The 57141-nt window shown below is 69.3% G+C and carries 50 protein-coding genes, 4 tRNA genes and 1 pseudogene (1 of these 55 only partly in view); 29 read left to right on the top strand and 26 right to left on the bottom strand.

The window, feature by feature from the left end:
* Positions 1-100: 100 nt before the first annotated feature.
* From dnaA to NWFMUON74_RS00050, 10 genes and pseudogenes are all read left to right on the top strand, one after another.
* Complete coding sequence (gene dnaA / locus NWFMUON74_RS00005) at positions 101-1912, top strand: chromosomal replication initiator protein DnaA (protein ID WP_187685983.1); 1812 nt, start codon at positions 101-103, stop codon at positions 1910-1912.
* Positions 1913-2715: 803 nt separating this feature from the next.
* A complete protein-coding gene (gene dnaN / locus NWFMUON74_RS00010; RefSeq protein ID WP_187685984.1) occupies positions 2716-3885 on the top strand; it encodes a DNA polymerase III subunit beta in 1170 nt (389 codons plus the stop codon).
* A 136-nt stretch (positions 3886-4021) separates the two neighbouring features.
* Positions 4022-5245: a DNA replication/repair protein RecF gene (gene recF / locus NWFMUON74_RS00015; RefSeq protein ID WP_187685985.1), complete on the top strand. Its 1224-nt coding sequence runs from the start codon at positions 4022-4024 to the stop codon at positions 5243-5245.
* A 248-nt stretch (positions 5246-5493) separates the two neighbouring features.
* On the top strand, positions 5494-6096 hold the full coding sequence (locus tag NWFMUON74_RS00020) for a DUF721 family protein (RefSeq protein ID WP_187685986.1): 603 nt from the start codon (positions 5494-5496) through the stop codon (positions 6094-6096).
* Between the two features lie 373 nt (positions 6097-6469).
* Positions 6470-8509 (top strand): DNA topoisomerase (ATP-hydrolyzing) subunit B, encoded by a 2040-nt coding sequence (gene gyrB, locus NWFMUON74_RS00025; protein WP_187685987.1) that lies wholly within the window; start codon positions 6470-6472, stop codon positions 8507-8509.
* 73 nt (positions 8510-8582) lie between these two features.
* On the top strand, positions 8583-11093 hold the full coding sequence (gene gyrA / locus NWFMUON74_RS00030) for a DNA gyrase subunit A (protein WP_187685988.1): 2511 nt from the start codon (positions 8583-8585) through the stop codon (positions 11091-11093).
* Between the two features lie 58 nt (positions 11094-11151).
* Positions 11152-12093 carry a DUF3566 domain-containing protein gene (locus NWFMUON74_RS00035; protein WP_187685989.1) on the top strand — a complete coding sequence of 314 codons (942 nt, stop codon included), beginning with the start codon at positions 11152-11154 and terminating at the stop codon, positions 12091-12093.
* A 157-nt stretch (positions 12094-12250) separates the two neighbouring features.
* Positions 12251-13137 (top strand): annotated as a pseudogene (locus NWFMUON74_RS00040) (IS5 family transposase).
* 192 nt (positions 13138-13329) lie between these two features.
* Positions 13330-13403, top strand: a tRNA-Ile gene (locus tag NWFMUON74_RS00045).
* A gap of 39 nt (positions 13404-13442) precedes the next feature.
* A tRNA-Ala gene (locus NWFMUON74_RS00050) sits at positions 13443-13515 on the top strand.
* A 52-nt stretch (positions 13516-13567) separates the two neighbouring features.
* Here NWFMUON74_RS00050 and NWFMUON74_RS00055 read toward each other — a convergent pair.
* Both NWFMUON74_RS00055 and NWFMUON74_RS00060 read right to left on the bottom strand, forming a co-directional pair.
* Positions 13568-14203: an HAD family hydrolase gene (locus NWFMUON74_RS00055; RefSeq protein WP_232110758.1), complete on the bottom strand. Its 636-nt coding sequence runs from the start codon at positions 14201-14203 to the stop codon at positions 13568-13570.
* The gene (locus tag NWFMUON74_RS00060) at positions 14200-15387 is read right to left on the bottom strand and encodes an MFS transporter (RefSeq protein ID WP_197986948.1); all 1188 of its coding nucleotides are present in this window, start codon (positions 15385-15387) and stop codon (positions 14200-14202) included. The genes NWFMUON74_RS00055 and NWFMUON74_RS00060 overlap by 4 nt, the downstream gene beginning before the upstream one ends.
* Before the next feature lie 430 nt (positions 15388-15817).
* On the opposite strand from NWFMUON74_RS00060, the gene NWFMUON74_RS35795 reads away from it, so the two are divergent.
* The 4 genes from NWFMUON74_RS35795 (at position 15818) to NWFMUON74_RS00075 (ending at position 19508) form a co-directional block, all read left to right on the top strand.
* Positions 15818-15925, top strand: a complete 108-nt coding sequence (locus NWFMUON74_RS35795; protein ID WP_232110759.1) for a DLW-39 family protein — start codon at positions 15818-15820, stop codon at positions 15923-15925.
* Positions 15926-15932: 7 nt separating this feature from the next.
* Positions 15933-16008: transfer RNA gene (locus NWFMUON74_RS00065), tRNA-Ala, on the top strand.
* A 141-nt stretch (positions 16009-16149) separates the two neighbouring features.
* On the top strand, positions 16150-17793 hold the full coding sequence (locus NWFMUON74_RS00070; RefSeq protein WP_187685990.1) for a GMC family oxidoreductase: 1644 nt from the start codon (positions 16150-16152) through the stop codon (positions 17791-17793).
* A gap of 83 nt (positions 17794-17876) precedes the next feature.
* Positions 17877-19508: a bis-aminopropyl spermidine synthase family protein gene (locus NWFMUON74_RS00075; protein ID WP_187685991.1), complete on the top strand. Its 1632-nt coding sequence runs from the start codon at positions 17877-17879 to the stop codon at positions 19506-19508.
* On the opposite strand, the gene NWFMUON74_RS00080 is transcribed toward NWFMUON74_RS00075, so the two are convergent.
* Genes NWFMUON74_RS00080 through sigJ form a run of 4 tightly spaced genes read right to left on the bottom strand, consistent with a single transcriptional unit; the run spans position 19501 to position 22216 of the window.
* On the bottom strand, positions 19501-20304 hold the full coding sequence (locus tag NWFMUON74_RS00080) for a transglutaminase-like domain-containing protein (protein WP_187685992.1): 804 nt from the start codon (positions 20302-20304) through the stop codon (positions 19501-19503). The two genes, NWFMUON74_RS00075 and NWFMUON74_RS00080, sit on opposite strands and share 8 nt — an antisense overlap.
* Positions 20305-20328: 24 nt before the next feature.
* Positions 20329-20895 carry a TetR/AcrR family transcriptional regulator gene (locus NWFMUON74_RS00085; RefSeq protein WP_187685993.1) on the bottom strand — a complete coding sequence of 189 codons (567 nt, stop codon included), beginning with the start codon at positions 20893-20895 and terminating at the stop codon, positions 20329-20331.
* A gap of 10 nt (positions 20896-20905) precedes the next feature.
* Positions 20906-21331: a VOC family protein gene (locus NWFMUON74_RS00090; RefSeq protein ID WP_187685994.1), complete on the bottom strand. Its 426-nt coding sequence runs from the start codon at positions 21329-21331 to the stop codon at positions 20906-20908.
* 39 nt (positions 21332-21370) lie between these two features.
* Positions 21371-22216: an RNA polymerase sigma factor SigJ gene (gene sigJ / locus NWFMUON74_RS00095; protein ID WP_187685995.1), complete on the bottom strand. Its 846-nt coding sequence runs from the start codon at positions 22214-22216 to the stop codon at positions 21371-21373.
* A gap of 100 nt (positions 22217-22316) precedes the next feature.
* On the opposite strand from sigJ, the gene NWFMUON74_RS00100 reads away from it, so the two are divergent.
* Positions 22317-22727 (top strand): nuclear transport factor 2 family protein, encoded by a 411-nt coding sequence (locus tag NWFMUON74_RS00100; protein WP_187685996.1) that lies wholly within the window; start codon positions 22317-22319, stop codon positions 22725-22727.
* A 25-nt stretch (positions 22728-22752) separates the two neighbouring features.
* On the opposite strand, the gene NWFMUON74_RS00105 is transcribed toward NWFMUON74_RS00100, so the two are convergent.
* Positions 22753-23598 carry an NAD(P)H-binding protein gene (locus NWFMUON74_RS00105; RefSeq protein ID WP_187685997.1) on the bottom strand — a complete coding sequence of 282 codons (846 nt, stop codon included), beginning with the start codon at positions 23596-23598 and terminating at the stop codon, positions 22753-22755.
* A gap of 146 nt (positions 23599-23744) precedes the next feature.
* Between NWFMUON74_RS00105 and NWFMUON74_RS00110 the strand changes: the two genes are divergently transcribed.
* The 6 genes from NWFMUON74_RS00110 to NWFMUON74_RS00135 all read left to right on the top strand — a co-directional run bounded on the left by NWFMUON74_RS00110 (position 23745) and on the right by NWFMUON74_RS00135 (position 29026).
* Positions 23745-24746: an adenylate/guanylate cyclase domain-containing protein gene (locus NWFMUON74_RS00110; protein ID WP_187685998.1), complete on the top strand. Its 1002-nt coding sequence runs from the start codon at positions 23745-23747 to the stop codon at positions 24744-24746.
* Positions 24747-25421: 675 nt separating this feature from the next.
* Positions 25422-26441, top strand: a complete 1020-nt coding sequence (locus NWFMUON74_RS00115; RefSeq protein WP_187685999.1) for an ATP-binding cassette domain-containing protein — start codon at positions 25422-25424, stop codon at positions 26439-26441.
* Positions 26438-27286: an ABC transporter permease gene (locus NWFMUON74_RS00120; protein WP_187686000.1), complete on the top strand. Its 849-nt coding sequence runs from the start codon at positions 26438-26440 to the stop codon at positions 27284-27286. Before NWFMUON74_RS00115 ends, NWFMUON74_RS00120 begins: the two co-directional genes overlap by 4 nt.
* 62 nt (positions 27287-27348) lie before the next feature.
* A complete protein-coding gene (locus NWFMUON74_RS00125; protein WP_187686001.1) occupies positions 27349-27546 on the top strand; it encodes a hypothetical protein in 198 nt (65 codons plus the stop codon).
* A gap of 69 nt (positions 27547-27615) precedes the next feature.
* Complete coding sequence (locus tag NWFMUON74_RS00130; protein ID WP_269475309.1) at positions 27616-28143, top strand: peptidylprolyl isomerase; 528 nt, start codon at positions 27616-27618, stop codon at positions 28141-28143.
* A 16-nt stretch (positions 28144-28159) separates the two neighbouring features.
* Positions 28160-29026 (top strand): rhomboid family intramembrane serine protease, encoded by an 867-nt coding sequence (locus tag NWFMUON74_RS00135; protein ID WP_187686003.1) that lies wholly within the window; start codon positions 28160-28162, stop codon positions 29024-29026.
* A gap of 141 nt (positions 29027-29167) precedes the next feature.
* Here NWFMUON74_RS00135 and NWFMUON74_RS00140 read toward each other — a convergent pair whose 3' ends face one another.
* Positions 29168-29620, bottom strand: coding sequence for a PH domain-containing protein (locus NWFMUON74_RS00140; protein ID WP_187686004.1), 453 nt, complete (start codon positions 29618-29620; stop codon positions 29168-29170).
* A gap of 74 nt (positions 29621-29694) precedes the next feature.
* Positions 29695-29961 carry a cell division protein CrgA gene (gene crgA / locus NWFMUON74_RS00145; RefSeq protein ID WP_187688814.1) on the bottom strand — a complete coding sequence of 89 codons (267 nt, stop codon included), beginning with the start codon at positions 29959-29961 and terminating at the stop codon, positions 29695-29697.
* A gap of 191 nt (positions 29962-30152) precedes the next feature.
* Between crgA and NWFMUON74_RS00150 the strand changes: the two genes are divergently transcribed.
* Genes NWFMUON74_RS00150 through NWFMUON74_RS00160 form a run of 3 tightly spaced genes read left to right on the top strand, consistent with a single transcriptional unit; the run spans position 30153 to position 32003 of the window.
* Positions 30153-30791, top strand: coding sequence for an aminodeoxychorismate/anthranilate synthase component II (locus tag NWFMUON74_RS00150; protein ID WP_187686005.1), 639 nt, complete (start codon positions 30153-30155; stop codon positions 30789-30791).
* On the top strand, positions 30788-31486 hold the full coding sequence (locus NWFMUON74_RS00155) for a RibD family protein (protein WP_187686006.1): 699 nt from the start codon (positions 30788-30790) through the stop codon (positions 31484-31486). The genes NWFMUON74_RS00150 and NWFMUON74_RS00155 overlap by 4 nt, the downstream gene beginning before the upstream one ends.
* A 31-nt stretch (positions 31487-31517) precedes the next feature.
* Positions 31518-32003, top strand: coding sequence for a deaminase (locus NWFMUON74_RS00160; protein WP_232110760.1), 486 nt, complete (start codon positions 31518-31520; stop codon positions 32001-32003).
* Between the two features lie 99 nt (positions 32004-32102).
* Here the strand turns inward: NWFMUON74_RS00160 and pknB are convergent, their stop codons facing one another.
* From pknB to NWFMUON74_RS00195, 7 genes are all read right to left on the bottom strand, one after another.
* Entirely contained in the window at positions 32103-34004 is a 1902-nt protein-coding gene (pknB, locus tag NWFMUON74_RS00165) for a Stk1 family PASTA domain-containing Ser/Thr kinase (protein ID WP_187686007.1), read from the bottom strand.
* Positions 34001-35542 (bottom strand): protein kinase domain-containing protein, encoded by a 1542-nt coding sequence (locus tag NWFMUON74_RS00170; protein ID WP_187686008.1) that lies wholly within the window; start codon positions 35540-35542, stop codon positions 34001-34003. The genes pknB and NWFMUON74_RS00170 overlap by 4 nt, the downstream gene beginning before the upstream one ends.
* A gap of 109 nt (positions 35543-35651) precedes the next feature.
* A complete protein-coding gene (locus NWFMUON74_RS00175; RefSeq protein WP_187686009.1) occupies positions 35652-37118 on the bottom strand; it encodes a peptidoglycan D,D-transpeptidase FtsI family protein in 1467 nt (488 codons plus the stop codon).
* Complete coding sequence (locus tag NWFMUON74_RS00180; protein WP_187686010.1) at positions 37115-38584, bottom strand: FtsW/RodA/SpoVE family cell cycle protein; 1470 nt, start codon at positions 38582-38584, stop codon at positions 37115-37117. The genes NWFMUON74_RS00175 and NWFMUON74_RS00180 overlap by 4 nt, the downstream gene beginning before the upstream one ends.
* Complete coding sequence (locus NWFMUON74_RS00185; protein WP_187686011.1) at positions 38584-40032, bottom strand: PP2C family serine/threonine-protein phosphatase; 1449 nt, start codon at positions 40030-40032, stop codon at positions 38584-38586. Before NWFMUON74_RS00185 ends, NWFMUON74_RS00180 begins: the two co-directional genes overlap by 1 nt.
* Positions 40029-40496, bottom strand: a complete 468-nt coding sequence (locus tag NWFMUON74_RS00190) for an FHA domain-containing protein FhaB/FipA (protein ID WP_187686012.1) — start codon at positions 40494-40496, stop codon at positions 40029-40031. The genes NWFMUON74_RS00185 and NWFMUON74_RS00190 overlap by 4 nt, the downstream gene beginning before the upstream one ends.
* Positions 40497-40682: 186 nt before the next feature.
* The gene (locus NWFMUON74_RS00195; RefSeq protein WP_187686013.1) at positions 40683-42068 is read right to left on the bottom strand and encodes an FHA domain-containing protein; all 1386 of its coding nucleotides are present in this window, start codon (positions 42066-42068) and stop codon (positions 40683-40685) included.
* Positions 42069-42347: 279 nt separating this feature from the next.
* Here NWFMUON74_RS00195 and NWFMUON74_RS00200 point away from each other — a divergent pair.
* Positions 42348-42433 (top strand) — tRNA-Leu (locus tag NWFMUON74_RS00200).
* Between the two features lie 152 nt (positions 42434-42585).
* On the opposite strand, the gene NWFMUON74_RS00205 is transcribed toward NWFMUON74_RS00200, so the two are convergent.
* The 4 genes from NWFMUON74_RS00205 to NWFMUON74_RS00220 form a co-directional block, all read right to left on the bottom strand.
* A complete protein-coding gene (locus NWFMUON74_RS00205; protein ID WP_187686014.1) occupies positions 42586-43419 on the bottom strand; it encodes an EamA family transporter in 834 nt (277 codons plus the stop codon).
* 5 nt (positions 43420-43424) lie between these two features.
* Positions 43425-43940 carry a MarR family winged helix-turn-helix transcriptional regulator gene (locus NWFMUON74_RS00210; RefSeq protein WP_187686015.1) on the bottom strand — a complete coding sequence of 172 codons (516 nt, stop codon included), beginning with the start codon at positions 43938-43940 and terminating at the stop codon, positions 43425-43427.
* Between the two features lie 55 nt (positions 43941-43995).
* Entirely contained in the window at positions 43996-44706 is a 711-nt protein-coding gene (locus NWFMUON74_RS00215) for a phosphate signaling complex PhoU family protein (protein ID WP_232110761.1), read from the bottom strand.
* An 828-nt stretch (positions 44707-45534) separates the two neighbouring features.
* Positions 45535-46512, bottom strand: a complete 978-nt coding sequence (locus NWFMUON74_RS00220; RefSeq protein WP_187686016.1) for a stage II sporulation protein M — start codon at positions 46510-46512, stop codon at positions 45535-45537.
* Positions 46513-46557: 45 nt separating this feature from the next.
* Here NWFMUON74_RS00220 and NWFMUON74_RS00225 point away from each other — a divergent pair, with 45 nt between their 5' ends.
* Positions 46558-47352, top strand: a complete 795-nt coding sequence (locus NWFMUON74_RS00225; RefSeq protein ID WP_187686017.1) for an RDD family protein — start codon at positions 46558-46560, stop codon at positions 47350-47352.
* A gap of 55 nt (positions 47353-47407) precedes the next feature.
* On the opposite strand, the gene NWFMUON74_RS00230 is transcribed toward NWFMUON74_RS00225, so the two are convergent.
* The 5 genes from NWFMUON74_RS00230 to NWFMUON74_RS00250 all read right to left on the bottom strand — a co-directional run bounded on the left by NWFMUON74_RS00230 (position 47408) and on the right by NWFMUON74_RS00250 (position 52297).
* A complete protein-coding gene (locus NWFMUON74_RS00230) occupies positions 47408-48703 on the bottom strand; it encodes a DUF58 domain-containing protein (protein ID WP_187686018.1) in 1296 nt (431 codons plus the stop codon).
* 3 nt (positions 48704-48706) lie between these two features.
* Complete coding sequence (locus NWFMUON74_RS00235) at positions 48707-49690, bottom strand: AAA family ATPase (RefSeq protein WP_187686019.1); 984 nt, start codon at positions 49688-49690, stop codon at positions 48707-48709.
* Between the two features lie 10 nt (positions 49691-49700).
* The gene (locus NWFMUON74_RS00240) at positions 49701-50744 is read right to left on the bottom strand and encodes a DUF4129 domain-containing protein (protein WP_187686020.1); all 1044 of its coding nucleotides are present in this window, start codon (positions 50742-50744) and stop codon (positions 49701-49703) included.
* Positions 50741-51676 carry a hypothetical protein gene (locus NWFMUON74_RS00245; protein WP_232110762.1) on the bottom strand — a complete coding sequence of 312 codons (936 nt, stop codon included), beginning with the start codon at positions 51674-51676 and terminating at the stop codon, positions 50741-50743. The genes NWFMUON74_RS00240 and NWFMUON74_RS00245 overlap by 4 nt, the downstream gene beginning before the upstream one ends.
* 75 nt (positions 51677-51751) lie before the next feature.
* Entirely contained in the window at positions 51752-52297 is a 546-nt protein-coding gene (locus NWFMUON74_RS00250; RefSeq protein WP_187686021.1) for a TetR/AcrR family transcriptional regulator, read from the bottom strand.
* 83 nt (positions 52298-52380) lie between these two features.
* Here NWFMUON74_RS00250 and NWFMUON74_RS00255 point away from each other — a divergent pair, with 83 nt between their 5' ends.
* Entirely contained in the window at positions 52381-53949 is a 1569-nt protein-coding gene (locus NWFMUON74_RS00255; RefSeq protein WP_187686022.1) for an MFS transporter, read from the top strand.
* A gap of 52 nt (positions 53950-54001) precedes the next feature.
* Complete coding sequence (locus tag NWFMUON74_RS00260) at positions 54002-54397, top strand: RidA family protein (RefSeq protein ID WP_187686023.1); 396 nt, start codon at positions 54002-54004, stop codon at positions 54395-54397.
* Between the two features lie 136 nt (positions 54398-54533).
* Here NWFMUON74_RS00260 and NWFMUON74_RS00265 read toward each other — a convergent pair whose 3' ends face one another.
* Positions 54534-56321 carry a DUF4407 domain-containing protein gene (locus NWFMUON74_RS00265; RefSeq protein WP_187686024.1) on the bottom strand — a complete coding sequence of 596 codons (1788 nt, stop codon included), beginning with the start codon at positions 56319-56321 and terminating at the stop codon, positions 54534-54536.
* Between the two features lie 219 nt (positions 56322-56540).
* Between NWFMUON74_RS00265 and aroQ the strand changes: the two genes are divergently transcribed.
* Positions 56541-57141: the 5' portion of a gamma subclass chorismate mutase AroQ gene (gene aroQ, locus NWFMUON74_RS00270; protein WP_187686025.1), read on the top strand. It continues 20 nt past the right edge of the window; 601 of the gene's 621 nt are visible here — the first part of the coding sequence; it begins with the start codon at positions 56541-56543; the stop codon falls past the right edge of the window.

Consider the following 57141-nt stretch of genomic DNA (forward strand, 5'->3'; position numbering starts at 1 on the left):
CGTATGGCCGACGGCCACGCCGACACTCGCGCTGCGGGGGGATCTGCGGGTGGTGTCCGACCGTCTGCTCCTATCTACCTATTCCGGGGAGGAAACGTACGTGGACGACGAGCAGAACGCGTTGACCGCCGTCTGGCCGGAGGTGGTCGCCGAGCTCACCACAGGTTCCGCAGACGGTGCCATCCCGCCGGTGACCAACGCCCAGAAGGCATGGTTGGGCCTGGTCAAGCCGCTGACGGTGGCTCAGGGATTCGCTCTGCTCTCGGTCCCTTCCTCGCTCGCCCAGGAGGCTATCGAACGCGATCTGCGCGAACCGATCCTGCGCTCGCTGGCCCGTCGGCTGGGCCCGCAGGTGGAGGGACTCGGCGTCCGAATCGCCGCGCCGGCCAATCCGCCGGGCGACCGTCCCGTCGGTCCGCCCCGCCACGCCCGGCTCACCTCGCGGCCGGAGCGGGTCCGCGAGACACCCCGGGAGCCTGTGGGTTATCCACCGCAACCGGAGTATCCGACGGGGGCCGAGTACCCGGCTCCGCGCTATCTCTCCCCAGGTGACTACGCCGCGCGGCCCGACTATCCCCAGCCTCAGTTCGCCGGCCAGCCGGTGGCCGGAGAATTGCCGGACGAGGCGGCCGTGGAGCGCCATGCCCCGCCGCGGCACGAGCTGGAGCGGCGGGAGATGGAGTTGCCGCCCACACCCGTCGGTGCCCCCCGCGCCGCGGGCCAGGACTCCCTTTTCGCCTCCGACCACGACGATCCTCCGCCCCGCCGACCGGTGCCCGCCGACGAGCGGACCGACGACGAACCGGTCGTCAACGTGCGCAATTCCTGGCCGACCTACTTCAACAAGTCACCCGAGCCGACGTCGACGGCGCCGGCCAACTCCGCCGCGAGCCTGAACGCGAAGTACACCTTCGAGACGTTCGTCATCGGCGCCTCCAACCGCTTCGCGCACGCCGCCGCGGTCGCCATCGCCGAGGCGCCGGCGCGGGCGTACAACCCGCTGTTCGTCTGGGGCGCCTCCGGATTGGGGAAGACACACCTGCTCCACGCCGCCGGGCACTACGCCCAGCGGCTGTTCCCGGGCATGCGGGTCAAATACGTTTCCACCGAGGAATTCACCAACGACTTCATCAACAGCCTGCGCGACGACCGCAAGGTGGCGTTCAAGCGCCGATACCGCGAGACCGACATCCTGCTGGTCGACGACATCCAGTTCATCGAGGGCAAGGAAGGTATCCAGGAGGAGTTCTTCCATACCTTCAACACGCTGCACAACGCGAACAAGCAGATCGTGGTGTCCTCCGACCGGCCGCCCAAGCAGCTCGCCACCCTGGAGGAGCGGCTGCGCACCCGGTTCGAGTGGGGCCTGATCACCGATGTGCAGCCGCCCGAACTCGAGACCCGCATCGCGATTCTGCGCAAGAAGGCGCGGATGGATCGGCTCGACGTGCCGCACGACGTGCTCGAACTCATCGCCAGCCGGGTGGAACGCAATATCCGCGAACTGGAGGGCGCGCTGATCCGAGTGACGGCGTTCGCCTCGCTCAACGGGCAGCCGCTGGATCTGTCGCTGGCGGAGGTGGTGCTGCGAGACCTGATGCCCGACACCACCACCATCGAGATCACCGCGTCCACGATCATGGCCGTGACCGCGGAGTACTTCAACACCACACTCGAGGAACTCACCGGTCCCGGTAAGGCACGGCCGCTGGCACAGGCCCGGCAGATCGCGATGTACCTGTGCCGCGAACTCACCGACCTGTCGCTGCCGAAGATCGGCCAGGCCTTCGGCCGCGACCACACCACGGTCATGTACGCGGAGAAGAAGGTCCGCAAGGAGATGACCGAGCGGCGCCGCGTGTACGACCAGGTTCAAGAACTCACAGCCCGGATCAAGCAGCGGTCCCGCTGATTCGATCCCCAACGCCGATCCACCCACTCACCTGGGTGGATCGGCTTTTTCGTGCTGTGGATTCCTCGAGGAATCCTTGGGGAGTCCTCGAGGAATCCCCCGGTTCTCCACCGGTTTGCACACAGTTCGTCGGCAGGGGTGTTGACAGCGCCGCTCACACCCATCGGTGCACAGTTCGCACAGGTGAATTCGTCCACGGGCCCGGACCTGCGTCGATGCCGAGTTGTGCTTGTGGATTCCTCGAGGAGTCCCTGTCAGCTCCTCGAGGAATCCTCGAGTTGTCCACTACTTTGCGCACACGTGTGCACAAACCGGGCATAGGCATGGAACAACTCGAGGACGGCTCGAGGACGGACGTGGGACAGATTCGTAACCTCCACAGCGCTGCCCCGTTCATCCTCGAGTCACCTGCCGGACATCCCCATGGCGGCACACGCTGCGAGCAGCGGATTCGCCCGGAGTCCACAGAATCCACAGCGCCTACTACTGCTTCGGTTCTTCTCCTTCAATAAGTTCTTTCAAAACAGGGTGTGTGGAAACTCGGTTCGGGACGCAGCGGTGCGGAAGCGGGTTCGACAGCTCTCGAACGAATGGCAGGGAGAAGATCGGCGCCCGGATCCGAGGCGACTCACCCGGGGGAGGGGTGCCGTAGTCAATCGCTGCCCTCGCGGGTACGGTTTGTTGTCGGTCGCCTGTGCCAGACTTCGAAGTCGGGGTGGCCGTTTCCAGAACACCCCTGCATGAGCCGGCGCTGAGCCGAACGGATCACGACCGATCGAGACTGGGAGAGGACATACCGGGCGATGGAGCTTGCAAGCATGAAGTTTCGGGTCGCTCGCGAGGATTTCGCGGAATCCGTCGCCTGGGTGGCCCGTAGCCTGCCGTCGCGCCCACCGGTTCCGGTGCTGGGCGGCGTCCTGCTCGTCGCGGGCGAGGACGGGCTGACGGTCTCGGGGTTCGACTACGAGGTCTCCGCGCAGATGCGAGTGGCCGCCGAGGTGGCGGGTCCGGGCCAGGTGCTGGTCTCCGGCCGCCTGCTGGCCGACATCACCAAGGCGCTGTCCAACAAGCCGGTGGACGTCTCGGTGGACGGCACCCGCGTGCTGATCGCCTGCGGCAGTGCCAAATTCTCGCTGCCGACCATGCCGGTCGAGGATTATCCACAGCTGCCCGAGCTGCCGCCGCAGACCGGTGAGCTGGGTGTCGACGTCTTCTCCGAGGCGGTCGGCCAGGTCGCCGTCGCCGCCGGCCGCGACGACACCCTGCCCATGCTCACCGGCATCCGAGTCGAGATCGAGGGCTCGAAGGTCGTCCTGGCGGCCACCGACCGCTTCCGCCTCGCGGTGCGGCACCTGGAATGGCGGCCGGGCCGCGACGACGTGGAGACGGCCGTCCTGGTGCCCGCGCGCACCCTCTCGGAGTCCGCGAAGACGCTGGGCCCCTCCGACTCCCCGGTGCAGCTGGCCTTCGGTACGGGCACCGACGGGCTGCTCGGCATCGTCAACGGCGGCCGCCGCACCACCACCCGCCTGCTCGACGCGGAATTCCCCAAGTTCCGCCAGTTACTCCCCAAGGAGCACACCTCCATCGCGACCTTGCAGGTGAGTGCGCTGATCGAGGCCATCAAGCGCGTCGCCCTGGTCGCCGAGCGCGGCGCCCAGGTCCGGCTGGAGTTCTCCGAGCAGGGCCTGCTGCTGTCGGCCGGCGGCGACGACGCGGGCCGTGCCGAGGAGTGGCTGGAGGCCGAGTTCCGCGGCGAGCCGCTGACCATCGCCTTCAACCCGGGCTACCTCAACGACGGTCTGTCTGCCCTGCATTCGGACCGGGTGACCTTCGGATTCACCACCCCCAGCCGTCCCGCGGTGCTGTGCCCGACCGGCGAGGAGGAGCCGGAGGTGCTCGATTCGGGGGCGTACGCCGCACTCGCCGGAAACTACATCTACCTGCTGATGCCGGTTCGCCTGCCGGGCTGAGTCCCGGCGCCCGCGGTCGCGGCGGGGACTTTGTGAACAATGTTGATAACTCTGTGAAAAACTCTGGGCGCGACCACAACTCGGCCCCCGCGCCGGGTTCTCCACAGGGACTACCGCGGGGACGGTGAACTGAGCGATGCACGTCCGGGCCTTGAGCCTGCGGGACTTTCGCTCCTGGGAGCAGGCCGAACTCGAACTGCCCGCCGGCCGAACGGTTTTCCTGGGCGCCAATGGCAACGGCAAGACGAACCTGGTCGAAGCCCTGGGTTATCTGGCGACCTTGGGCTCGCACCGGGTATCCACAGACGCGCCCCTGATCCGCCTGGGAGCACAGCGATCTCGGATCGGCGCCACCGTGGTGAACTCCGGCCGCGAGCTGCGCATCGATATCGAACTCAATCAGGGCGCGGCCAATCGCGCGCAGATCAACCGCTCGCCGGTGCGGCGCACGCGGGAGATCCTGGGGATTCTCCAGACGGTGCTGTTTGCCCCGGAAGATCTGGCGCTGGTGCGTGGCGACCCGTCGGAGCGGCGGCGCTTCCTCGACGAGCTGTGCACCGCGCGGCTGCCGCGCCTGGCGGGTGTGCGCTCGGACTACGACCGGGTGCTCCGGCAGCGTTCGGCGCTGTTGAAAACCGCGGGCCGCCAAGTCCGCTCGCGGTCGGGCTCGCCCGCCGAGCTGAGCACGCTGGACGTGTGGGACGGCCATCTCGCCGCCCACGGCGCCGAACTGCTGGCGCAGCGGCTGCGGTTGGTGCACGAAATACACCCGTATCTGGCGCGGGCGTACGGCTCGATCGCCCCGGAATCGCGCCCCGCCGCCATCCGCTACCGGAGTTCGCACCTGCCGCCGGAACTACTGGCCCCCGACCGAATTCCACAACCCGACGACACCGAGGTGCTGGAGTCGATCCTGCTGCGCGAGCTGGCGGCCGCGCGCGGCAAGGAACTGGAGCGCGGCGTCTGCCTCGTCGGCCCACACCGCGACGACCTTGAACTGATGCTCGGCTCGGCCCCGGCCAAGGGGTTCGCCAGCCATGGGGAATCGTGGTCCTTCGCCCTGGCCTTGCGGCTGGCGGCCTTCGAGCTGCTGCGCAGCGTCGGCACCGACCCGGTCCTGCTGCTCGACGACGTATTCGCCGAACTCGACCGCCGCCGCCGCGCCGCCTTGGCCGCCGTCGCCGCCACGGCCGAACAGGTACTCATCACCGCGGCCGTGCCCGAGGATGTCCCGCCCGAACTCGATGCCACACCCGTCCGGGTCGACACCACGGGCGAGGCGGACCAGCGCACTTCCCGGGTCGATGGGCCCCCTGCCGCGGCTGCTCCGATGCCCGCCGACACCGCCGCCGAGGGGTGACCGTCGTCGCGAGGGTCGGCCGACCGCGCGGCCCGGTCGGCAGTCTCCGCACGGCAGCGCGTGCGCTCGGCCCGGCCGCCGCGGCGGAGTCGCGCGACAGAGCGCGTGCTCGCCGTGGCCGCGCACAGCCGCACGGACGCGGGTGCTGGGCCGGAACCGGATGTCCTCCGTGATTAGCACAAATGTGTCACGTGACACCCGTCCCGGCGCGCCGGAAGTCCGGCCGCTACCGATTAGCCTGTCCGGCAATGTCCGGCCGGTGTGGGCCGAGGACGGGAGGAGTGGCTGTGGACGAATCCGAGCGCGGTGACGCCTCGTCGCCCGACGCCGGGACCGAGCCGCGCGGCATCGACCTGGCCCGCCGCGCACTCGAGGAGGCTCGCGCCGCCGCCCGTGCGAGCGGGAAAGCCGTCGGCCAGGGCCGGGCCTCGCCGCGCAAGGGCGGTGTCCGGGCGCTGCGGCGACGGTCGGGATGGTCCGGCGCGCGGCCCGACGAGCGCGACCCCCAGCCGCTGTCCGCGCTGGCGGGTGCGCTGGCCAAGAGCCGCGGCTGGTCGAGCAAGGTGGCCGAGGGCATGGTGTTCGGCCGCTGGGCCGACGTCGTCGGTGAGGATGTCGCCGCGCACGCCGCCCCGGTGTCGCTGACCGACGGCGTGCTGAGCATCCAGGCGGAGTCCACCGCGTGGGCGACCCAGCTTCGCATGCTGCAATCCCAGATCCTGGCGAAGATCAACGCCGCGGTGGGGCAGGGCGTGGTGACGACTCTGAAGATCAGCGGCCCGGCTGCTCCGAGCTGGCGCAAGGGCGAGCGGCACATCAAGGGCCGCGGTCCGCGCGACACCTACGGCTAGGCGTGCTGTTTCACGTGGAACCTTCTCGGCCGCTGCGGAATTCGGTCGCCACGGACCGCCGCTGCGGTCTCGATCGGCAAACCGGGCGGCTCGCGACTCGACGGGCCACTGAGGCTCACTGGAGCCCCCGGGGCTACAACCGGACCCGGCGGCGATCGATTTCACGCACTCACGAGGCTCTCAGGGGTGTCATAGGTGCGTCCTGGGCCGGGTGTGCCAGTAGGATGGTGGAGTAACTAGCGGCGATACCTTCGGCGCGTTCCGGGCAAGCCAACGCGAAGACCCGTAATTCTCGAGCAGATATCTGTCGGGCCTCGCGTGTGCCGTCGGACGCTGCGCCGAGGGATCAGCAAGTAAGGAGAGCTACCGAGCAGTGGCTGCCAACGACTCCAACGCAAGCGGCTCTACCAGGGCGAAAGCGGGCAATCAGGACTACGGTGCCTCCAACATCACGGTCCTGGAGGGCCTCGAGGCGGTCCGCAAGCGTCCAGGTATGTACATCGGCTCCACCGGTGAGCGCGGTCTGCACCATCTGGTCCAAGAGGTTGTGGACAACTCCGTCGACGAGGCGATGGCCGGGTACGCCACGCGCGTGGATGTCACGCTGCTCGCCGACGGTGGCGTGGAAGTCGTCGACGACGGCCGCGGTATCCCGGTGGAGATGCACGCCCAGGGCATCCCCACCCTCGAGGTCGTCATGACCCAGCTGCACGCCGGCGGCAAGTTCGACTCCGACGCCTACGCGGTGTCCGGTGGTCTGCACGGCGTCGGCATCTCCGTGGTCAACGCCCTGTCGACCCGCATGGTGACCGAGATCGACCGCGACGGCTTCCATTGGAGTCAGGAGTACAAGGACTCCAAGCCCGGCAAGCTGGTCAAGGGCGAGCCCACCAAGCGCACCGGCACCACCCAGCGGTTCTGGGCCGACCCGGCGATCTTCGAGACCACCACCTACAACTTCGAGACGATCGCGCGCCGGTTGCAGGAGATGGCGTTCCTGAACAAGGGCCTCACCATCACGCTGACCGACGAGCGCGTGTCCGATGCCGAGATCACCGACGAGGTGGTCAGCGACACCGCCGAGGCGCCGAAGGCCGACGCCGAGCCGGTCGAGCACAAAGTGAAGACCCGCACCTACCACTACCCGGGCGGCCTGGCGGATTTCGTCAAGCACATCAACCGCTCCAAGCAGCCCATCCACAACACCGTCGTCTCGTTCACCGGCAAGGGCACCGGCCACGAGCTCGAGGTGGCCATGCAGTGGAACTCGGGCTACTCCGAGTCGGTGCACACCTTCGCCAACACCATCAACACCCATGAGGGCGGCACCCACGAGGAGGGCTTCCGCGCGGCGCTCACCTCGGTGGTGAACAAGTACGCCAAGGACAAGAAGCTCATCAAGGACAAGGACGGCAACCTCACCGGTGACGACATCCGCGAGGGCCTGGCCGCCATCGTGAGCGTGAAGGTGTCCGACCCGCAGTTCGAGGGCCAGACCAAGACCAAGCTGGGCAACACTGAGGTCAAGTCGTTCGTACAGCGCACCTGCAACGAGCACCTCGCGCACTGGCTGGAGGCCAACCCGGCCGACGCGAAGACCATCGTGCAGAAGGCGGTGTCCTCGGCGCAGGCCCGGGTCGCGGCGCGCAAGGCCCGCGAGCTGGTGCGGCGCAAGAGCGCGACGGATCTGGGCGGGCTGCCCGGCAAGCTGGCCGACTGCCGTTCCAAGGATCCGCGCCTGTCGGAGATCTACATCGTCGAGGGTGACTCCGCCGGTGGCTCGGCCAAGTCCGGCCGCGACTCGATGTACCAGGCGATCCTGCCGATCCGCGGAAAGATCATCAACGTCGAGAAGTCACGCATCGACAAGGTCCTCAAGAACAACGAGGTCCAGTCGATCATCACGGCGTTCGGCACCGGTATCCACGACGAGTTCGACATCGCCAAGCTGCGGTACCACAAGATCATCCTGATGGCCGACGCCGACGTGGACGGCCAGCACATCACCACGCTGCTGTTGACGCTGCTGTTCCGGTTCATGCGTCCGCTGGTCGAGCACGGGCACGTCTACCTGTCCTGCCCGCCGCTGTACAAGCTGAAGTGGCAGCGCAGCGAGCCGGAGTTCGCCTACTCCGACCGCGAGCGGGACGCGCTCATGGAACAGGGCCTGGCAGCCGGGAAGAAGATCAACAAGGACGACGGCGTGCAGCGCTACAAGGGTCTCGGCGAGATGAACCCGAAGGAGCTGTGGGAGACCACGATGGATCCGGCCACCCGGCTGCTGCGCCTGGTGACGCTGGACGACGCGGCCGCGGCGGACGAACTGTTCAGCATCCTGATGGGTGAGGACGTCGAGGCCCGGCGCAGTTTCATCACCCGCAACGCCAAGGACGTCCGCTTCCTCGACCTGTAGGCCCGCCGCCGTCCCGGTCCGCCGGGACGGCGAATGACGTGCGCCCGCAAAGACTTCCAACGGAGACGATTCCATGACCGAGACCACACTGCCGCCGGAGGGTGGCGACCGCATCGAACCGGTCGACATCCAGCAGGAGATGCAGAACAGCTACATCGATTACGCGATGAGCGTGATCGTGGGCCGCGCGCTGCCCGAGGTGCGCGACGGCCTCAAGCCGGTGCACCGCCGCATTCTCTACGCGATGCACGACAACGGCTATCGCCCCGACCGCGGCTACGTGAAGTCGGCGCGCCCGGTCGCCGAAACGATGGGTAACTACCACCCGCACGGTGACTCGGCGATCTACGACACCCTGGTCCGCATGGCGCAGCCGTGGTCGATGCGCTACCCGCTCATCGATCCCCAGGGCAACTTCGGCTCGCGCGGCAACGACGGTCCCGCCGCCATGCGCTACACCGAGTGCCGGCTCACCCCGCTGGCCATGGAGATGCTGCGGGAGATCGACGAGGAGACCGTCGACTTCACGCCGAACTACGACGGCCGCTCGATGGAGCCGGTGGTTCTCCCCAGCCGTGTCCCCAACCTGTTGATCAATGGTTCAGGTGGCATCGCGGTCGGTATGGCCACCAACATCCCGCCGCACAATCTGCGCGAGGTGGCCGAGGCGATCTACTGGGCACTGGACAATCACGAGGCCGACGAGGAGACCACGCTCGCGGCGTGCATGGAGTGCGTCAAGGGCCCGGACTTCCCGACCAGCGGCCTGATCGTCGGCAGCCAGGGCATCCAGGACGCCTACAAGACCGGGCGCGGTTCGATCCGCATGCGCGGCGTGGTGGAGATCGAGGAGGACAACCGCGGTCGCACCACCATCGTCATCACCGAGCTGCCCTACCAGGTCAACACCGACAACTTCGTGAACTCGATCGCGGAGCAGGTGAAGGACGGCAAGATCGCGGGCATCTCCGATGTCCACGACGAGTCCTCCGACCGCGCGGGCCTGCGCATCGTGGTCACGGTCAAGCGCGACGCCGTCGCCAAGGTCGTGCTGAACAACCTGTACAAGCACACCCAGCTGCAGACCAGCTTCGGCGCCAACATGCTGTCCATCGTCGACGGTGTGCCGCGCACGCTGCGGCTGGATCAGATGATCCGGTTCTACGTCGCGCATCAGCTGGACGTCATCATCCGACGCACCCGCTACCGGCTGCGCAAGGCCGAGGAGCGCGCCCACATCCTGCGCGGCCTGGTCAAGGCGCTGGACGCGCTCGACGAGGTCATCGCGCTGATCCGGCGCTCGGCCGACACCGAGACCGCGCGCACGGGCCTGATGCGGCTGCTCGACATCGACGAGATCCAGGCCACCGCGATCCTGGACATGCAGCTGCGCCGGCTGTCGGCCCTGGAACGCCAGAAGATCATCGATGAGCTGACCAAGATCGAGGCCGAGATCGCCGACCTCAAGGACATTCTCGACAAGCCCGAGCGGCAGCGCGCGATCGTCCGCGACGAGCTGAAGGAGATCGTCGACAAGCACGGCGACGACCGCCGCACCCGGATCATCGCGGCCGACGGCGACGTGGCCGACGAGGACCTGATCGCCCGCGAGGACGTGGTCGTCACCATCACCGAGACCGGCTACGCCAAGCGCACCAAGACCGACCTGTACCGCAGCCAGAAGCGCGGCGGCAAGGGCGTGATGGGCGCCGGTCTCAAGCAGGACGACCTGGTCAAGCACTTCTTCGTCACCTCGACCCACGATTGGCTGCTGTTCTTCACCAACCTCGGCCGGGTGTACCGGGTCAAGGCCTACGAGCTGCCCGAGGCCAGCCGCATCGCGCGCGGCCAGCACGTGGCCAACCTGCTGGCCTTCCAGCCGGAGGAGAAGATCGCCCAGGTCATCCAGATCAAGACCTACGAGGACGCGCCCTACCTGGTGCTCGCCACCAAGAACGGTCTGGTCAAGAAGTCGAAGCTGACCGATTTCGACTCCAACCGCAGTGGCGGCATCGTCGCGGTCAATCTGCGTGACCGGGACGAATTGGTCGGCGCCGCACTGTGTTCGGCCGACGACGATCTGCTGCTGGTGTCGGCGCACGGCCAGTCGATCCGGTTCGCCGCCAACGACGAGGTGCTGCGTCCGATGGGCCGCGCCACCTCCGGCGTGCAGGGCATGCGTTTCAACACCGACGACTGGCTGCTGTCGCTGAACGTGGTCCGCGACGACACCTACCTGCTGGTGGCGACGTCGGGCGGGTACGCCAAGCGCACCGCGATCGAGGAGTACACGGCACAGGGCCGCGGTGGTAAAGGCGTATTGACCATCCAGTACGACCCGAAACGTGGCACCCTGGTGGGCGCGCTCATCGTCGACGACGATGACGAGATCTACGCCATCACGTCCGGTGGCGGTGTCATCCGGACGGCGGCCAACCAGGTGCGCCGGGCGGGCCGACAGACCAAGGGCGTGCGATTGATGAACCTCGGCGAGGGCGATACGTTGCTTGCCATAGCCCGAAACGCCGATGAGCCCGATCAGGTTTCCAGTGAAGAGGAGGCCGACGGTCTTGACAAGCAGTAGGTTCGGTTAGCAGTTAGTTTTTTACAGGCAGCGGCACGAAGGATCTAAGGAATCCCAATTGACCACTCCGAATCAGCCGAACGACGAGCGGCACCACGCCAACGGTGTGACCGAGCGAATCGCGTCGTCCCCGATTCCGCCGCGGCCGATTCCGCGGCCGGGGTCGGCGGGAGACAACGGTTCGGGTGGCGCGCCCGAACGGTCCGACCAGCAGGGCGAGGCGGGTAAGTCGCAGGCGTCCGCCGAGGGCGGTGATACCTCGCGGTTCGAGGATGGCTGGTCGCAGCTGCCGCAGCGGGAACCGCAGTCGAATCTGCACCGCCCGGGTCAGCCGCCGGTGGCGGGACGGCCGCCGACGGCCCCGGTCGGGCTCGGCGGCGGGCTCACCAACGCCCGCACCACGGCCGACCTCGCGGCCAAGGCGGCCCGCAAGGAGGCCGCCATGGTGAAGTCGGTCGGCATCGACGGGCCCACGCGCAGCATTTCCCGGCCGGAGCTGGTCAAGGACATGCCGGATCTGTCGGAGTTGCGCCATCCGCTGCCGCCGAACCAGGCCGCACCGGTCGGTGCCGCGCATCCGCAGCCGGTCGCCGTGTCGCCGACGGTGCCCGCCGCGGTGGCCGCGGCCGCGGGTGGTGAGCCGCTGCGCGCGACCGTGCAGATCCGCCACATCGACCCGTGGTCGACGCTGAAGATCTCGCTGGTGATCAGCGTGTCGATGTTCTTCGTGTGGATGCTGGCGGTCGGCTTCCTGTACATCGTGCTGTCCGGCATGGGTGTGTGGGACCGTCTGAACAGCAGCTTCACCGACATCATGTCGAACGGCAGCTCGTCGTCCTCGTCGCTGATCGACGCCGGCACGGTGTTCGGCTATGCCGCGGTGATCGGCCTGATCAACGTCGTACTGCTCACCGCGCTCTCCACGGTCGGCGTGTTCATCTACAACCAGTGCACGGACCTGGTCGGCGGCGTCCAGGTCACCCTCGCCGACCCGGACTAGGGCTTGTATCGAAGTAGGTGCTGGCTGGCACCGCTGCGCGGTGCCAGCCAGTGGCGGAAGGCGTTGCCTGCGTTGGCATATAGGTGAGGTCTCCGGTATTCGGGTTAGCGACCAAACAAACCTGAATAGTGCCGGAGACCTCGTGGCCACAGTAGCGGTGACGGGGCGAGCGGATCTGACCGATGCCCAGTGGGCACGGCTGGAGCCGTTGTTGCCTCGCGGGAAGAAGGCTGGACGTCCGCCGACGTGGACGAGACGGCAGATCATCGACGGGATCCGGTGGCGCACGCGAGTGGGGGCGCCGTGGCGGGACGTTCCGGTCGAGTACGGTTCGTGGCCTGCGGTGTACGGATTGTTCCGGCGTTGGCAACGGGCCGGAGTGTGGGTATTGATCCTGAAGTTGCTACAGGCATTCGCCGACGCGGCCGGGCAGATCGTGTGGCAGGTGAGTGTGGACTCCACGATCGCCAGGGCTCATCAGCACGCGGCTGGAGCACGCCGAGACGGTGATCGGCAGGCAGAGCCGCCCGGCGGAATCGCAAGCGAGCCGACCGATCACGGACTGGGCCGGTCCAGGGCGGCTGGACGACCAAGCTGCATCTGGCCTGCGAGCGAGGCTGCCGACTGCTGTCGGTGCTGATCACGCCCGGTCAAGCTGGAGACAACCCGCAGATGGTGGCGGTGCTGGACGCGATCGCCGTGCCCAAACCCGGCGGTGGCCGACCCCGGATACGACCGGATCGGGTACTGGCCGACAAGGCCTATTCCAGTCGCAGCAACCGGGAATGGTTGCGGCACCGCGGCATCGCAGTCACTATTCCCGTTCCGGCCGACCAAGCCGCGCACCGCCGCAACCGCGGCCGCACCGGCGGCCGTCCACCCGCGTTCGACCCCGTGATCTACCGCGACCGCAACGCGGTCGAACGGGGCATCAACCAGCTCAAACAACACCGTGCCGTCGCCACGAGATACGACAAGCTCGCTGTCCGCTACCTGGCCACCGTCCACATCGCCGCCATCAACCAATGGCTACGACACCAGTGAGGGCGGGCCAACCGGCCCCCCCTCACCACTTCGATACAAGCCCTAGTCGCGTCCCGCGAACGGCCGGTGCCCGAGTGGGCACCGGCCGTTTCCGTTCCCGCCCCAAGCCCTCCTACCAGCCGTTTTGGTTGTTGCAGGCCGATTCGGGTAGTCTTTGCTCTCGGTTCGGAGACACGGTCCGAGAGCCGATACGGGTCTATAGCTCAGGCGGTTAGAGCGCTTCGCTGATAACGAAGAGGTCGGAGGTTCAAGTCCTCCTAGACCCACTTCCCGGACATCGCGGTCGGGTGGAATCCGAGAACCCAGGGGCCATAGCTCAATTGGCAGAGCACTGCCTTTGCAAGGCAGGGGTTAGGGGTTCGATTCCCCTTGGCTCCACCTTTCGACTCCGCAAGTCGCCGACTTGCGGAGTCGTTGTCTTTCTCGTCCGCTACGTGGTGACGGTGGCGAGGTGGGTTTCGATGTCGGCGGGGGAGCCGGTGTAGTGGAGGGTGCGTAGGCCCAGGCGGGCGGCGGCTCGGCAGTTGTCGGCGCGGTCGTCTATGAACAGGACGCGGGTGGGATCGTGAATGCCGGTGGCGGCGAGGGCGTTTCGGTAGGTGTCGGGGTGGGGTTTGTTCATGCCCAGCCGGGCGGAATAGAGGGCGTCGGCCATGAGCGGACGCCAGTCCGATCCGTCGAGCGCGTCGCCCACGTGGTGGGGTGCGTTGGAGAGCAGCACCATCGGTAGACCTGTGCGCCGGGCCTGGTGGAGCAGCGCGACGACGCGGTCGTCGGTGCGGGTCCACAGCGTGGTGTCGAGGGCGCGCAGCCGGGTGAGCAGGTCCCGATCCGGGCGATGGCCGAGTACGGCGGTCCAGAATCCGGTGTCGTCGGACTGGCCGGAATCGTAGGGTTCGCGGGCGCCCCAGAACGCGCTCTGGAAGAGTCCGAGCTGGTCGGGCTGCCAACCGGCGAGTTCGGCGAGGCCGCGCCACATCGCCTCGGTGGGTTGCAGGCCGATGACGCCGTTGTAGTCGAAGATGACCGCGTCGAATTGCGCGGGCTGGTGGGACAGAGCGATCACCACTGGGTCTCCAGGGCTCGATGGGACGGAACAGCCACGGTCGCGGCGAGCGCGGCGGGCAGTACGAGGGCGACGGGCAGGGTGGTCACGGTGGCCAGCGCGCCGATCAGCGCCGGGCCGGCGAGCAGACCGAGATAGCCGGTCACCGCTACGGCGGCGACCGCGCGGGGGCCGCCCGCTCCGGCCGCGGTGAACAGGGAGGGAATCGTGACCGACAGGCCGAGGCCGAAGATCGCCCAGCCGGTCAGCGCGAACGGCACGCTCGGTACGGAAACACCGGCGAGAAGTCCGGCCGCGGCCAGAATCGCGCCGGTACGAACCACTTTCGGCGCACCGAACCGGGCGGTCAGCCGATCGCCGACCAGCCGCCCGCCTGCCATGGCCGCGCTGTAGGCGGCGTAGGCCGCGGCGCCGGTCGCGGCCGACGCGTGCAATCCGGTGAGATGCACTGCCGACCAGTCGGCGGCCGCGCCCTCGCCGAGCAGGCACGCGGCGGCCAGCAGGCCCAGCAGCCGGACGCGGGATCGGGCCGGGCCCGGTGGACGCTCGCGCGGCGCCGTCTCGATCGAATCGAAATGTGCTGTGGCCGAACCGATTCCGCGCGTCACGGGGGCCACCGCGCACGCGGCCACGATCACCACGGCCGCCGTGACGCCGAAGGTGTACGTGTGCGAACCGCCCGCGGCGACGGCGGCGAGCACCGCACCGCCGAGCGCCCCGAGGCTGTAGGCCGCGTGCAGCCCCGACATGATCGGGCGGCCGTAGGCCTGCTGACATCGCACCGCCGCGGCGTTCAAGCCGACGTCCAGCACACCGTGTGCCGCGCCGAACAGCAGTGCCGCGGCCGCGAGCGCGAGTGGCATACGGCAGGCGCCGACCAGGGCGAGGCTGGCCGCCAGGCCGAGTCCGCCGCCCGTCAGCAGCTGGGCGAGCCGGGCCGGCGCGGCGAGCCGACCGCCCACCTGCAGACCGGCGACCATGCCGATCGCCGCGGCGAGCAACACCGCGGCCAAGCCCGCGGTAGTCAGTCCGGCGGATTCCTGAACGGCCGGAATCCGCGTACCCCAGACGGCCATCACGACGCCGAGTCCGGCGAAGTAGCCCGTCAGCAGAATACGACCGCGCACCAAGGCGTCGGGCAGTATTCGCGGGCGGCCCGTGGCCGCCGCGATGGTGATGGTCATGAGAGAACTCCATCGGTACGCCGCCGATGCGCCGTCGCCGATGACCGGCGCGATCGGCCGCGAGTGGGAATGACGAATTACGCCTTCCCGCTACGAAGAAGGCGCACGAATGGAGGGGAATCGAAGGGAACGTTGCGTGGGTCAGAGGCTGAAGGTGATGCGCGACGCTGCACGAACAGGCCGAAAGCTACCAGGCGGTCTGGCGGGCTACCAGCCGAAACGGGCCTCGGTGATCCGCTACACAAAGTGCGCGGCGCGGGTCTGACCGGAACATGGAGGTATACCGTCCGGCTATCGTCCGCCGCGACTCCGTGCGCGGCCGTACCGGAATGCCGGGTGCCACCGCGCCTAGGCGCCCGAATGCGTTGGGCCGCAGCGCCGGTGACTCCGCGAGGGCCGCGATCCGGCGGCTTCCAGTAGGCTGGCAGCCATGAAACTTCTCCTCACGTTCGGTGTCGTGGTCGCGGTGGTCGTCGCTGTCGGCAAGTTCCGTCAGCGCAACGATTCGGATACGTGGCACGAGGTGACGGCCCGCTAGGTCGTCCGGGGCCTTAGCTCAATTGGCAGAGCACTGCCTTTGCAAGGCAGGGGTTAGGGGTTCGATTCCCCTAGGCTCCACCACACGGACGCCGGGCGGGCCGATGGCGACCGGCTTCGAAGCTTATGCGGGTAGTGAAACTACCCGTATAAGGAGAAACTTGTTCGGCGCGTAACCCCGTGGTCGGATTGGTATCCCACCGATCGCGAGTACGGGTGAACCAGGTGACAGCGGAATATGACTTCGTAATCGTCGGCGCCGGCAGCGCCGGATGTGTGCTCGCCGCCCGGTTGAGTGAGGATTCCGACTGCAGTGTGCTGCTGCTGGAGGCGGGACCGGCCGACGACGCACCGGACATGCGGATTCCGGCCCGGACGGTGAATCTTTGGCAAGGCCCATATATATGGGACAACGTCACCGCGGAGCAAGGTTGCGCATCCGCTCGGCGTGTGCCCTGGCCGAGTGGACGCACGCTGGGCGGCAGCTCATCGATCAACGGCATGATCTACATGAGGGGCAACCGCGCCGACTTCGACACGTGGCGGGACGTGTACGGCTGCGCGGGATGGGGGTATTCGGATCTGCTGCCCTACTTTCGGCGGGCCGAGGATCAGCAGCACGGTGATTCCGTGTACCACGGTGTCGGCGGCCCGCTGGCCGTGCAGGATGCGCGGTATGTGCATCCGCTCGCCCGGGCGTGGGTGCGATCGGCGGTAACGCGCGGAATGAACATGAACGCCGACTTCAACGGTGCGTGTCAGGACGGCGTCGGTCCCTATCAGGTGACCCAGGAGCGCGGTGAAAGGTGTTCTGCCGCAGACGGTTACCTGCGGCCAGCCCTCGGCCGCGCCAACCTCGCCGTGCGGACGGGTACGCAGGTGACGAAGGTACTCGTCGAGGACGGCCGGGCGGTCGGTGTGCGATTCGTTCGCCGTGGTGTGGACGGACAGGTCCGCTGTCGGCGGGAAGTGATCGTATCCGGCGGCGCGGTGCAGAGCCCGCGGCTGCTGCTGTTGTCGGGTATCGGTCCCGCCGACCAACTGCGTGCCGCGGGAATAGAGCCGTTGCTGGATCTGCCCGCTGTCGGGGAGGGTTTGCAGGATCATCCGCTGTGCTTCACGCAATGGTCCGTGCCGGATGTCCCCAACTTCTTCGAGGAACTGACACCCGAGGCGATGGAGTTGTGGCAACGAGATCGGCAGGGGCCATTCGCTTCGCATCTTGCCGTGGCCGGAGGATTCGGGCGCACCCGTCCCGACTTGGTGGCGCCCGACGTGCAGTACGACGCGATCGCCGCCGGCGGCTCGGTTGCACCGGAGGGTCTCGTCATCGATCCCGAGCTGCGGGCGTTGTCGCTCACCGTCATTGCCGTAGCGGTCGGTAGCCGGGGTCGGGTCAGCCTGACGCCTGCCGATCCGGCCGGGGCTCCGACGATCGACCCGGCCTATCTCTGCGCCGACACCGACGTCGATATTCTGGTCGCGGGTATTCGGCAGCAACGCGAGATCGCCGCGTGCAGGCCGTTGGCGGATTTCATCACCGCAGAACTTCTCCCGGGTTCCGACGTGCGCGACGACGACATGTTGCGTGCGTATGTGCGCCGGACGACGACAACGGTGTGGCACCCCACCAGCACGTGTGCCATGGGTGGCGATCCGACCACCGTCTGCGACCCCGAGCTGCGGGTGCGCGGAATCGCGGGGCTGCGAGTCGTTGATGCCTCGGTGATGCCGGCGATCCCGAGGGGCAACACCAACGCACCGACCATCGCCGTCGCGGAACGCGCCGCTGACCTGATCCGCGGTCGCGCGCCGCTGGTGGCTGCCGTACCCGAGGTGGACCAGCATTCGGCTACCCAACGGACCTGAACGGTCCGGCCGATCGTTTCTGGCGATTCACAGGAGCACCCACGGCGGGCGGGCGGTCGTCATCGTTGCTCTATTGTCGGTCCGTGACAATCGAGCGCGTAGCGGAAATCGTCTCGGACGCCGGGATCTACGGTCGCCCGCTCCGTCAAGTGCTCGCCACTCTGGACGGGCCCGGAGCGTCACTGGATACCCTGGTAGCCGACAACGCCGTGCCGCGTCGCACGGTGGAAGACCTGTTGGATGCCGTCGGCGCCGACCTGGATCGTCGTGATTCCCGTTTTTCGTTTCGGGGCGATCGACTAGCCGAATATCGCGAGCGATTCGACTTCGACCAATTGCGCCGGACCGAGATGGCCGATCCCTTGGCGGAAAGGCTGCGACAGCATGCCGCGCTGGTGGACCGGCTCGACGAGCTGATTCGGACCGCGCCCCGCCCGAAGCAATCCTTGGACCACGTCTCCGCGACCGCCGAGACCATCGCGCGGCGAGCGTTGTGGCTGGACTCGACATTCGATCTGGCCGGAGCCCACCTGCTGTGCGTCGGCGATCACGATATGACGTCCCTGGCCACGGCAATGGTGTGCCCGGCAGTGACGATCACCGTGGTGGACATCGACGAACGGATCCTCGCGTTCATAGCGACGGCCGCGCGGCAACGCGGTCTGTCGATTCGCTGCCTTTATGCCGATTTCCGATTCGGCTTGCCGCCGTCGACGGCCGCCGTGGCCGATCTGATCGTCACGGATCCGCCGTATACCCCGGAGGGGGTCCGATTGTTTCTGACCCGGGGAATCCAGGCGTTGCGCGACACGGAGCACGCCCGCCTGCTGATGGCCTATGGCTACAGCCCGCGACATCCGACGCTCGGATTGCAGGTCCAGCGCGCGATATCGGGCCTGCACCTCACCCTCGAGGGGATTCTCCCGCATTTCAACCGCTATCACGGTGCGCAGGCCATCGGCAGCGCCGCCGACTGGTACATATGCCGGGCCACGCCGAAATCGCGTCGGGCCGTGCAGAACTCGGCCGACGGGGACGCGCACAACATCTACACCCATGGAGCGCAATCGGTCGAGGCGGCCGACGGCGATCTGGGCGAGATCGCCGGACGACTGCTGTCGGAGATCGGCGGCTCCGTGACCATGGTCGGCACGCGCTGGCCGAAAGAAGTCGCCGCCCGGAATCGTTTGTCGCTGGCGACAGTGCTGGGGTCGGGCGTACCGACTGCTCGTGGTCGCGACGACGACGCCACCGTGGTGGTGGACCTGTCGGACGATCCGGGTAGCTGGCTGTTGCGAGTATTGCTGGCGGCCAACAGTTCTCGACTCGTGATTCTGGTGCCGAACCGCCACCCCGATATTCGTGATCAGGCCGCGCAGACCGCCTTGCGGTCCCTGACCAGCGCGAAGTATCACCTCCGATATCGGCGGTCCTGGCCCGGCAGCCGATACGCGGTCGTCGATGCCGAACGCGTCGAGGCGGACGCGCTCGGCGCCTCCGAACGCATCGTCAACCGTCTGCTGCGCCGGGCGCACGGAAAGGTCGGCAATGTGTGGCGCGAAGCGCTCGTCAAGGACCTCGGCACGATGACGAAGAACCAGGCTCGCGTCTCGATCCGCGAAAGCGGTGTCGACCCCGGCCTGCTGGACTACACGTTGCTCGAACTGAGTCGCGGCGATATCGAGATGCTGTTCGAAGGCATCCGACTCAGGTGATGGCGACCGGCCGGGTCGGGTCGTCGTGGGGAAGTGGGCCGTCGATGGCGGCGTGCACCGACAGGTCGGTGACGGTGATCGCGCCGCCGTGGTTGTCCAGGAAGGCGACGTCCGAGGCGTCGCGGCCGGTGGCGATGCGGACCAGCCCGGTGCGCGGGGCGAGGTAGGACGGGTCGTGGGCCCACCACGCGCCGTCCACGTAAGCCTCTGCGACACAATGGAAGTCCATCGGTACGCAGCCCGGCGCGTAGACCGAGGCGAGCCGGGCGGGCACGCCGACCGCCCGCAGTAGTGCGACGAGCAGGTGGGCGTAGTCGCGGCAGACGCCCCGGCCGGACAGCAGGGTCTCCACCGCGCCGTCGCCGGGATTGCTACTGCTCGCGACATAGCGCACGCGGCGGCCCACCCACTCGGCGACGCGGCGGGGGATATCCGGATCGTTCGCGCCGTAACCGAATTCGGTAGCCGCGTAGGCGAGCAGCCGGTCGGATTCGGCGAACCGGCTCGGGCGCAGATAGACCGAGCGGTCGTAGTCGGACACGGGCTCGGGAGAAGCCGCGCCCCGCACCGTCGCGTGGTAATTCGCCCGTAAAGTGCCTGGGGGCGAATCGAATACGTGAATACGGGTTCCGTGCGGACCGGGCACCTCGCGGGCGGCGACGGGTGCGCCGTCCACGGTGAATTCGAGCGTTTCGGTCAGTTCGACCCCGGGTCGCCGCGCGACCGTGAACTGGAATTCCAGGGTGGCGGGCGCATGCACTTCGACGTCCAGCCGAGCCGAGACGTCGCGTTTCATTCCTTCATTGTGAGTGTCCGGCGCCTATTCCGGGCGCAGCGCGGCGAGGACCGTGTCGACGCTCTGCTCGGCCAAGCGCTCGGTGAGCGGCAGGTGACCGAACAGGACGCGGTAGTACAGGGGAGCGGCCAGCGCGTCGAGGACGAAATCCATATCGGTGTCCGGAGCGATCTCGCCCCGGGCCATCGCGGAACGCAGTGCGGCGGCGGTGGTTTCGCGGCGCGGATCGAAGACTCGGCGGCGAAACTCCGCGGCCAGCTCCGGATCGGAGGCCAGATCGGCGACCAGGGCCGGGAGCGCGCGGCCCAGGGCGGTCCCGGCCAGGGCCCGGACCAGGGTCGATATTCCCGTGACGAGATCGCGGCGCAGATCACCGGTGTCGGGCGTGGGCGTGACGCCGAGCTGCCGGGCCACGGCCTCGACCACGAGGTGACGCTTCGATGGCCAGCGCCGATACACCGCCGGACGGTGCACCCCCGCCCGGGCGGCCACCGCGCCCATGGTGAATTCCCGGTACCCGACCGCGCCGAGCAGGTCGACCGTCGCGGTGAGGATCGCGTCGTCGATGCGGGTGTCTCGGGTCCGGGCCATGCGCCGAACTCTAGAAGACCGGACGCGGCACCAGGACCACCCGCCAGCCGTCCGGATCCTCGAAGGTGAGCGCGCCGACGCCGGCCCAGTACGGGTTCTCCGCCTCGACCGGCTCGTGCCCGGCCGCGGCCAGCCGCTCGACCACCTCGTACATCTTGGCGTCGCCGTGGAAGTAGAGGACGAGGAGATTGTCCCTGGTCGGTGCCGGGCACGGGCTGCCGTCGGCGTGCGTGGTGAATTCCAGGTGATAGGCCGTGCCGGGCAGCCCGAGCATCACGCCGTCGTATCCGGCGTGCTGCTCGAATCGATAGAGCACCGGCAGCCCGATGACCTGCGTGTAGAACTCCTCGATCCGGTCGAGCCGGTCGGTGGGCCGGGCCACCCGCACCTGGGCCACGCCGAGTCCGGTCGGCCATGTCGTCGTCGCGGTTGTCATGTCTTAAACGGTACACAATGTACCGATATGCGGCCAGTGTCAGCGCACGGCGGTCAGCTTGTCGGGATTGAGGACCAGCCGGACCGTCCGGATCCGGTTGTCCGCATCGATGTCCAGCGACACCACGGCGTACGGGTCGGTCCCCGTCCGCAGCACCGCACCGGGACCGCCGTTGACCTCGGTGAGGTGGCGGTCGAGCGGAACGGGCCAGGCCCAGGTGACCGAGCACAGGTAACCGGCGACCGTGGTCAGGCCGCGCAGCGGTGTCCGTGGCGTCTCGGAACGGCCGTCGGCGTCGGCGCAGAAGACCACATCCGGGGCGAGCAGGCGGGTGAGCGCGGTGAGGTCGCCGCCGGCCGCGGCGGTGAGGAAGCGTTCGGTCAGTTCGCGGTGCGCGTGCGGGCTGGGCCGGTGCCGCGGCCGCCGGGCATCGACGTGCCGCCGGGCCCGGTAGCCGAGCTGGCGGGTGGCGCGTTCGGTGCGCCCGAGCACCTCGGCGATCTCGGCGTGCTCGAATCCGAACACCTCGTGCAGCACGAAGACGACGCGTTCGGCGGGATCCAGCGCCTCCAGCACCACCAGCAGCGCCATCGAAACCGATTCGGCGCGTTCGGCATCCGCGTCGGGGCCGGTGAGCAGCGGCTCGGGCAGCCACGGGCCGATGTAGGTCTCCCGCCGGGCCTTCGCGCTGCGCAACTGATCGATGGCCAGGCGCGAGACCAGCCGGAACAGGTAGGCCCGCGGCCGCATCACGGTGTCGTGGTCGACCCCGTGCCACCGCAGCCAGGCCTCCTGCACCACGTCCTCGGCCTCGGTGCGGCTGCCGAGCATGCGATATGCCGCCGCGAACAGTTCCGGCCGGTGCTGTTCGAATTCCACGCTCATACCTTCTTCGACGTCGTGGACCGGGCGTAGGTCACGCGTGTGACGCGAATGGCCCGGGATCCGTCTGATGGATGGAACCCGAACGGAAGGACCAGATTCCATGACCGTCGACAACGAGCTGTCCCGCACCGAGATCAACCGCCGGACCGTGCTGGAGCTCTACCGCCGTTTCAACGCCGGTGACCTGGACGGCGCCTTCGAGCTGGTGCACGAGGACTTCGTCACGCACAATCCGCGGGTGCCGCACGACCCGGCGGCGAGCACCGGCAAGCAGGCCTTCCGGAACTTCTTCGGCACCCCGGCCGGGCGGGCGCTGGCCGCGGCACCGCAGGAGGTGGTGCGCGTGGCCGCCGACGACGAGCTGGTCGCCGTGCATGTGCGGCTCACCGTGGGCGGGGCCGAGAACGCGGTGGTCGACCTGCTGCGGCTGCGCGACGGCCTGCTCGTCGAACACTGGGATGTGGTGCAGCCGGTGCCCGACCGGCTGCCCCATCCGCACGGAATGCTCTGAGCGCCAAGAGCTTCCGGGGCAGCCGCTATGCCGGGTCAGGCGCGGCGGACCACGCCCCGGCGGCGGCGGTCGCCCGGGCGTAGTCCGCGAAGTCCCTGGGTTCGCGGCCCAGGATGCGTTCCACGCCGTCCGCCGTGGCCGAGTTGCGGCCGTCCAGCACGGTGCCGAAGAGATAGTCGAGCAGGCTGATCTCGTCGGCGGGCACCTCGTAAGTGGTCAGTGCCGCAACGAAATCGGTGCGCGTGATGGGTATGTAGGCGATGTCGCGACCGGTCGCCCGGGCGATCTCGCCCACCGCCTCGGCGAAGGTCAGGGCCCGGGGTCCGGTGAGTTCGTACACCGCGCCGATGTGCCGGTCCTCGGTCAGCGCGGCGACCGCGGCCGCCGCGATGTCGTCGGCATCGATGAACGGCTCGGGCACGTCACCGGCGGGCAGTGCCACCTCGCCCGACCGGACGAACTCGGCGAATCCGCCCTCGCTGAAGTTCTGCGCGAACCAACTGCATCGCAGGACGGTCGTCTCCAGGCCGGAGTCGCGCACGATCTGCTCGCACTCCGCGGCCTCCGGCTCGCCGCGTCCGGACAGCAGCACCAGCCGCGCGACGCCGCTGTCCCGCGCGGCGGCGGTCAGCGCGCTGATCGCCTCGGGCGCGCCGGGCGCGGCGAGATCCGGTTGATAGGCGATGTAGACGGCCGACACCCCGGCGAGCGCGGCGGCCCAGGTGTTGCGGTCGTTCCAATCGAAAGGCGGTTGCGCGGACCGGGATCCGAGGCGCACCGGAATGGACCGCTCGCGCAGATGCGCGGCCACTCGGCTGCCGGTCTTGCCGGTGCCGCCGAGAACGAGGACTGTGTTGTTCGAATTCGTCATGTATCGAGTACATCGCCGATCGCGTGGACGCGACATGGCCGAGAAGCGCGGGAACATTCGCGAGCGTCTGCCGCGTCCCCCCGGGAAATCATGTGACAAATCACTACGGGGCGGGTGCGTATCCGGCGGCACCGTAAGGTCGAGGCATGGCCTCCGCGGAGTTGTCGAAACTGGTGCAGTCGGTGGTGGAGCCGTACCTGCTGCACGGGCCGCGCCGATATACCCGCGAGGACGTCTCGCGGCAGTCGGGCGTGCCGCCGGAGCTGACCCGCAGACTGTGGATATCGCTCGGCTTCCCGGCCAATCCGGACGACGAGGCGATCGAGTACACCGACGCGGATGTGCAGGCGGTCAACAACTTCCAGAGCCTGGCGGCGCTGGCCTCGACCGATCTGCGGCAGCAGTCGGGCGCCGCGCGCACGCTCGGTCAGGCGATGGCGCGGCTGGCCGAATGGCAGGTCGATCTGGTGGCCGAGGAGATCGTGGACCGGATCCGGGCCATCACCGCCGCCGATCCCACCGCGGACGAGGTCACGGTCGCGCAGGAGGCGACCGAGGAGGTCGTCTCGACCCTGCAGGAGTTGCAGGCCTACGCGTGGCGCCGGCACCTGGCGGCGGCGCTGGCCCGCTCGCTCGACGGTGACGGCAGCGGCGACACGCTGCGGGAAGTGGCCGTCGGTTTCGCCGACATGGTCGGCTACACCCGGTTGACCAGGCATCTCGACCCGGACGAACTGACCCGGCTGCTGGAGTCGTTCGAGACGATCACCACCGACGCGATCACCGCGCACGGTGGCTGGGTCATCAAGAACGTGGGCGACGAGGTGATGTTCGCCGCCGAATCGGCGGTGGTGGGCGCCCGCATCGCGCTGGCCATCCAGGACGCGACGCTGTCCGCCGGGACGACGCCGGAACTGCGGGTCGGCCTCGCCTATGGCGAAGTGCTGCAACGGTTCGGGGATCTGTACGGGTCGGTGGTCAACACCGCGGCCCGGCTCACCGGCGTGGCCCGGCCCGGCACGGTCCTCATCGATGACGGCGCCGCCGCGCGGCTGAGCGGGGAGCGGGAGTTCGCACTGCGGCATCTGCGCAGTGTGCGGGTGCGGGGCTTCAACCGGCTGCGTTCGCACGTGCTGCGGCGCGCCTGACCCGTATCGGCGATCGGCGGAAGTGCCCGGAAATTAGGAGCGGGCCTCGGCGAAGGGGGGGAGTTAGCCGAGGCCCGCGTAGGGTCGGCCCGGGGGGGAGGGGCCGACCTGAACGATCCTACGCGACGATCCTCGATTGTGTGTGTATGAGGGCCGCCACTTTCGGAAAGTTTTTCGGCACTACTCGCACGAGGCGGATCGGGCCGGTGCGCGGGGCCCGGCGCCGTGGTCGAAACACGCTGTCGAAGCTGTTGGGAGGCAACCGTTTACGCAGCTCTCGGCGCTGCCGCCGAGGCGTCGGTCCGGGGTCGGCGCAACCGGCCCGCGCCTCTGCGCACGCCCGATCCAGGGGCGACGTTCCGGATTGCGCGGATTCCTGGCGTGTCGATCGGCGGCCCGCGGAATCGGGTGAGTACCGGAGGCGCGGTGGAACGAGTAGCGCACTACTCGCGATCCGTTCCGCGAGCCGGGCGACGATCGTATCGGCCGCATCCCGCCGGCACCCCCGAGCACCGCCGGATCCCGGGATGCGGCCTCCTGTTATCCGTCGTGCCAGGTCGGGGGTGGTGCGACGGGGCCGGTGTCAATCCGATGAACTTGTCGGTGCCGTGGGCAATACTGGGCAGCAGTGTCGATCAAGTCACTGCACAATCCATCACGAACGGCAGGAGCATCATGCCCGACGCCATCATCGCCGAGGGTCTGGTCAAGACATACGGGCGTCTGACCGCCCTCGACGGACTCGATCTCACGGTACCCGAAGGTACGGTCACCGCCCTGCTGGGTCCCAACGGCGCCGGCAAGACGACGACGGTCCGGGTACTCACCACCCTGCTCATCCCCGACTCCGGCCGTGCCACCGTGGCCGGTATCGACGTACTGCGCGAGCCGCAGCGGCTGCGCGCGCACATCGGCGCCTCCGGCCAGTACGCGGCGGTCGACGAGTATCTCACCGGCTTCGAGAATCTGGAGATGGTCGGGCGGCTGTACCACATGGGCGTGCAGCGCAGTAAGGACCGCGCCCGTGAGCTGCTGGAGCGTTTCCGCCTCAGCGACGCCGCCGACCGGCCCGTGAAGGGCTACTCCGGCGGCATGCGCCGCCGCCTCGACCTCGCGGGCGCGCTGGTCGCCAATCCACCCGTGCTGTTTCTGGACGAGCCGACCACGGGCCTGGACCCGCGCGCCCGCCTGGATCTGTGGGATGTCATCGAGGAACTGGTGGCCGGCGGCACCACGCTGCTGCTGACCACGCAGTACATGGAGGAGGCCGACCGGCTGGCCGACGCCATCGCGGTCATCGACCACGGCCAGGTCATCGCCCGCGGCACCGCCGACGAACTCAAGACCATGGTCGGCGGCGACCGCATCGAACTGACCGTCGACCACGCCGACAGCCTCGCGGTCGCACAGCAGGCCCTCGCCGCGCTGGCGGTCGGGGAGATCCATCTCGAGCCCGGGCTGCGGCGCATCACCGTGCCCGTCAGCGAGGGGTCACAGGCCCTGGTCGACGCGATTGGGCGGTTGGCCGAGCATCAGGTCCAGATTCACGACGTGGGCCTGCGCCGTCCCTCGCTCGACGACGTGTTCCTCACCCTCACCGGCCACGAGGCCGAAGAAATGATCAGCGAGAACGGCCACGCCGACGGCAAGGGCGCCGCGGAGCGAGTCGACGCGACGAAAGGACAGCAGCGATGAGCACGGCCGCGGCGATCGCCCATCAGCCCTCGCTCGGCACGCGCGTGTCGATGGTGGTCAGCGACAGCCTGACGATCACCAAACGCAATGTCATCAAGATCAAGCGAGTACCCGACGTCCTGATCTTCTCGACGCTGTCGCCGATCATGTTCGTTCTACTGTTCGCCTACATCTTCGGCACGGCGATCGAGGTGCCGGGGTTGTCGGGCGGCTACCGGGAGTTCCTGATCGCGGGCATCTTCGCGCAGACCTCGGTTTTCGGCGCGACGTTCACGGGCTTGAGCCTGGCCGAGGATATGCAGAAGGGCATCATCGACCGGTTCCGATCGCTGCCGATGGCCTCGGTCGCCGTGCTGATCGGGCGCACGGCAGCCGATGTCGTGATCAATGTGGTGAGCCTGGTCGTGATGTCGCTGACCGGCCTCATCGTCGGCTGGCGGATCCGCGGGTCGCTGCTGGACGCGGTCCTGGCCTATGTGCTGCTGTTGTTGTTCGCCTACGCGATCTCGTGGATCATGGCCGTGGTCGGCCTGATCGTGCGGGCTCCCGAGGTGTTCAACAACGCCAGCTTCATGGTGATCTTCCCGCTGACCTTCCTCGCCAACACCTTTGTGCCGCTGAACAAGCTGCCCGGGCCGCTGCAGGTGTTCGCCGAATGGAATCCCGTGTCGGCGGTCACCGAGGCCACCCGTCAGCTGTTCGGCAACACCAGCCCCGCGGTGCCGACACCGGATGCCTGGCCGATGCAGCATCCGGTGCTGACCACGCTGATCTGGGTGGTGGCCATCCTGGTGGTGTTCGTGCCGCTGGCGGTGCGGCAGTTCAAGCGCTCGGTCAGCCGTTGAGTCGTGGGCCACTGTGACCAGCCTTTCCTGCGCGAAGCGGGTGGCTGTGCCACAGTGGTCGCATGCAGTTGGGGAGCTCTGGGAAGTCCGGCCGGTTGCGCAACCGGCTCATCGTCGCCGCCCTCGTCGGATTCGCGGGCAGTGCCGCCTGGGTGGCGGCGCGCCGCCGTCCGCAGCTGCCGGAACCCGCCGCCGAACCGCCGCGTCTGGGCTACTCCACCAACGGGTCCGCGCCGGAGGAAGCGGCGCGCTTGCCGTAGTCGGCCCGGCACGGCCCGAACACAGTGGGATACAACTCGATTCGCCGCGTACATGGCACGATGTTCGGCGTGACCTCACCGAATCAGACCGCCGTGGCCACGCTGCACACCACACACGGCGACATCAAGATCTCGCTCTTCGGTAACCATGCCCCGAAAACGGTGCGCAACTTCGTCGGTCTCGTCGACGGCTCGGCGGCATACACGACGAAGAACGCCTCCGGCGGTACGTCCGGCCCGTTCTACGACGGCTGCACGTTCCACCGCGTGATCGATGGCTTCATGATTCAGGGCGGTGACCCGACGGGCACCGGTCGCGGCGGGCCGGGGTACGAATTCGGCGACGAATTCCACCCGGAGCTGCGTTTCGACCGCCCGTATCTGCTGGCGATGGCCAACGCCGGGCCGGGCACCAACGGTTCCCAGTTCTTCATCACGCTCGGCCCGCAGTCGCATCTCAACCGCCGCCACACCATCTTCGGTGAGGTGGTGGACCCGGATTCGCGCAAAGTGGTCGACGCCATCGGCGCCACCGACACCGATCGCAACGACCGCCCGAAGGAGCAGGTCGTCATCTCCTCCATCACCATCGACTGAATTTCGACGGAGTTTCGTGAATCCCCAGCCGCCCGCACCGACCTGCTACCGCCATCCCGATCGCAGCACCGGATTGGCCTGCACCCGGTGCGGCCGGTCGGCCTGCCCGGAATGCCTGCGCCCGGCCTCGGTGGGCCAGCACTGCCTGGACTGCCTACGGCAAGGGCAGGCGGACGTGCGCCCGGTGCGTACCGTGGCGGGCGCGCCCGCGGTACAGCGGTCGGTCCCGTACGTGACCTACCTGCTGATCGCGGTGAACGTCGCGGTCTTCGCGATCACCGCGGCGCAGGCGAACAGCGTCGCGGAGAATCAGCGCTCGCGGCTGTTCTTCGACTGGGTGCTGCAACCGCCTGCGGTGGCCGATGGCGAGTGGGCGCGGGTGCTCGGGTCCGGATTCCTCCACTACGGCCCGATTCACCTGCTGGTCAACATGTTCGCGCTCTATATCCTGGGTCGCGACTGCGAGATGGTGCTCGGCCGCCTGCGGTTCGTCACCGTCTACCTGGCCTCGCTGCTGGGTGGTTCGGCGGCGGTGATGTGGCTGGCCCAGGACACCTCGACGGCCGGCGCCTCCGGGGCGATCTACGGCCTGTTCGGCGCGATGACGGTGATCCTGCTGCGGCTGCGGCAGAGCCCGGTCCAGATGCTGGTGCTGATCGCGATCAACGTCCTGATCAGCGTGTCGCTGCCGGGCATCTCGCTGTGGGGACACCTCGGCGGCCTCGCCGCGGGCACCCTGGCCACGGGCGGGATCCTCTTCCTGCCGCAGTGGCTGCGCGCCGGGACCCCGGAGGCCGCCCGCACCATCGGCTGGACAGCGGCGGCCGGTGTCGCGGTGATCGCGCTGCTGCTCATCGTCGCCGCGGCGGCCGAACTGGCCTGAGCCCTTCGCTGCGGCGTGCTGTTCGCCGCGGGTCGGGCGGTGCATGGTCATCGCGTGTGCTGTTCGCCGCGGGTCGGGCGGTGCATGGTCATCGCGTGTGCTGTTCGCCGCGGGTCGGGCGGTGCATGATCATCGCGTGTGCTAGTCGCCGCGGGTCAAGCCGTGCACGATCATCGCGTCCAGTACGTCCTGGGGATGAGTGCCGAGATCCCAGCGGCCGAAGATCAGCAACCGGTCGTGTCCGTCGTGTTCGACGTCGAGCTCCAGATTGGGCACCTTGCGCCCGAGCCGCCGGAAACCCACCACCCGGGCACGCAGAATCCGCTCCGGCGGATACGCCACCGGTCCGAGCAACCCGCGCACGATCAGCGCGGGCGGTGTCCCGGGGACGACGGTCAGCCGCGGCCGCTGGCGCAGTCCCAGCGCGGTCAGACCGAGCAGCAGCACCGCGGCGATCCCGACCAGCAACCGGCTCGGCGCGTCACCGGTGAAGACGGCCGCCGCCACGAGCGCCACCCCGCCGAGCGCCGTCACCGCGAGCGCGGCCGGGGGAGTGGACCAGGTGAGTCGGGACGTCGAGTCGGATGCGGTCACGGTCCCCAATCGCTCCTCGAGTTGTCCACAGATCTATCCACAAGTGTGCATGAACTACACCGGTGTAGTGCTGCTCAGCGCCACCGCATCGTCATGATCAAGCCGATCACCATGAGGCCGAAGCCGATCAGGAAGTTCCAGGCGTTGAGGTTGGCCATCCACTCGATCTTGTCGTTGGCCAGGTAATACACCAGCAGCCACACCAGCCCGGCCAGCATGAAACCGAGCATGATGCAGACATACCAGACCGGTGACGGGCCGCCCTTCACCTTCACCGGAGTACGGCTGGCGGGGTTGATCGTGTAGTCGGTCTTCTTGCGGCGGACCTTCGACTTGGGCATGACGTCCTCGTATTCGGCGTACAGGTCGTACCGGCGGGGTAGGCAGCCGAGCATGTCGGCTACGCCGCACACGCCTGCCGGTCTGGGTAAAGGCTATCCCAGCTGGGTATACCCGGGCGTTCCGGACTGTTGTCGGCGCACCGCCCGGGTATTCCCGCGACGCCGATCGGGCGGCCACGTACCCTCGAACCATGCGTGTACTGGTCGTCGACAATTACGACAGCTTCGTCTTCAACCTGGTCCAATACCTGGGCCAGCTGGGCGCCGAGGCGACCGTGTGGCGCAACGACGACCCGCAACTGGCGAATATCGATGAGGTCGTCACCCGCTTCGACGGCGTGCTGATCAGTCCCGGCCCCGGCACCCCCGACCGGGCCGGGAAGAGCATCGATCTGGTGCACGCGTGCGCCGGGCATCGGGTCCCGCTGCTGGGTGTGTGCCTCGGGCACCAGGCCATCGGCGCCGCGTTCGGCGCGACCGTGACCCGGGCGCCGGAGTTGTTGCACGGCAAGACCAGTTCGGTATTCCACGTCGGCGCGGGGGTGCTGGCCGGGTTGCCGGACCCCTTCACCGCGACCCGCTACCACTCGCTGACCGTGCTCGAGGAGACGCTGCCCGCCGATATCGAGGTCCTCGGCCGCACCGAGAGCGGCATCGTCATGGCGATGCGGCACCGCACCCTGCCCGTCCACGGCGTGCAGTTCCACCCGGAGTCGGTGCTCACCCAGGGCGGGCACCGGATGCTGGCGAACTGGCTGGAGGTCTGTGGCGAGCGCCCGGCGGAGCATCTGGTCGAGCAGTTGGAGGCGGAGGTCGCGGCGCTGGTATGAGCGCCCGGCCGTATGTGCTGCTGTCGGTGGCGGTGAGCATCGATGGCTACCTCGACGACGCGAGCCCCGACCGGCTGCTGCTGTCCAATCCCGAGGATTTCGATCGGGTCGACGCGGTGCGCGCCGACTGCGACGCGATTCTGGTCGGCGCCGAAACCCTGCGCCGGGACAACCCGCGGCTGCTGGTCGGCAGTGACACTCGCCGGGCCCATCGGATCGCCGCGGGGAAACCGGAATTCCCGGTGAAGATCGTCGTCACCGCGACGGGCGAACTGGATCCGGAGCTGCGCTTCTTCCACACCGGCGGCGACAAGCTGGTCTACACCACCGACCGTGGTGCGGCACGGAGCGCGGGGCCGCTCGCGGGGCTGGCCGAGGTCGTATCCCTCGGTGCGAGTGTCGATTTCGGTGCGTTGCTCGAAGATCTGGGCAGGCGCGGCGTGGGGCGGTTGATGGTGGAGGGCGGCGGCCACATCCACACCGCCTTCCTCGCCACCGATCTCGCCGACGAACTGCTGATGGCCGTGGCGCCGGTGCTGGTCGGTGATTCCGCCGCGCCGCGATTCCTGCGCCCGGCCGACTTCCCCGGCGGACCGCGGCGCAGAATGGAATTGGCGGACGTCGCCCGCGTCGGTGACGTGGCGCTACTGCGTTATCTGCCGAAACAACGGGCAGCACCGGGAACGCCACAGTGACACGGAGGCCGCAGCGCATGGAAATACCGCAGTGACTTCGCATTTCGCGGAGCCGGGCACGGAAGGGCGCAAGTCCCACCGGTTCTGGATGCACCACGCGATCGGGCTGGCTCGGCTCTGCCCGCCGAGTCCGACCGCCTTCTCGGTCGGTGCGGTCGTCGTCGGCGCGGACGGAGTCGAACTGGCGCACGGCTATTCGCGCGAGACCGACCCCAAGGTGCACGCCGAGGAATCGGCCCTGAACAAGCTGGGCGCCGACCCGCGACTGCGACAGGCCACCCTCTACAGCACCCTCGAGCCGTGCTCGCGGCGCGCCTCGGCCGACCGCCTCCCGTGCACCGACCGCATCCTGGCGGCGGGCCTCGCGCGGGTCGTCATCGCCTGGCGCGAACCCGCCACCTTCGTCGACGACTGCGTGGGTGTGGAAAAACTCCGCGACCACGGTGTCGAGGTGATCGAACTCCCCGACCTGGCCGACGAGGCCAGATCGATGAACCGCCACCTCGACCTCACCTGAGCGGCCACCGCCGACCGGTCACGGGACGCGACCTCACTGAGCGGCCACCGCCGATCGGTCACGGGGGCGCGACCTCACTGAGCGGCTATCGCCGATCGATCACGGGGGCGCGATCACACCCGTCGCGATCGTGATGGTCGCGTTCTTGGGGATAGAGGTACCGGGCGCGGGCTGCTGGCTGAGAATGTGGCCGATGCTCGGCGGATCGAAGGTGCCCTGGGTGGTCTGGTTGATCTGGCCGACGCCGCCGGTCCAGCCCGCGCTGCGCAGCCGGTCCACCGCCTGCGACGGTGTCAGACCGACGAGGGGCGGCATCGTGATCTGATCGCTGGAGACCTGCACGGTGATGGTGGAACCCTTGTCCGCCGAAGTGTTTCCGGCGGGATCGGTGGAGAGGACCTCGCCGCTGGGGCGCGAGGACGGCACCTTCTGCACGACCACCTTGAAACCGCCGGGGTTCTCGAGATTCGCCTGCGCCACATCGATCTGCTGGCCGACCACGTCGGGCACGCGCACCTGCTCGGGCCCCTTGCCCAAGGTGATCGTGACCAGTCCCTCGGCCTCCGCCCGGGCGTCGGCCTGGGGGCTCTGCCGGATCACCTTGTCCTTGTCCTCGGGACTCGACCAGTCCCGCTGGATGTCCGGATTCAGCCGGAGATTGCCGGACGACAGCAGCTGCTCGGCCTCCTGCTGCGTGCGTTTCGCCAGGTCCGGCACCGGAAGGATCTGCGGACCGGTCGAGACCTGCAGCGTCACGGTGCTGCCCTTCGGCGCCCGGGAGCCACCGAGGGGCTGGGTCGAAATGACATTGCCGACAGCGACTTTGCCGTTGGGTTTGGGCTGCGTGCTGACCGAGAACCCGGCCCGCTGCAACTCGTCCTGGGCCACCTGCGCCGGTTTGTTCGCCAGATCGGGGATGGCCACCTGGTCCGGCTTGCTGCCGGGGCCGATCAGAAACCAGAACAACGCGAACAGCGCCGCGACACCGGCCAGCACCGCGCCCGCGATCATTGCCGTGCGGCGCGGATCGCGGGGCTCGTCGTATTCGGGTTCGTCGACATCCTCGCGTTCGACGGTGCGGTAGCCGCGCGCCGACGCGTCCATGCTGCCGAGGATGGTGGTGCGGTCCTCGTCGGTCATCACCATCGGGGCGTGCGGTTTCTGGCCGCCCAGCACCCGGATCAGGTCGGCGCGCATCTCCGCGGCGGTCTGATAGCGGTTGGCCGGATTCTTGGCCATCGCCTTCAGCACGACCGAATCCAGCTCGCGCGGCACCCCGGTGTGCACCAGCGACGGCAGCCGCGGATCCTCGCGCACGTGCTGATAGGCCACCGCGACGGGCGAGTCGCCGGTGAAAGGCGGTTCCCCCGTGAGGATCTCGTAGAGCACGCAGCCGACGGAGTAGACATCGGAGCGGGCGTCGACCTGCTCGCCCCGGGCCTGTTCGGGCGACAGGTACTGCGCGGTGCCGATCACCGCGGCGGTCTGCGTCATCGGGTTGGAGCTGTCGGCGATCGCGCGTGCGATGCCGAAGTCCATCACCTTCACCGCGCCCTGCCGGTTGATCATGATGTTGGCCGGCTTCATGTCGCGATGCACGATGCCGTTCTTGTGGCTGAAATCCAGTGCGGCACAGACGTCGGCGATGACCTCCATCGCGCGCCGCGGCGGCAGCGGACCCTTGCCGCGCACGATGTCGCGCAGCGTGTCGCCGTCGACGTACTCCATCACGATGTAGGGCAGCGGCCCGCCGTCCACCTCGGCCTCGCCGGTGTCGTAGACCGCGACGATGGCCGGATGGTTGAGCGCGGCGGCGTTCTGCGCCTCACGCTTGAAGCGCAGATAGAAGGTGGGGTCGCGGGCGAGATCGGCGCGCAGCACCTTGATCGCGACATCGCGACCGAGGCGATTGTCGCGGGCCTTGTGCACCTCCGACATTCCGCCGAACCCGATGATCTCGCCCAGCTCGTAGCGCTCGGAGAGATTCTTCGGGGTCGTCATGGCAGTCCTTGCGGTGCGATGGCCGGGGAACTACTGCTGTCTTCGGTCTGGTTCTGGGTGGTGCCGCGGGATTCGTTCCCGGTGGTGCCGTGGGTGCCGTTCCTGCCGTAATTGCCGTCGACACCCGGAATATTCGGCAATGGTATTTGGAATGTGGTCCGGGGTACGCGACCCGTGGTCGTCGGCGCGGTGGTCGTCGGCCGCTGCTGGGTCGAGCTGGGCGGTTGGGTGGTGGTGGTGGTCGTCGGGGGCGGCGTCGTCGTGGGCGGCTCGGTCGTGGTGGTGACCGGCGGCTGATAGTAGGTGCTCGTCGGCGCCTCGGTCGTGGTCGTCGGCACGACCGGCGGCGGCGCGACGACCGAGGTCGGCGACTTCGGTGTCACCGAGGATTCCGGCGGTTTGCCGCTCAGCAGTACCCACGCGGCGATGCCGCCGAGCACCAGCGCGCCGATACCCAGACCGGCGAGGGCCTTCTGCCCGTTGCCGGACCGCGACTTGTCCTCGTCATCCGGCGGCACCGCGCCGGTCCGGCCGGCCATGACGGCGGTGCCGGGCGGTTGGGCTTGCGGCCGACCGGAATTCGCGTAGCGGACGGTGGCGTCGTCGTAGTCACCGCGCGGCAGCACCGTGGTCGGACCGGGCGGCAACACCCGCGCCGCGCCGGTCTGCGGTGTGGCGAGCCCGGCGCTGCGCGGCGGCGGCGGTCGGCGGCCGGACCGGACGGCGGCCACGGCGTCGGCGAACTCGCCACCGCTGCCGTACCGCCGATTCGGCTCCTTGGCCATGGTGATCTCGATGAGTTCACGCACGTTCGGCGGCAGGTCCGCGGGCATCGGCGGCGGGGTCTCCCGCACGTGTTTCATCGCGACGGTCAGCGCGCCGTCGCCGGTGAACGGCCGCTGGCCCGACAGCGCCTCGTACCCGACCACGCCGAGGGAGTAAACATCGCTGGCGGAGGTGGCGTCCTCGCCGGTGGCCTGCTCGGGCGCGATGTACTGGGCGGTGCCCATCACCATGCCGGTCTTGGTGACCGGCGAGGCGTCTACCGCCTTGGCGATGCCGAAGTCGGTGATCTTCACCTGACCGGTCGGCGTGACCAGGATGTTGCCGGGTTTGACGTCGCGGTGCACGACGCCGGCGGCGTGCGCCACCTCCAGCGCGCGGCCGGTCTGCTCGAGCATGTCCAGGCCCTGCGCGACCGACAGCCGGTTGAGCCGGTTCAGCACGGCGTTGAGCGGTTCGCCCTGCACCAATTCCATGACCAGGTAGGCGGTTTCGCCGCCCTGCGGGTCGAAGGTCTCGCCGTAGTCGTAGATGCCCGCGATGCCCGGATGGTTCAGTTGCGCAGTCGTCTTCGCCTCGGTCCGGAACCGGTGCCGGAAGGTCGGGTCCGCGGAGAACTCGGCCTTGAGTACCTTCACCGCGACGCGGCGGTCCAGCCGGGTGTCCAGGGCCTCCCACACCTGTCCCATGCCGCCGGTGGCGATCAGCCGTTGCAGTCGGTACCGGTCCGCGATCATCGCACCGTTGTTCAGCATTGCAGCCCCCGTAGGCTCCGTCTATTTGCGCCTGACCAGGGGCCCTGCGTGGTGACGCAGGCCGCTGCCGGGCCTCGAATGTTCAGGCGTACCAACACGTTCATGTGGGTCAGCCCCCCTGCAGTCCGGCGTCGAGTACCGCCCTGGCCACGGGTGCGGCGACCGATCCGCCGGTGGCCGCGAGTGCGCGATCGCCGCCGTTCTCCACGATGACCGCGATCGCGATCTTCGGGTTCTGGGCCGGCGCGAAGGCCGTGTACCAGGCGTGCGGCGGGGTGCTGCGCGGATTGCTCCCGTGTTCGGCGGTGCCGGTCTTGGACGCGATCTGATAGGGGCGTGACTGGTTCCCTCCGGCCGTGTTCTTCTCCGAGGCGATCATCAGATTGGTCAGCTCCGTCGCGACCGGTGCGCTGATCGCCTGCCCGACCGAGACCGGCTTGGTCTTGGACAGCTCGCTGAGATCCGGGCCCTGCAGCTGGTCGACCAGGTGCGGTTCCATCCGCACCCCGCCGTTGGCGACCGTCGCCGCGATCACCGCGTCGTCCAGGGGGGTGAGGGCGACGTCGCGCTGCCCGATGCTGCTCTGCGCCAGCGACGGATTGTCCGGGATCTCGCCGACGGTGCTGTCGGCCCACTGGATCGGGATGCCCGCGTGCGGACCGATGCCGAACGCGGCCGCCTCGTCCTTCAGCTTCGCCGCGCCGACCTTCATGCCGATCTCGGCGAAGGCGGTGTTGCACGACAGCCGGAACGCGTCGTACAGCGACGCCGTCGCGCCGCCGCCGCAGTTGGAGCCGTTGTAGTTTTCCAGCGTGGTGCTGGTGCCCGGCAGCGTGATGTTCGGCGCGGCGGTGAACTGGTCCTCGGGCTTGATTCCCATCGACAGCGCGGCCGCGGTGGTCACGATCTTGAACGTCGAACCGGGCGGGTAGGTCTGCGAGACAGCGCGATTGAGCATCGGCTGGTCCTCGTCGGATGACAGCGACTCCCACGCCTGGGTGCTCTTGGCGCCGTCGTGGCCCGAGAGCAGATTGGGGTCGTAGCTCGGGGTCGACACCATGGTCAGGATGCGCCCGGTGCTCGGCTCGATCGCCACCACCGATCCCGTGTAGCCCTTGCTGGTCAGCTGCTCGTAGGCGACCTGCTGCATCGCCGGGTTGATGGTGGTGACCACGTTGCCGCCGCGCGGATCGCGACCGGAGATCATATCCACCAGCCGCCGCCCGAACAGCGCGCTGTCGGAGCCGTTGAGCACCGAATCCTCGGCGCGTTCGAGCCCGGTGCTGCCGTACTGCATCGAGTAGAAGCCGGTGACGGGGGCGTAGGCGGCCGGGTCGGTGGGATAGGTGCGCAGGTATTTGTAGCGGTCGTCGGTCGCGATCGAGCTGGCCAGCACCGCGCCCGCGCCGGAGATCTGGCCGCGCTGGCGGGAGTACTCGTCCAGCAGCACCCGCGAGTTGCGCGGATCGTTGCGCAGGCTGTCGGCCTTGATCACCTGTACGTAGGTGGCGTTGGCCAGCAGCGCGACGATCATGACCATCACGGCGATGGCGACGCGGCGCAGGGGGGTGTTCAAACCGCTTCTCCTCTCGACCGGATGAGTTCGGTCTGCGCGTCGGCGATCGGCGCCGGCTGGTCCTTGCGCCGCGCGGGGGCGGGGGCCCGGGCGGCGTCGGAGATTTTCACCAGCAGCGCGACCAGCGCGTAGTTGGCCAGCAGCGAGGATCCGCCGTAGGAGACGAACGGGGTGGTGAGGCCGGTCAGCGGGATCAGCTTGGTGACGCCGCCGACGACGACGAAGACCTGCACCGCGATGGTGAACGCCAGTCCGGCGGCCAGCAGCTTGCCGAAGCTGTCGCGCACCGCCAGCGCCGTGCGCAGGCCGCGGACCACGAAGATCGCGAACAGCATCAGCACGGCGGTGAGTCCGATGAGGCCCAATTCCTCACCGATGGTCGCGACGACGAAGTCGGTCTTGGCGAACGGGACCTGCGAGGGCCGCCCGCTGCCCAGACCGGTGCCCGCCAGTCCGCCCGTGGCCAGGCCGAACAGCGACTGCGAGATCTGGTAGCCGGTGTTGTTGTAGTCCTCGAACGGATGCAGCCAGGTCGCCACCCGGACCCGTACGTGCCCGAAGGCGTTGTAGGCGATGAAGAATCCGACCACGAGCAGCAGGCTGCCGACGATCACCCAGCCCACCCGCTCGGTGGCGATGTACAGCAGTGCCAGCACCGTCGCGAAGATCAGCAGCGAGGTGCCCAGGTCCTTCTCGAACACGAGCACCAGCAGGCACACCAGCCAGACCGCCAGGATGGGGCCGAGGTCGCGCCCGCGCGGCAGCTCCATCCCGAGGAAGCGGCGGCCCGCGGCGGTGAACAGCTCGCGCTTGGCGACCAGCACCGAGGCGAAGAAGATGATCAGCAGGATTTTCGCGAATTCGCCCGGCTGCATGCTGAATCCGGGCAGCCGGATCCAGATCTTGGCGCCGTTGGTCTCGGAGAACGCACTGGGCAGCAGCGCCGGAATGACGAGCGCGACCAGCCCGACCAGCCCGAGGGTGTAGCTGTAGCGCGCGAGGGTGCGGTAATCGCGCAGCAGTACCAGCAGCGCGACGAACAGCGCGATGCCGAACGCCGTCCACAGCACCTGCTGGTTGGCGTCGGGGGAGGGCATCGGCCAGGAGTTGTAGGCGGCGGTCTGCTCGTCGGCCAGATCCAGGCGGTGGATCAGCACCAGCCCGATGCCGTTGAGCAGCGCCACGATCGGCAGCAGCAGCGGATCGGCGAACGGCGCGAACCGCCGCACGGCCAGATGCGCCACACCGAACAACCCGAGATAGGCCAGGCCCAGCTTGGCCAGATCCCAGGTGACCTCCTGATCCTGGCTGGCCTCCACCAGCACCAGCGCCACGGTGGTGATCACCACCGCGCCGGCGAGCAGCAATGCCTCGACGTTGCGCCGCGTCGTCGGTGGTGGCGCGGGAGCGAAGCCGCCCGGTGGGCTGGGGAACGCCCCAGCCGACGGCGGTGCCGGTGCGGACATCAGTCCGCCTTCCTGCAGTTCTCCCCCGGAGTCTGCGGGGCCGGCGCGGAGGCGGTCGGCGGGACCGGCTGTTGAGCGGGAGCGTTGGTGGGCCCCGGCTCGACCGGGGTCGGCGTCGGGGTGGCGCCGTTCTCGCCCGGCGCGGGCGCCGGAACGGGGGTGGGCACGGGCACCGGCGTTTTGACACAGACCGGAAGCAGTTCCGCGGTGGTGAGTTTCTCGAGCTGGCGCTGGGCGTCGGCGAAGGTGCCCGGCTGCAGGCCGTTGTTCACGACCTTGTCGCGGCCGGTCTGCTCGAGGTCGGCGACCTGCAGCTGCTTGCAGCCGGACGGGAAGTTGTTACCGGGACGCAGCAGGCTGAGCCGGCCGTCCCGGTCGATGCAGGCGAGCTGGTCCACGTCGCGGATCGAGTAACCCACCACCGAGCCGGGGAGCCCGCGCATGATCACCACGCTGCCGGCGTCGGTGCCGACGTAGTAATTGCTGCGAATCATCTTGTAGCCCACCACGAGTCCGATCACCACGGCGAGGATCAGCGCCAGCGACAGCACGATCCAGCGCAGCTTGTGGCTCTTGCGGGGTGTGGGCGGTTCGGCGGCCACGGGCGCGCGGCGGGGTGCGGCGCGGGGCGGGCGCATCGCCGCGGCGCGGCCGGCGGCGGTGTTCGGGGGTGGCACGTCCTCGTCCTCGCCGGAGGCGGCCCCGGCCACGATCGGATGGCTCTGGCCGTAGTCCAGATCGATGACATCGGCGACCACGACGGTGACGTTGTCGGGTCCGCCGCTGCGCAGCGCCAGCTCGATGAGCCGGTCGGCCGCCTCGTCGGTGTTGCCCTCGCGCAGCGTGTTGGCCATCGTCTCGTCGCTGACCACGTCCGACAGGCCGTCCGAGCACAGCAGGTAGCGGTCGCCGGCGCGGGCCTCCCGCATGGTCAGCGTGGGCTCGATCTCGTTGCCGGTGAGCGCGCGCATGATCAGCGACCGCTGCGGATGGGTGTGCGCCTGCTCGGGGGTGATGCGGCCCTCGTCGACCAGCGACTGCACGAAGGTGTCGTCGCGGGTGATCTGGGCGAGCTCGCCGCCGCGCAGCATGTAGGCGCGGGAGTCGCCGATGTGGGCGAGGCCGAGTTTCTTGCCCGCGAACAGGATCGCGGTGAGCGTGGTGCCCATGCCGTCCAGTTCGGGCTCTTCCTCGACCTGGTCGGCGATGGCGGCGTTGCCCTCGCGTACCGCGCGGTCGAGCTTGCCGAGCAGGTCGTCGCCGGGCTCGTCGTCGTCGAGGTGGGCCAGCGCGGCGATCATCAACTGGGAGGCGACCTCGCCCGCGGCGTGGCCACCCATGCCGTCGGCCAGTGCGAGCAGGCGCGCACCGGCGTAGACGGAATCCTCGTTGTTGGCCCTGACGAGACCACGGTCGCTGCGCGCTGCGTAGCGGAGAACAAGAGTCACGATCGCAGCTCGATCACTGTCTTACCGACACGGACGGGGGTACCGAGTGGAACTCGGACCGGGGTGGTGACCTTCGCTCGATCGAGGTAGGTCCCGTTGGTTGAGCCTAGGTCTTCGACGTACCAGTCGTCGCCGCGCGGGGAGAGCCGCGCATGCCTGGTCGACGCGTAGTCGTCGGTCAGCACGAGTGTGGAGTCGTCGGCACGCCCGATCAGCACCGGCTGGGTGCCGAGCGTGATACGCGTGCCTGCGAGTGAACCCTGAGTCACCACGAGATGTCTGGCGCCCTTCTGGCCGCGACTGAAGGATGGCAGCACCGCGGAACCGCGTGCGGCCCGGGGCTGGATCCGGATGCCGGATGCCGCATAGATATCGCTGCGCAGGGTGCGGAGCACCGCCCAGACGAACAACCACAACAGCAGCAGGAACCCCGCCCGGGTCAGTTGCAGGATCAGTCCCTGCACGGCGCTCCACCTCCTGTTCGACCGGTGCCGTTGGTACGGTTCGACCCCCAACCGGCGTGCTGGTCAGCACGGCCCGGCTGCCGAGCGAATGGTGGCAGCATAATAGGGTCGACGACCGGTTGCGATCACGATACGGCCGAGGACTTCTCGGGCCCCACCGTGACCTGCACCGGCGAGCTTACGGGATCAGACGATCCGGATCAGGATCTCCGAATGCCCGGCGCGGATCACATCCCCGTCGGCCAGCTGCCAATCCTGCACGGGCGACCCGTTGACCAGCGTTCCGTTGGTCGATCCGAGGTCGGACAGCATCGCGACCTGGCCGTCCCAGCGGACCTCGATGTGGCGCCGGGAGACCCCGGTGTCGGGCAGCCGGAAGTGCGCGTCCTGGCCGCGGCCGATGATGTTGCTGCCTTCCCGTAGCTGGTAGGTCCGGCCGCTGCCGTCGTCGAGCTGCAGCGTGGCCGAGTAACCCGAACCGCTGCGCGGCGGCTGCTGCGGCTGCGCCGGAGCGGCGCCGTACCCGCCCTGCTGGCCGTAGCCCGGCTCGGCGTAGCCCGGCTGGCCGTAGCCGGCCTGGTCGTACCCGGGCTGCTCGGCGTAGCCCTGTTCGTATCCGGCCGGCGCCTGGCCGTAGCCCTGGCCCGCGTAGCCCTGCTCGTATCCGGCGGGAGCCTGGCCGTAGGCCTGCGGCGGCTGGCCGTAGTCCTGGTTCGGGTAGCCCTGCTGGCCGTAACCCTGGTCGTAGCCCTGATCGGCGTAGCCCTGGTCGTACCCGCCCTGCTGGCCGTAGCCCTGGTCGGCGTAACCCTGCTGGGCGTAGCCGCCCTGCTCGTACCCGGCCTGCTGGCCGTAGGCCGGATCGGCGTAACCGGGCTGGCCGTAGCTGCCGCCGCCCTGCTGGTAGTCGTAGCCGTTCTGGTAGTCGCCGTAGGCCTGCTGCGACTCCGGAGCGGCGTAGTCGCTCGCGGCGGGGTACTGCCCACCGCCGCGGCCGTAGTCGTAGTTCCCCGGACCGGGGCGGCCACCGGGCGGCGCGTACCCGCGGTTGCGTGGATCGGACTCCGCGGGCTCACGGCTGGGGTCGTAGCCTGAGTTCTGCGTCATGGGGCCAGCTCCTGGTTGCGGGTGTGCGGTTCGTTGTGCGGGTTGTCCAGGCCGGTCGGGCGGCCGTCGGTCCGGTGTGTCCCGGCGGCCCGCGTCCGGGTCGACCCGGCCGCGCGTTCTGAACTGCCCGGTGTGCAGCGTAGGGGATGCCTGGAATTCGACGTGCACTTCGCCGTAGGTCTGCCAGCCCTGCTCACGGATGTAGTCCTGCAGATGTTTGGCGAACGCACGGCTGGTGAGCTCGTGATCGGCGTCGAGTTCTCGCATGTCAGACGTGTTGATGGTGATCACGTAGCTGTTGGGAGCCAGCAGATGCCCGCCGTCGAGTTCGGTGACCCGATCGGTGGCCTCGCGCTGCAGCGCCGCCTCCACTTCCTGCGGCACGACACTGCCACCGAAGACCCGGGCGAAGGCGTCACCGACAGCGCCCTGCAGGCGGCGTTCGAAGCGTGACACGATCCCCATCCCGGCCTCCCTTCGGTGTTGCGCTCGTCCTGTCCTCTGTCGCAGATCCTGCTGTCGCAGATCCCTGCTGTCGCAGATCCCGTCTGTCACCAATCCGCGACACGCCAATAGGGCGTGTCGTCGGACGGACACGGTCCCTGCATGATATCCACGATCGTCCACACCTGTAACTCTCGGCGGCCCGCCGGAGTTCCCCTGCCGCAACAGGGTGGCCACATATCCGTTGACCAGGCGATTTCATATCGGCAACGGGTGCGTGATAACGTTTCCGAGTCGCTCGGGCGAGTGGCGGAATGGCAGACGCGCTGGCTTCAGGTGCCAGTGTCCTTCGGGACGTGGGGGTTCAAGTCCCCCTTCGCCCACCAGGTATCGAGGGCCCGGATCACCCGATCCGGGCCCTCGGTGCATTGCCGCCCGCACCCGCTTCGCCCGGATCGTAGCGGGTGTACGAGATATCACAGTCTCGGCACGGCCGCCGGGCGTGCCGCGCGAGTTCGCGTCAACCCCGGTTTCGGATTCACAGTGCCAGCAGGACCACCGCGAGCGCGGCGGCGAGCAGTCCGGTCCACTGGGCGCGGCTGAGGCGTTCGTGCAGGACGGTGATGCCGAGCAGCACAGGGATCACCGGATACAGGGACGACAGCGCGACCGCGACGACGGGCAGCTGGCGGTGTGTCGCGTCGAGATAGGCCGCCAAGGCCAGGGCGGCGGTCGCACCCGCGAGCGCGGCCAGCGACAACGGGCGGACCGCGGCGGTGAATGCCGCGCGGGTCCACCACACCAGAGGGACAAGGGCGCACACGGCGGCGACCCGGCCCGAGGCCACCGGCCAGAACCCCGACACCGGATCGGCGTGTGCCAGTGCCAGATATTGGATCGCGATACCGACCCCCGCCAGCAGGCCGTCGAGCACGGCCGCGCGGGAGGCGGCGGGCGCGCTGTCGGGTGTGCGCGACACCAGCCACAGGGCCGGCAGCGCCGCGACGATGCCGACAGCCGCGCTCAGCGTCGGCCGCTGGCCCTCCGCGACCACGCCGAACAGCACCGGAAGCCCCATCCCGGTGAGGGTGCTGGTGGGCACCACCGTGCTCATCGCGCCGCGGCCGAGGCCGCGGAACAGGGCGGCCATCCCAGCGGCGGTGCCCACTCCGGACAGCGCGCCCCAGGCCAGATCCGTTGCGCGCGGTGCGCCGGCGCCGGTCGCCGCGGCGAGCAGGACGGCCACCACGAGCCCGGCGCTCTGGCCGAGGATCGCGGTGACGGCGAAATGCATTCGGCGCGAGGCGATTCCACCGACATAGTCGGACAGGCCGTACAGGACCGCGGAGGCCAGCGCCATCAGCCACGCCATCGCGCTCACCCCGACCGATCGCGCGCGGCCTGTCCGACGGGGCAGACCTGTTCGTGCGTGCACGCGCGCCGGTCGCACAGCCGGCAGAGCAGGTCCGCGTCCGGCACCTCGTCGTAGATCCTGGTCAGCAGCGTGCCGAGAATCCGTTCGAGATGTGCCCGGTCCGGTTCGTCGAGCGCGCCGGCCAGGGTCTCCAGCCAGCGCACCCGTTCGCGCAGAACCATTGCGGCACTGCGGCGTCCGGCCGCCGTCAGCTCGATGGCGCGGACGCGCCCGGTTCGGGTGCGGCGCACCAGTCCGGCGTTCTCCAGCGAGTCCAGCGTGCGAGTGGCCGCGGACTGGGTCAGGCCCAGGCAGCGGCCCAGGTCGGTCACCCCCATCGGGCCGGCCTGGAGCAGGACGGTCAGTGCCGCCGTCGCGCTGGGGTTCGTCTTCGCCCGCGCGGTGACATCGCGAATCATCTTGTCGCTGACCGCCAGCGCGGTCGCGCCCAGCAGATTCGCCAGCCGTTCGATATGCATGACTCATGCATTCCCGGAATGCCGCGCATCAATCACAGCCCTTCCGGATCGGGTATCAGTCCTCGCCCACCTGCGCCGACAACGGAATTCCGGTGTGGAAGAAGTGGATCAGCCGCTCGATGCGTACGCAGTGCTCGGCGCAACGTTCGTAGTGGTGTACGAGCAGGGCGAGATCGACGGCCATGGCGCTGCCGTGCTGCCACTGCGGCGCGGAGATGGTTCGCAGCACCTGCTGCTGCAGCGCGGTGAGCCGCGCGTGGGCGTCCTCGGAGCTGCGATCCGCCGACAGGCCGATGCCGGTGATGGCGCGACCGGCGGTCACGGCGAGGTCGGTGACGATACCCCCGATCGCGCCCAGCTGCCGCAGAATGTCCGGCGGCGCAACGGGTTCCGGGTAGCGGTGCACCACGCTGTCGGCGATGCGGCTGGTCAGCCAGCTCATCCGGGACAGGTCGTCGGCGATCTGCATCGCGGTGACCACGTGTCTGAGGTCGCGGGCGACGGGGGCCTCCAGGGCGAGCAGGATCACCGACCGGTTCTCGCATTTCCCGTGCAGTGCCTGCAGCTGTTCCTCGATGGCGAGGACCTCGTACGCGGCGGTCAGGTTGGCTTCCGCCACCGCCACCGCGACGCGTTCGGTGGCCTCGTGCGCCAAGGCCGACAGGCGGGCCAGCTCGTCGGTGAGCGCAGCCAGCTCGGAGGAGAATTTCGTCCGCACGGGCTTATCTTCTCTGGTCGCGGCCGTACGTGCCAGCAGTTCGGTCACGAAACCCGTTGTCGCTACGGCTGACCCGGTGCTCGTTCGCGGTGCTCGTCGCCGGAATCCTTGCGGGTGAACATGTTCGGTGCGGGCCGCGCGTCAATGCCCCATGACGGACGGGAACGGGCTCCGACGAGCGCGGCTGTGGCGCGGACGGCCCGTCGCGGGTGCGCTGACTCGGCTCCGCGCCGGGCGGCGGCGGTGACGGAGGTGTGATCTTCGCCGCACTCTCGTCGGTGCTGTTCGGCTGGTCCAGTGCGTTCGACAGGGTTGCGGGTCGCTCGGTATCAGGACCGCTGCGCCGCCGAAGTGGCATCGAGCTGGTGCGCGCTCATGAAAACAGTGTCAATACAGTACGTGGTCCATGTATTCCACGGAGATAACAGACTTCGAGTCTGTTTAGCGTACTGGCAACTCTCTGGTCAGCCGCCGTTTGCCGAGCGTACGACGAGCTAGAAGCGATTTCCGAACCTACCGCGGCTATTTTCCACTGCATTGGCAAACGTTGGATTCCGACCTTCCGGGCGGAATCGCACCGCCGTTCCGGACAGATGAGAGAGACCGGAAGGTTTGGTGGCGGCCACTATTTCGGACCGCGAACGTGAGGGACGCTACATATTTGCGACGCGGGGCGTGACGCACCCGCGGCCCGCTGTTTCCGGACCGTTACTTATACGCCCGGGTATCGAGAGGCTGGTTGCATAGCGATAACGATTGTGTAGAGTTGACGGTAACGCTGGCCGCAGCTGAGCTGGACTCGCTGCGGCCAGTGGCTCTCAAATCCCCCGCCATGATCATGGTCGGCGATCACCCTCCCCGCAACCGGATTTCCGGTCACCGGTCGCTCGTGCGCCGATCGGTAGCTGCCGTACCCGTCGCCGCCCGGCGTCCCGCGGTGCAGACGTACCCGAGGAAACAGATCTCGGCCGCGGCGCCCACGGCGATCCGAATCGGCGCGGGCAACCCGCTCGGTGTCACGAAGCCCTCGATGAGACCCGACACCAACAGCACCACCACCAGGCCCAGCGCGATGGTCGCGGTCGCTCGACCCTGCCGGGCGAGCGCCTGCGCGCGACTGAGCCGGCCCGGATCTATCAGCGTCCAACCGAGTTTCAGCCCCGCACCGCCGGCCACGAAGACCGCGGTCAGCTCGAGCAGGCCGTGCGGCAGGATGAAGCCGAAGAAGGCGTCGAGGCGCCCGGCGTCGGCCATCAGCCCGGCGGAGATGCCGAGGTTCAGCGCGTTCATGAACAACACGTAGGCCGCGGGCAGCACCAGCAGTCCGGTGAACAGCGCTACCGCCGCCACCCACGCGTTGTTGGTCCACACCTGGGCGGCGAAGGCGTCGTGCGGATGTTCGGAGTAATAGGTCTCGAAACGCCCGCCCGGTCCGGTCAGCACATCGGTGTCCGCCGGAATGTCCAGCGCCTTGCGCGCGGCGGCCGAACCGGACACCCAGACACCGAGACCCGTCGACACCGCGAGGAACACCACCGTCACGCCCGCCCACCACGGCCAGGCGCGGTAGACCGCCGCCGGGAAGCCGTGCGTGAAAAACAGGCCGACCTCGCGCCACGCGTCGGCACGGGTGCCCAGCGCCCGGCCGCGGGCCCGCGCCAGCAGCGCGCTGAGGCCGCGGATCAGTTCCGGATCGGGGGAGTGCGACTGCAGCCGTGCCAGTTGTTGGGAGGTGCGGCGATACAGTCGCACCAGCTCGTCGGCCTCGGCGCCGGACAGCTTGCGCTGCCGGGTCAGCTGATCGAGGCGATCCCACGATCGCCGGTGCGCGTAGGCGTACGCGTCCACGTCCATCGGTGCCCTCCCGTGGTTCCCCCGAGAGGCTAGTCTGTCTGCAGCATGGCCGTTTTCACTACCGGCGAGGCCGTCGCCCTGGACCTGCCGATCGCACGCCTCCCGACCCGGGCCGCGGCATTCCTCATCGATGTGGTGCTGCAGCTGGTGGTGGGGTGGCTGATCGTGCTCGCGGTCTCGGCGGCGGTGGTGTGGTCGCGGCCGGATCCGGCGTGGCTGGATGTCGCCATGCTGGTGGTCATCGTGTCGGTGCTGGCCGGTTATCCGATCGCGTGCGAGACGCTGCTGCGGGGACGCACCGTCGGCAAGCTGGCGCTCGGCCTGCGAGTGGTGCGCGGTGACGGCGGGCCGATCGATTTCCGCCACGCCCTGACCCGCGGTCTCGCCGGGGCGATCGTCGACTTCTGGGCGCTGGGTGGTTTCGGGGCGGTCGCGGTGATCACCTCGCTGTGCTCGCCCCGCGCCCGCCGGGTCGGCGATGTGCTCGCGGGCACCGTGGTCGTGCACGACCGCATTCGAGTTCCCTTGCCCGCCTTGGCGATCGCGCCGCCGTGGCTGCAGGGCTGGGCGCGGCGGCTGGACCTGTCGGCGCTGACCGAGGAGCTGGCGCTACCCGTCCGGCAGTACCTCACCCGCGACCGGACGCTGACGCCGGAGGCCCACCACGCGCTCGGCCACGCACTGGTCGCGGCCGTCTGCGCCCAGCTGCGAGTGTCGCCCCCGCCGGGCTACCCGCCGCTGCACATCCTGGGCGCGGTGATCGCCGAACGCCAACGCCGCACCCTCGCCCCCGCACCGGCGCAGCCGGTCGCGAACCTCGGCTGGTCCCGGCCCGCATAGCCGTCGGGGACGTCCCCGCGTTCTCCGCCGAGGGCCGCTCTGTCCGGGCGAGCCGCTAATTCGCTCCGGAGCGCTTGAGCTCCAGGTATTCGTCGGCCAAGGCTTCCGGGAGACGGTCGGGGGAGGCGGTGACGACGGCGACACCCATGCGGCGCAAGGATTCTCGGGTCAGGGTGCGTTCGGCGAGGAGGGATTCGGCCGCGGCCGCGGTGTAGGTGTCGGTGAGCGTGTCGCGGCGGGCCGCGGCGGCGGCGACGTCCGGGTCGGTGACCGAGACGATGAGCACGCGGTGGCGCTGGGTCAGGACCGGAAGGACCGGGCGCAGGTTCTCCTCCACCATCGCGCCGTCCAGGCTGGTGAACCAGACGATCAGGCTGCGGCGGCCCGAACGGTGCACGGCGGTGCGGACCAGCCCGGTGGTGTCGGTGTCGACCAGCGCCGGAACGACGCCCGACAGCGCGTGCATCAGCTTGGGCTGCGCTCTCTTTCCGCCGGAGCCGAACACCTCGGCCCGCACCCGCCGGTCGTAGGCGAGCAGATCGACGGTGTCCCCGGCCGCCGCGGCGAGCCCGCCCAGCAGCAGCGCGGCCTCGATGCTCACGTCGAGCCGCGTCCCCTCACCGACGCGACCGGCGCTGAGCCGCCCGGTGTCCACGATCAGCAGCAACCGCCGGTGCCGCTCCGGCCGCCAGGTGCGCACCAGCACGTCGGCGGCGCGCGCGGTCGCGCGCCAGTCGATGGCGCGCACGTCGTCACCCGCGACGTACTCGCGGAACGAGTCGAACTCCGACCCCTGCCCCCGGGCGTTGACGACCGTGCTGCCCTCCAGCAGATGCAGCTCGGCCACCTTCGACGCGAGCACGCCCTCACTGCGGAACGGCGGCAACGCGCGCAACCGGGCCGGCACGTCGCGGCGGAACTGCCGACCGGCCAGGCCCAGCGGTCCGAACAGTCGCAGCGTGACCGGGCCGGCCACCCGATCACCGCGATACTCGGGGCGCAGTGTGGTGGCGAGCCGCGTCTTGCTGTTCGGTGGCAGCCGCAGCACGTGATCGCGATGCGAGGAGTGCGCGCTGCCGGGCCAGTCGTCCCACAGCCGCCCGCGCACGGTGCGAGGACCGCGATTGACGACCTCGAGTTCGATCGTCGTCGCACGCCCCGACCGGACCGTGGTGAGCGGTGGGCGCGACAGCTCCAAGCCCGTGATACGTCCGAGCGCGACGAGATCGGCAATCGTGAGCACCACCAGCACGGCGGTCGCCGACAAGACCCCCCACCACGACGGCAGCCCGGCCGTCACCACCACCGCCGCGACCGCGGCGAGGGCGGCCAGCCGTCCCGTGACGACCATCGGCTACACCGGGACCGGCACCGAGAGCAGCAGCGACGACAGCACACCCTCGGTGGTCGCACCGTCCAGCTCGGCCTCGGGGCGCAAGTGCAGCCGATGCCGCAACACCGGCACCGCAACGGTTTTCACGTGGTCGGGCGTGACGAACTCGCGGCCGGTGAGCCAGGCGAACGCGCGCGCGGCCGCCAGCAGCGCGGTGGCGCCGCGCGTCGAGGCGCCGTGGCGCACCGCGGTGGTGGCCCGGGTGGCGCGGCACAGATCGACGATATAGGCCAGCACCTCGGGATTCACCTGGACGCCCGAGACCGCGGTGCGGGCCGCCGCGATGTGGTCGGGTCCGGCGACCGGGCGCAGCCCCGCGGCGGTCAGGTCGCGTGGATCGAATCCCGCCGCGTGGCGCTGCAGCACCCGGAATTCGTCGTCGCGGCCGGGCAATTCGATATCGACCTTGAACAGGAATCGGTCCAGTTGCGCCTCCGGCAGGGGGTAGGTGCCCTCCTGCTCGATCGGGTTCTGTGTGGCGACCACCACGAACGGGTCCGGCAGCGGCCGCGGTTCGCCGTCGACGGAGACCTGCCGTTCCTCCATCGATTCCAGCAGCGCCGACTGGGTTTTCGGCGGCGTCCGGTTGATCTCGTCGGCCAGCAGCAGATTGGTGAACACCGGGCCGCGCCGGAAGGTGAACTCGGCCGAATGTGGATCGTAGATCTGCGAACCGGTGACGTCACCCGGCATCAGGTCCGGAGTGAACTGAACCCGGGCATGGTCCAGATCCAGCCCCGTCGCCAGCGCCCGCACCAGCAGCGTCTTCGCCACGCCCGGAACGCCTTCCAGCAGTACGTGCCCGCGGCACAGCAGCGCCAGCACCAGGAACATCACGGCCTGATCGTTGCCGACGACCGCCTTGCCGATCTCGGTACGCAGCGCGCCGAACGCCTGCAGGGACTGCTCGGCGGTCGGGGTGTGGTCGGTGTCCGCTGTGGTCATACGATCTCCGTCATCCGATCTCCGATTCGATTCGTCGCAGTTGTGCGGCAACCAGGCGCAGGGTGTCGTCGTCGGGCACCGGGCCGAACAGGGCCGCGCCGACCTGGTCCGCCGGTGTGCGGGTGCGGGCGGCGATGGCGGTCACCAGGTGCTCGGCGGGCGCGTCCGGCGTGAGCCCCAGGGCGGGCCGGATGCGGCGCAGGGTCGCGGCGCGCAGCAGGGCGGCGACGTGGTCGCGGTCGCCCGACTTGCGGTACAGCGCCGCCTGTCCGCCGAGTAGTTCGTTCGCCGCCACCTGGACCGGACGGGGTTCGCCGACCAGCGCACCGCGCCGCCGGCCCCGCCACCACACCACGATCGCGCCGCAGAGCAGCCACTGCAGACCGCCGTAGGCCAGCCAGTCCGGCAGGCGCGCGAAGATCGAGTCCGAGCCCTCGCCGAAATCCGGTGGGGGCGGGGTGTATCCGTCCGGATTCGGTCGCGGCGGCGGGACGTCCGGCGGCGGGGGCGCGGTCGGTGCGGCCGACAGGTGGATCAGTACGTAGACCAGCAGCGCCAGTACGAGCGCGGCCACCAGTACGGCCCAGAATCGTGGATCGCGCATCAGCTGCGGCAGCGGGGGAATGCGCGGCGAGCGTCGGCCCGGGGCGGTGGTCTCCACTGGTTCGGGTGGCGGCGGCGGGGCCATCGAGAAGATGTCGGCCTGTGCCAGGCGCCGGTACTCGTCCGCGGTCGCGGCGCGGCCACCGTAGACGACCTCGTCGAAGCCGTATGCCGCCGTGGGTAGTTCGGCGGCGCGATCCGGTATCGCGGTGACGGCGGCCGCGGCGGTCTCCTGTGCGGTGCGCGACCGCCGGACCTCGAGCACGCCGCCCTGTTCCAGTCCGCGGACCACCGCGCGGTAGCGCTCCCGCAGCGCGGTGTCGTAATCGTGCTGTCCGGCCGCCGTTTCCGCGGCGCCGCGGTGGTCGGCGGCCGGGCCCAGGCGAGGCGGTGCGGGAGCGGGCGGTTCGCCGGGGGCCGGGGGCCGGTCGTGGTCCGGTCGGTCGGTCATCGGGTGACCGCCCGGGTCACGGTGTCCACGGGGCGGATTCGATCGGTGGCGGGGATCCGGATGTCCCAGCCGTCGCGGCGGCAGCGCCGGTCGACGTAGGCGACCACGTCGGCGGCCGACTCCATCACCTCGGCGAGCACCGCGACGAGCAGCGCCGTCGCGGTGATCAGCACGATCGCCGCCCAGCGGTGGGTGCCGGAGATCTTCGCGACGAACAGTGTGAGACCCGCCAGCGGGACGATCAGCACCAGCAGCAGGCCACGCAGGCTCAGCCACAGCCCGGTCAGTCGCCATTCCGCGCCCGCGGCAAGCGTTTTCGATCGTGCGATGGTGTCGCGGTAGCGCATCGGGTGCTCGAACAGCACGGGCGTGGACAGGCAACGCCGTGATCGCAACCAGCCCAGCCACGCCAGCGCGGGCAGCACGGTGAGGATCAGCACGGTGCCCAGCGCTACCACGCCCAGGCCGATCAGCGTGGTCATGATCCGGTAGCGCAGCAGCGGTCCCGCCGCCGCGCCGAGCCGCCGCAGCGTCTCGCGCCAGGTGATCGGCCGTCGATGCACGCTCGCCAGCACGGCCGCGACGGTCACCCCGCGCGTGAACGAACGCAGTAACCAGGCGAACCCGAGCGTGGAAAGCACTGCCGCCCAAGCGGTCCCGGCATCGGAACCGCCGGTCGCCACCGACCCCGCGGCCGTGATCGCCGCGACCGCGCACACGGCGAGCCCGTACCCGATACCGACCAGCCCCGCCAGCAACCGGACCCGCGCCTGTATCGCGGCGAACGGCAGATCCAGACTCTCCCGGAACGACAGCGGCCGGATCGGCACCGCCTCACCGGACTCCCGGTCGTCGTGGGCCGCGCCCGGCGCGGCGCCGGGCGCGCTCGCACCCGGCACGGGACCGGCCCCCTCGGCCGCGGCGGACAACACGCGCCCGAGTTTATCCGTGGCGACCCGCCTCGCATCCCCTCCGACCCGGAGGCGCACCATCCCCGAGCGTCGCGGTCATGGTCGCAGGAGGTGGGTTACGACGGCGCGGTAGCGGGCGGGGTCGATCGGGGGGAGGCCGAGCAGGGCGCGGAGGTAGACGCCGTCGCCGACGAGGCGGATGATGTCGGCCCGGACCGGGTCGTCGATCTCGTCGTCCAGGCCCGTGCTCCAGCTGTCGAGTACCTCGACCAGGGCCCGCTGGACTTCGTCGTCGTGCTCGTCGTGGGCGGCGTCGACCGTGCGCATGGCGGCCACCATGGAGCGGTACAGCGCCAGTTCGAGGGCGTCGGTGTCGTTGTCGGGGCTCGGGGTCTGCAGGTACCACTCGGCGACCGATTTGCCTTGCGCCGCAGCGGTATTCAGCTGTTCCTCGGTGCGCTCGCCCAGGCGGCGGACCAGCCCGGCCAGCAGCGCGTCCTTGCTCTTGAAGTGGTAGAGCAGCCCGCCCTTGGAGACGCCGGCGGCCGCCGCCACGTTCTCCAGCGTCACCTGGGACATGCCCTTGTCCAGCAGCAGTGACTCGAGGGCGTCGAGAATCCGATCGCGGGTGGTTGTTGTCACGTCCGCAGACTGTACCGTCCGGACGGTTATCTTTGGTACTGTACCGTCTGGACGGTAAGAATCTCGACCATGGAGTAAGGATCATGAACACCCACGACGCCACCGCGATCCCGAACCGGGCCGCCGCCCGCGACTGGGCCGGGCTCGGAGTGCTGGTGCTCGCGCTGCTGCTGATCTCCGTGGACGCGACCGTGCTGGACATCGCCGTTCCCGCGATCAGCGCGCACCTCGCACCCACCACGCCGCAGCTGCTGTGGATCATCGACGTGTACTCGTTCGTGCTGGCCGGACTGCTGGTCACGATGGGCGTGCTCGGTGACCGCATCGGCCGCCGTCGCCTGCTGCTGCTCGGCGCGGCGGGATTCGGCCTGGCCTCGGTGCTCGCCGCCTGGTCGGTGAACCCGGAGATGCTGATCGCCGCCCGCGTGCTGCAGGGCGTCGCCGGTGCCACGCTGATGCCCGCGACCCTGGGCCTGATCCGGTCGATGTTCACCGACGCGCGGCAGCGCACCACCGCGATCGCGGTCTGGAGCGCCGCCGCGACGGGCGGCGCCGCGCTGGGACCGGTGCTGGGCGGCTGGCTGCTCGAGCACTTCTGGTGGGGCTCGGTGTTCCTGATCAACGTGCCGGTCATGCTGGTGCTGGTCGCCTCGGGACCGCTGCTCGTGCCGGAGTCGAAGGACCCGCATCCCGGGCGGTTCGATCTGACCAGCGCGGGACTGTCGATGCTGGCGCTGGTGCCGGTCGTGTACGCGGTCAAGGAGACCGCCGCGCACGGCCCGAGCGCGGGCGTGCTGGGCGTCGCCGCGGCGGGTGTGCTCGCCGGCGCGCTGTTCGTGCGCAGGCAGCGTCGCCTCGCCGACCCGATGCTGGATCTGCGGCTGTTCGCGCTGCCGCGTTTCCGCACGGCGGTGCTGACCAGCCTGCTCGCGGTGTTCGCGCTTGCCGGTGTGCTGTTCTTCGGGTCGCAGTATCTGCAGCTGGTGCAGGGCCGCTCGCCCCTGGACGCGGGCCTGCACCTGATGCCGGGAATGCTGGCGAGCATGGTCTCGGCGCTGGTCTCGGCCTGGCTGGTGCGGGTGTGGCGACCCGGCCGGGTGCTCGCGGGCGCACTGGTGGTGGCCGCCCTGGGCGCTGTGCTGTTCGTCCGGCTGAGCGCGGATCCGGCCGCTGGGGTCACCGCGTTCGTCGTCGGGTTCCTGCTCATCGGCGCGGGTGTCGGTGTGGCGCTGACGGTTTCGTCGGACCTGGTGGTCGGGTCGGCTCCGGCCGAACGCGCCGGTGCGGCGGCCGCGGTCTCGGAGACGGCGTACGAGGCCGGGATCGCGCTCGGTGTCGCGGTGCTGGGTAGCGTCGTGATGTCGGTGTTCCGGCACGGACTGGACGTGTCGCGGGTGCCGGGGACACAGCTGGCCGGTGCGCGGGAGTCGCTCGGCGGCGCGGTGGATACCGCGGGCGGGCTGCCCGCCGAGGCCGCCGCGGCGCTACTGAATTCGGCGCGCGAGTCCTTCGTCGCCGGAGTCCATTGGGCGGCGCTCGCGACCGCGGTGATCCTGCTGGCGGCAGCGGTGATCGCGGTCCGCATGCCCACGGCTCGGCCTGGTCGCAGGAGTGAGTCGCCGCAGCGGCCGGATGTCACAGTCGGGGCATAAGCGCCGTCGTCCCCCTGTTGCCGACATAGTCCGAACTCGAAGGAGACACCGCATGGCAATCGAAATCAGCAATCCCGCCGGACTGCACGACCCGACCGGGTTCGGCTACAGCCACGTCGCGCGGGCGACCGGCGAACTGGTGTTCATCGCCGGGCAGTATGACTCCGATGAGCACGGCCACACCACCTCGGACGACTTCGCCACGCAGGTGGATCGTGCTTTCGCCAATCTCGGAATCGCCCTGCGCTCGGCCGGTCTCGACTACGCCGACGTGGCCCAGCTGCGGACGCACATCGTGAACCACGATCTGGACAAGCTGGCCGTGCTCGGCAAGAAGATCGCGGAGATCTGGGGCGATCGGCCGCCGACGCAGACCCTGACCGGCGTGGCCGCGCTGGCGCTGCCGGGGATGCTGTTCGAGGTCGACGCCACCGCCGTCCGCGGCTGAAAAGTTACCGCCGTCCGCGGCTGAAAAGTTACCGCCGTCCGCGGCTGAACGATTACCGTGCTGGTCGGCCGTAAACCGTTGGGACCAGGCTGTTTACATGTTCTACGTGAAACATTCGGCAAACCGGGCGGAACGGTCAGTCCTTGCCGGAGGCCGGAGGCAGCTGTCGGAGGCCCTGGTAATCCAGCTCGGGATCGCCGGGGCGCGAGGACACGGCATCGCGCCGACCGGCCCCGCCCAGGTGGTATTCCGGTGACGCCGGGGACATCGCGGTATGGCCGAGGTCGTGCGTGTCGACGACACCGTTGGTCACCTGCTGGGCATATCGCGGCGTCCCCGGAGCGTAGCCGGACGGGTCCGGCTCGTCGGAGTGCACGGTGACCTTGCGGGTGCGGCGCAGCGTGAAGGTGATCTCCTCGGCCTCCTCGAACACCTGCCGGACGGTGCGCAATGGGTGCGTGGCGGTGTCCACGGCGCTGGTCACGAAGGACGGCACCAGCGGGCGGATCCACCGGGCCGCGGTGTCGCTGAACGGCACCGTGCCGATCACCGGAAGTTCCAGTCCGCCACGGCTTTTCCCGGACGCCTGCGCCCCGGACGCCTGCACCCCAGACGTCGATGCGAGCGTGTCGGAGGTGCGCTGGGCGGGCAGATCGCGCGATGGTGTCACATTCCCCTCCTGGGGCGCGGGGCCGGTGGATGCCGCGGCCGGGAGCGCCGCGAGCGATTCGAAATCGGCGACCGCCCGGCGCGCGGGCTCGGTGACGCCGATCTCGAAATTGCCGATGGCGGCGAGGATTCGCCGGCGCTGCTGTTCGCGGTCGATGGCGGTATCGGCGTGCGCGGACAGCCGGGCCGCGGCCAATTCCTTTTCCGCGCGCAGGGTTTCGGCCTCGGTGCGCACCTCGGCCCGCTTCACCGCGATGGCGGCCTCGGCTTGTCGGTCGGCCCGGTCGGCCACCGCTCGCGCCGCGATGCCGCGTTCGAACGACGTTTCCCCGCGCCACCAGCGCAGCAGCAGTGGCAGCAGCGCCAGCACCACGGCTACCAGAATGGTCGCCAGGCGCAGCAGCAGGCCACCGGCGTGACCGGTGGTGTAGTCGTGCATGGCCAGCCAGCGCGCGCCGAGCCCACGGTCCCCGGTGTCGAAGGCGTCGGCGCGGGCGCGGTCCAGCGCCTGCTGCCGGTCCGCGATCCGGTCGTCCAGTGGCTGTACCCGGGCCTGCGCCGCGGCCAGCCGGGCGCGCGCGTCGGCGAGCATGTCCTCGGCGGTCTGTGCTTCCGGGCCGCGACCCGGCACCCCGGTGATCTTGGTCTGTGGGCATTCCGGTGTCGGGTGGAACTCGCAGCGGGCGATCACCAGGGACTGCTCGATATCGCCCTGCGCCTTGGCGACGGCCTGATCGAGGCCGGCCCGCTCCGAGCGCGCCTGCTCCAATTCGGTACGGGCGGTCACCACGGCGGGCGCGGATTCGCCGTCGTGCCTTGCCCTTTCGTCCAGCTCCCGGTGCACGGTCCCGGCCAGCAGCACGGTGCTCGCCAGTTCGGCGACCACCACACCGGCCAGCACGGCGACGGTGATGCGACCGCTCAGGTCGCCGCGCCCCCGGTGCTGTGGAGTGGCGGTGGCCAGTGCTCGGGCACCGAAGGCGAACAGCGGCAGCACGATCAGCACCGCGAGCGCCACGATCAGCGGTGGCCAGTGCGCGGCCACGGTCGCTGCCGCCACCGTCACGGCGGACAGTACGGCGAACAACAGCACCGCGACGCCGCCTACCGCGTAACCGCCGCGTTCGTGCCGGTCGGCCACCTCCGATCCGCCGCCGCCGAACCAGCTCAGCAGCGCGGACGCGTCGAAGCGGGTGTCGCGGCCGTCGGCGGGCGCGGCGGGAACGGGCGGTTCAGGGACGCGGGGGGCTGTCATCGGATCTCACATCCTCTAAGTCCCAGGCATTTCCGAGGCTCGGCGAAGAATTGTCGCTCATTCGTCGTCTCAGCGTGACAGGCTGGGGCGGGTTCTACCGAGCACGGCACCGGGGATGTGGTCAGCCTCACAAATCGTTCGCGCGCGTCGGCCACGAAACCCCGGGCCCGACAGGATGATTCGGCCCGGGGAGCGGTTCCCGGTCGCACGGACGAGGAGGTGGTCGCGCTGCGCGGCACTGTGTTCGCACTGGCGGTGGCGTTGTCGATCGGAGTGGCCGCGGCCGGGGCATCGCCGATGATCGGGGAGCGGACGCTGCCGGTCGCCGCTGCCGAGGCGCCGGACGCGGCGCTCGACCCACTCGTGCACCTGATGCTCGAACGCCTGCGGACCGCCGACGCGGTGGCCGCCGCCAAGTGGTCGACCGCTACCCGTACGGGACAGCCGCCGGTGATCGACGATCCGGCGCGGGAAGCGGAGGTCTACGACTCGATGGCCGCCGCGGGCGCCCGGCTCGACCTGCCCGAATCGTGGGTGCGGCAGGTTTTTCAGGGCCAGATCGAGGCCAACAAGCTCGTCCAGCGCGGTCGGCACGCCGAGTGGCGGTTCCGGCCCGGCGCCGCGCCCGTCACTTCGCCCGACCTGACCGCGGTGCGTCCGGTGATCGACCGGGTGAACGGCGAGATCCTGGGCGAGCTGGCGGCCGCGCGGGCGGCGCTGTCCGGCCCGGCCTGCGCGCCGCGGCTGGCGGCGGCCGTCGCCCCGGTGGTGACCTCCGGTGACGTCGACGCGCTGCACGCCGCCGCCCTGGCGCGCGCGT

Source organism: Nocardia wallacei (assembly GCF_014466955.1).
Taxonomy (GTDB): domain Bacteria; phylum Actinomycetota; class Actinomycetes; order Mycobacteriales; family Mycobacteriaceae; genus Nocardia; species Nocardia wallacei.

Coding starts and splice junctions, on each gene's coding strand:
- dnaN (WP_187685984.1), top strand. CDS start 2,716: ATGGAGCTTGCAAGCATGAAGTTTCGGGTCGCTCGCGAGGATTTCGCG.
- recF (WP_187685985.1), top strand. CDS start 4,022: ATGCACGTCCGGGCCTTGAGCCTGCGGGACTTTCGCTCCTGGGAGCAG.
- NWFMUON74_RS00020 (WP_187685986.1), top strand. CDS start 5,494: ATGTCCGGCCGGTGTGGGCCGAGGACGGGAGGAGTGGCTGTGGACGAA.
- gyrA (WP_187685988.1), top strand. CDS start 8,583: ATGACCGAGACCACACTGCCGCCGGAGGGTGGCGACCGCATCGAACCG.
- NWFMUON74_RS00060 (WP_197986948.1), bottom strand. CDS start 15,387: ATGACCATCACCATCGCGGCGGCCACGGGCCGCCCGCGAATACTGCCC.
- NWFMUON74_RS35795 (WP_232110759.1), top strand. CDS start 15,818: ATGAAACTTCTCCTCACGTTCGGTGTCGTGGTCGCGGTGGTCGTCGCT.
- NWFMUON74_RS00080 (WP_187685992.1), bottom strand. CDS start 20,304: ATGAAACGCGACGTCTCGGCTCGGCTGGACGTCGAAGTGCATGCGCCC.
- NWFMUON74_RS00085 (WP_187685993.1), bottom strand. CDS start 20,895: ATGGCCCGGACCCGAGACACCCGCATCGACGACGCGATCCTCACCGCG.
- NWFMUON74_RS00090 (WP_187685994.1), bottom strand. CDS start 21,331: ATGACAACCGCGACGACGACATGGCCGACCGGACTCGGCGTGGCCCAG.
- sigJ (WP_187685995.1), bottom strand. CDS start 22,216: ATGAGCGTGGAATTCGAACAGCACCGGCCGGAACTGTTCGCGGCGGCA.
- NWFMUON74_RS00100 (WP_187685996.1), top strand. CDS start 22,317: ATGACCGTCGACAACGAGCTGTCCCGCACCGAGATCAACCGCCGGACC.
- NWFMUON74_RS00105 (WP_187685997.1), bottom strand. CDS start 23,598: ATGACGAATTCGAACAACACAGTCCTCGTTCTCGGCGGCACCGGCAAG.
- NWFMUON74_RS00110 (WP_187685998.1), top strand. CDS start 23,745: ATGGCCTCCGCGGAGTTGTCGAAACTGGTGCAGTCGGTGGTGGAGCCG.
- NWFMUON74_RS00115 (WP_187685999.1), top strand. CDS start 25,422: ATGCCCGACGCCATCATCGCCGAGGGTCTGGTCAAGACATACGGGCGT.
- NWFMUON74_RS00120 (WP_187686000.1), top strand. CDS start 26,438: ATGAGCACGGCCGCGGCGATCGCCCATCAGCCCTCGCTCGGCACGCGC.
- NWFMUON74_RS00125 (WP_187686001.1), top strand. CDS start 27,349: ATGCAGTTGGGGAGCTCTGGGAAGTCCGGCCGGTTGCGCAACCGGCTC.
- crgA (WP_187688814.1), bottom strand. CDS start 29,961: ATGCCCAAGTCGAAGGTCCGCCGCAAGAAGACCGACTACACGATCAAC.
- NWFMUON74_RS00150 (WP_187686005.1), top strand. CDS start 30,153: ATGCGTGTACTGGTCGTCGACAATTACGACAGCTTCGTCTTCAACCTG.
- NWFMUON74_RS00155 (WP_187686006.1), top strand. CDS start 30,788: ATGAGCGCCCGGCCGTATGTGCTGCTGTCGGTGGCGGTGAGCATCGAT.
- pknB (WP_187686007.1), bottom strand. CDS start 34,004: ATGACGACCCCGAAGAATCTCTCCGAGCGCTACGAGCTGGGCGAGATC.
- NWFMUON74_RS00170 (WP_187686008.1), bottom strand. CDS start 35,542: ATGCTGAACAACGGTGCGATGATCGCGGACCGGTACCGACTGCAACGG.
- NWFMUON74_RS00180 (WP_187686010.1), bottom strand. CDS start 38,584: ATGTCCGCACCGGCACCGCCGTCGGCTGGGGCGTTCCCCAGCCCACCG.
- NWFMUON74_RS00195 (WP_187686013.1), bottom strand. CDS start 42,068: ATGGGGATCGTGTCACGCTTCGAACGCCGCCTGCAGGGCGCTGTCGGT.
- NWFMUON74_RS00205 (WP_187686014.1), bottom strand. CDS start 43,419: ATGGCGTGGCTGATGGCGCTGGCCTCCGCGGTCCTGTACGGCCTGTCC.
- NWFMUON74_RS00210 (WP_187686015.1), bottom strand. CDS start 43,940: ATGCATATCGAACGGCTGGCGAATCTGCTGGGCGCGACCGCGCTGGCG.
- NWFMUON74_RS00220 (WP_187686016.1), bottom strand. CDS start 46,512: ATGGACGTGGACGCGTACGCCTACGCGCACCGGCGATCGTGGGATCGC.
- NWFMUON74_RS00225 (WP_187686017.1), top strand. CDS start 46,558: ATGGCCGTTTTCACTACCGGCGAGGCCGTCGCCCTGGACCTGCCGATC.
- NWFMUON74_RS00230 (WP_187686018.1), bottom strand. CDS start 48,703: ATGGTCGTCACGGGACGGCTGGCCGCCCTCGCCGCGGTCGCGGCGGTG.
- NWFMUON74_RS00235 (WP_187686019.1), bottom strand. CDS start 49,690: ATGACCACAGCGGACACCGACCACACCCCGACCGCCGAGCAGTCCCTG.
- NWFMUON74_RS00240 (WP_187686020.1), bottom strand. CDS start 50,744: ATGACCGACCGACCGGACCACGACCGGCCCCCGGCCCCCGGCGAACCG.
- NWFMUON74_RS00255 (WP_187686022.1), top strand. CDS start 52,381: ATGAACACCCACGACGCCACCGCGATCCCGAACCGGGCCGCCGCCCGC.
- NWFMUON74_RS00260 (WP_187686023.1), top strand. CDS start 54,002: ATGGCAATCGAAATCAGCAATCCCGCCGGACTGCACGACCCGACCGGG.
- NWFMUON74_RS00265 (WP_187686024.1), bottom strand. CDS start 56,321: ATGACAGCCCCCCGCGTCCCTGAACCGCCCGTTCCCGCCGCGCCCGCC.